Genomic DNA, 57,671 nt, shown 5'->3' with positions numbered 1-57,671 from the left:
GATTCGTTTTGCCGATCGTCAATGCCGTCAAAGCAGCGAATGGTGAGCCGCCATCCTACTTTTTGACCATCAAATTTGTATAAACGAAAAGCTAGGTTTTGGCCTAGCTTATTTTTTGGGAGTTATCCATTCAACATTACAGGCATGACCAACATGGTGACGTTCTCACCTTCATCGAGCCCATCTGAGGGAGTAAGGATTCCCGCACGGTTCGGAAGGCTCATTTCGAGTGTTACTTCATCTGAAGATAGATTGCCCAACATCTCGATTAAAAAACGGGAGTTGAACCCAATCTGCATGTCATCACCCTGATATGAGCATGACAACCGTTCTTCGGCCTTGTTGCTGTAATCGACATCTTCAGCCGATATGTTAAGCTCCGCACCCGCGATTTTTAGTCGGATTTGGTGCGTGGTCTTGTTCGAAAATATCGACACCCTGCGAACGGATCCCAAAAATTGGCTTCTTGAAATCGATAGTTTGTTCGGATTCTCTTTGGGGATGACCGCTTCGTAATTCGGATATTTTCCGTCAATCAATCGACAAATCAGTTCAGTGTTATCAAAACTGAACTTGGCATTGCTTTCGTTGTATTCTATTCTGATTTCCGATTCTGAACCGGCCAAAATTCCTTTTAAAAGGTTCAAGGGTTTTTTAGGCATGATGAATTCGGCCACCTCTGAGGCTGAGACATCAGTACGTTGGTATTTTACCAATTTGTGGGCATCAGTGGCAACGAACGTCAAGTTTTCAGGCGAAAATTGAAAAAACACCCCGCTCATCACAGGACGCAGATCGTCATTGCCAGAAGCGAACAATGTTTTCTCGATGGCAGTGGCCAAAATATCTGCCATAAGTGTCGTTGAACTCGGGTTGGCAACCTCGATTGCTTTTGGGAATTCAGCTCCATCGGCATAAGCCAGCGCATATTTGCCGTGGTTTGAACTGATTTCAATCGTATTGTTATCCTCTACCACAAAAGTGAGGGGCTGTTCAGGAAAAGTCTTCAAGGTATCCAGCAGCAACCGGGCGGGCACGGCGATAACACCTTCTGAATCAGAATCCACCTCAAGAACAGAGCTCATGGTCGTTTCAAGGTCAGACGCAGATACCCGAAGTTCATTTTGCTTCAAATCAAAAAGAAAATTATCCAGTATGGGCAGGGTGTTACTATTGTTGATGACACCACCCAAAACCTGTAGCTGCTTCAATAAATATGTGCTGGATACAATAAATTTCATCCTATAAATTTAATTTCTTTTGCTGGAATTTGATGCTTTCGAAGGCTACATCCGCAGAGCGTGACCAGCAAAAGCAAATATATTTGAAAACTGTTTGAAATTAACGCCATGACTGGGCGAACTTATCAACAGCTATGCTGTAAATTTTCGCTTTCTCAAATATGCGAACAAAAGTCCAAAAAGTAGGGTCAATAGCACGGGAAGGCCAACATTGATAAGCTGCCACTTGGTTTTTTGGGAAGCAATCTTTTGCACATCCAACAAAGGGATTGAAACTACCTTGCCACGAATGTTTATAAGTCCACTGTCATCAAGCATGTAATTGATGCTATTCATCAAAAATTCTTTGTTGCCATAGAAGCTGTTCGTCCACTTGTCATACCCCAATTCCAACGGTCTGCCATTGCGCAATTGGTTTTTAATAATGTCACCATCAGCAATGACCAACATCTTGTTTTCAGGCCCAAGTTCGCTGGCGTTTTTTAAATCCAAGGGTTTGACCCTATTTTTGAAAGCGGAAGCAAATTCTCCCTCAATAAGCACGGCAAGCGATAAATTTCCTGATTGCGAATACGCTTCCTGGTTTGGTTCTTTGTTGATGATATTAAGACTGATTGGTTTCGGTACGCCTTCCGGTTTAGAAAGCGGGGAGGAGCTCAATAAAATGGTTTTCTTGCTCTCATTCGCTAAGGTGTCGATGGTATTGGCAAACTTCAACTGCACCGCTTCAATATTCTTGTTGATAGGATGGTCTTCTTTTGAAAACACCATCGGATGGTACACCCAAGGCAAGGGATTGTACTGCGAATCGTTGCCTTCACCGGAAGCCAAAACAATCGGGGTGTTGTAAAGATCGTTCACCAAAACAGGATTGATACGAACCCCATATCGAAAGAAAAAATCATTCAGCCCCAAATCTCTTTGGGTCGCTATGGCACTACCGTTTTCGTTGAGTAGACTGTCAAGTTCAATGGCCACCTTGTCAATCAGCCAAATTGATTTTCCACCATTGACGATAAACTGGTCCATGGCATATTTCTCCTCATCTGAAAAGGTCTCGGTGGGCTTGGCGATGAGGGCCAAATCAAAACCTTTGAGCTGGTTCAGTGTTTCTTGCGGACTTGTGGCAACGGAGTCGAGTGTAATGGCCCCAATATTGTAGTATTCCCTGATGGTACTGAGATAATCGGCCAGATATAGATCGTTCAAGCCACCTTTGCCCCTGATGACCGCTACTTTCTTCTTTTCTTGAATACCAAGTTTGGCAAAGGCATCGGCAAAACCATATTCCAAATGTTGTACAGAGTTGTTGATACGCTCCTCTGCCGTGCTGCCCAATTTGTTTTTCAACAAAGAAACCTTTACAGTTTTGTTGTTATGGGTGACCATGGCCCATGGAAAAACCAGTTCTTGTGATACTTTGCCACCTTCCTCAACGGTTACACTGGCGGGTTTAAGCCCCAATTGTTGTAAATCTGCAATGGTCTGTTCACGTAATTCTGCATCTTCCAAGGGGTAGACCAAATTGTAATCAATATTTTCATTTTTAGCCTTGAACTGTTCGAGCAACAGTACCGTTTCTGTTTTGAGCTTGTTGAATTCGGAGGGAATGTTTCCATCCAACAAAACATCTACCAGTACAGGCGATTCAAATTTTTTTGCGGCCTCAACAGCTGTTTCGGAAAGGGTGAACCGATTATCTTCCGTTAAGTCAAATCGCTGGTAGAAGTGACTTCCTGCCAAATTTATCAGCACTAAAACCAAAAGAAAAACGCCGATTTTGGCCCACTGGTTTTTCATCACTTTGATAGGTTTTTAGCCCTAAGATGGGTCAAGAACAGAAAGAAAAAAGTAACGCTCACAAAATAGACAATATCCCGTGTGTCAATGATTCCCCTGGCGATGCTTTCAAAATGGGCTTTGGCACCGCAGCGTGAAAGCAGTTCTCGTGTTGCCCCATCATTGAACAGGGTTGAAAGCGCCTCGAATCCATAGAAAAGCAAGAAACACAGTACAATACCGATAATAAAGGCCACAATCTGATTTTCGTTAAGCACAGAGGCGAGCAGGCCAATGGCTACATAGGTTGCCATCAAAAACAACAACCCAAAATACGACCCAAGAACCACCCCCAGATCAAAGTTTCCTGCTGTGATGCCCAGGGCAGAAATGCAAAACACATAAATGATTGTGGGAATGACGGCAATGACGCACAAGGCTAGAGCGCCCCAGAACTTTCCGAGAACAATACTCCAAAGCGAAAGGGGTTTGATATATAACAGCTCTAGAGTGCCCATTTTCGTTTCCTCAGAAAAACTGCGCATGGTGATGGCCGGAATGAGAAACAAGAAGACCCAAGGAGCCAGTAGAAAAAAGCTGCTCAAATCGGCAAAACCGTTGTCTAAAATGTTGAAATCACCTTTGAATACCCATAGAAATAAGCCATTCAACAATAAAAAAAGCCCAACGATGAGGTAACCGATGGGAGAGGTAAAAAAAGATTGGATTTCTTTTCTAAAAATGGCAAGCATTCACATCACGATTCAATTTCAAAACTAGCTATTTTTTCACAGAGGTACTTATTTTTTAGTTTGTGCAGTGTCATTTAAAGAAAATTGATGGAAACGGTATCACGATACCCCAGGCCTAAAAGGGTGGCCGCACCACCAACGGTGTTCAGATCACTTTTGTAGATGGCCAGTTCAATATAGCCCGCGGCATTGAAAAGAGCCAATAAATCTCCGGGGCCGTTTCTTTGTTGTTTTTCAAGATCAAAATTGATAAAGGCACTGTAGCTCTCATGAATTGAACTCACCTTGCTGGTTCTGGCGATAATTTCGTAATTGCGACCATTTCTATAGGCTTCAAACAATGACTTTTGTATGTTGGTCACCACATTGCCATAGTTGTCAATATAGATGACATTGCCACTAATGGTTTTTCCATCGTTTTTCACCCGAGGTTCAAATTCTTTGAGTTGTTTTAAGTTCGAGAATGGCTTACTGACCACTTCCATTTTACCACCACGGGCCAAATGGCAGGCCACTTTCACAAAGACATTCAAGGCGGGAAAAGAGGTGGTTGTCAAATTCGGAAGATTGACCTCTGCAATCTTTTCAGGATTTACCTCATTGGTAATCAGAGAAATAACGCCATTGTTGGCACTAACAAAATAATGCCCGTCAACCATGACCAGAATATGTTCGTTCTCAGGGGTGGCTTCCGCATCTAACCCTACCAAATGGATAGTGCCCTGTGGAAATTGACGGTATGAATTTTTTAGAATGTAGGCACATTCTTGAATGTTGAAAGGCGAAACTTCATGGGAAATATCAACAATAGTGACCTCGGGCAATTCACTGAGAATGGTTCCTTTTAGGGCAGCAACTGAATGGTCTTTATATCCGTAATCAGTGGTCAGGGTGATGATTGGCATGCAGCGGTGTTGATATGTTTTTGCCCTTTGAGCCTGTTTTTTGGTTAGTTTTGTGATGTAAAATTACATAAAAGGGAAGAAAGATTTTATCCCAATAGAACACTATCACGGAATCAAGCTCGCAAAGCATTGAAGATAATTCCAAAATAGGATTTTGATACAGGCTTTGGAGGATATCAATCTCAATTGTTGAGTAAATCTTAAAACCACAGTATTTTTTGAACGAACTAATCATTGAACTTACCGAAATCAGCCCCAGGGATTTCTTTGGACACCAGAACGAAACCGTAGAGCTGCTCAAGAAGTATTTTCCAAAACTTAAAATTGTCGCCAGGGGTAGTAAAATAAAAGTCTATGGCGATGAGGAGCTATTGGAAGAATTCGATAAAAAATTTGATGCCCTCACCAATCAATTCGCCAAGTACAACAAGTTGGATGAAAACATGATTGAACGGGTTCTGACCAGCAACGGCCAAGAAGATTATCAATCTTCAAAATCAAGTGGTGATGTTTTGGTGCACGGGGTCAGCGGACGTTTGATCAAGGCACAGACGGTCAACCAACGAAAAATGGTCGATGCCTGTACAAAAAACGATATGGTTTTTGCCATTGGCCCAGCCGGTACGGGAAAGACTTATACAGGAGTGGCACTGGCTGTCAAAGCATTGAAAGAGAAGCAGGTACGACGTATTATCTTAACAAGGCCTGCGGTAGAGGCCGGAGAGAATCTAGGATTTCTACCGGGAGATTTAAAAGAAAAATTAGATCCCTACATGCAACCGCTTTACGACGCACTCCGCGATATGATCGCGCCCGAAAAATTGGCCAAATATATTGAGGACGGTACGATTCAGATTGCCCCGATGGCCTTTATGCGCGGGCGAACGTTGGACAATGCCTTTGTGATATTGGATGAGGCCCAAAACACCACCCATGCACAGATGAAAATGTTTTTGACCCGAATGGGCAAGAACGCCAAATTTTTATTGACGGGTGATCCAGGGCAGATTGATTTGCCACGGCGCGTGATTTCTGGCTTAAAAGAAGCTTTGCTCATTCTCAAGAATGTCAAGGGCATTCAAATTGTATATTTAGATGACAAAGATGTCATCCGCCATGGCTTGGTCAAGAAGGTCATTTCAGCTTACAAGACCATTGAACACCAAAACTAAAGGTATGGCGAATACCTTGATGGACACCGATTTTACGTTTTCTGGGCAACAATCCGTATACAAGGGCAAGGTTAGGGAAGTTTACCACCTTAAAGACGATGTACTGGTGATGATTGCCACCGATCGTCTTTCCGCTTTTGATGTGGTGATGCCCAAGGGAATTCCCTTCAAAGGCCAAATTTTGAACCAGATTGCCACTAAAATGATGCGGGCCACAGAAGATTTGGTGCCGAATTGGTTGCTGGCAGCACCCGACCCCAATGTGGCCGTGGGCATGGCCTGCGAACCGTTCAAAGTAGAAATGGTGATTCGGGGTTACCTTTCAGGACATGCAGCTAGAGAGTATAATTCTGGAAAAAGAATGCTCTGTGGCGTGCCCATGCCTGAAGGGATGAAGGAAAATGATAAGTTTCCAGAACCCATCATTACTCCAGCGACAAAGGCCGAAAAGGGCGACCATGATGAGGATATTTCCCGTGAGGAGATTCTGAATCGCGGTATCGTTTCCGAAGAAGACTACACCATTTTAGAGGATTATACCCGAAAGCTGTTTCAACGGGGTACCGAAATCGCCGCCGAAAGGGGATTGATTTTGGTCGATACCAAATATGAATTCGGAAAGACCAAAAAGGGTGAGATTGTTCTGATTGATGAAATCCACACCCCAGATTCCTCACGTTATTTTTATGCGGACGGCTATCAAGAACGGCAGGATAGGGGAGAAGCCCAAAAACAACTCTCCAAAGAATTTGTGCGCCAATGGCTGATTTCAAATGGTTTTCAGGGATTGGAAGGCCAGACCATACCAGAAATGAGTGACGCTTATATCGAATCGGTCTCAGAACGCTATATCGAGCTTTACGAAAGTATCACGGGTGAACCATTTCATAAAGCTGATGTCTCCAACATCCATGAGCGTGTTGGTCAAAATGTATCTCAATATCTAAATGCCATTTAAGAACCCTAATAGATTGGTTTTTCCTTTATTATTCTGTAGTAGTTTAAATCAATATTGTACTAAAGCGGGAAAAAAACAATCGCTGAACGGGATAAAGGGTTTTCAATTCAATCTCTGGTTTTTGCAGGTTCTTGACTGAATTTCTCATTGATTTCCGCAACTACGGCAGCAATACTATCATTTTTTTGTTGTCTTTCTAAGATAATCGGGGGTGCAACACGCTGTGAACAATCCATGATGGAACACCGCTCACAAGTGACCCCAACCTGTTGGGTCTTGATTTTTGGGTCGTCCAAAAAAGCGATTTTCTTTCTTAACTGTTTGTTGATGAGTAGCCCAATACTAATACTTCGATAAGTGTCGGTCTTAAAGGGATCCTTGGTAGCCGAAGAAAATACTAGATAAGACATGTTATCTTCGATGTAGTTTGATATCTGTATATCAAAAATGTGGGATTGCTTTTTTTTCGAGATTTCTTCAAGCACTTTCAGGGAGACCCATCTTCGGCAGTAATGCTCGTCGGTCGCATTGCCGTGCGGCGATTGTTGACTTGGCAAGTGTAATTCTTTTGTAAGATTATAACTGTCACTCTGGACTTTGTGCACAAACCGCAAAAAGAATAAACTCTTTATTTGATAATCTTTTGCCAAAAGGTTTGTGAGACGTTGATAGAAGGTTTCAGGTGATGCCTTGAAAAATGCAAATATTTTGATAAATGCGCGTTTGTCAAATTGATCTTTGCTCAAAATTTTGGCAAATTTTGACACTAAGGCTTCCCTTGGCAATAAAAGAGCCCCCGCAAAATAGGAAGCGTAGAAGTTGTTGAGTACTTCGTCAAAATTTTTAAACCTAATCCATGAAAAAGTGTAAAGTCTTGGATTTAGCGCCAAGTAATTATAGGCAATCTCCTTAGCATAAATAAACATGGTTTGGGCTTCGTCAATGTTATTGGCCAACAACAAGGTTTTTGTTTTGGGCACATAAATGCAGCGAAGTTCGTAGAGTTCCCTGTGTTTTTTTAGGTCTTCCTTGTTTATGGTATACCCATATTCTTCAACCAAGATTTCTTCAAGCTCAGAAACGCTTGTCGGAGTATTCAAGTCGATATGGTAGGCTTTGCAGAACTCCAAGACTTTCAACTCTAAATCGCCAAAGTAGTTGTAATTTGATTGTTGGTATGAACGCAGGGAAGAAAGATAGAAGTTCTCTCTGTTGAAGTTGTAATGCTTCGCCACCTCTATAAGTGTGGTAATGAATGCGTTTACCTTATCTGGTGCGTCAGCTATAATGTCAACCAATGTACGTTCTTGAATGCCAAAAAGCTCCAAGGGAATTTCTTTTAAGATTTTGGATTGCAAAATCTCACCAATTGGCGCCAGATTCTTATCGAGCTTCAAGGAAACCAAATGGTCATACGGCACTTCAAGTTTTTCTGCGAGCAATACAATCTTATCGGTTTTGGGATATTTTTTTCCCTTCTCAATCTCGTTGAGATACGATTTTGAGAGTTTGGTAAGCTTTGACAATCCGAAGAGAGACAGGTTCTTATCGGTTCTAACCTGCTTCAGTTTAAGTCCAAAAATGAGTTTTACGTATTCTTCTTCCATAATTCACAAACAAAGATATCAAAAAATGCGAAAATGATAAAAATTGCGATTATCATAAAAATAGCGAACGTTCGCTTGTTTTGTAAAAAATTAATTTCTATCATTGTTTCATCAAAACAGTTCTACTATGGATTTTACGATCAACACCCAGAGGAAATGGAATTTTAGCCATGAGGTCGAAAATTACTATCCGAATGTACTTTGCGATGAGGCTATGGAGTTTTTGGAAATGTTACAGACAAACTTCAATGATGCAAGATTGTCCTTATTAAAGACCAGAAAAAAACAACAGGCTTTGTTCGATACCGGCTCTTTCCCCGAATTCCCGGTAGAGACCAAGCAAATTCGGGAAGCTGAATGGAAAGCCGCCCCGATACCTCATGATCTCTTAGACCGCAGGGTCGAGATTACCGGTCCCGTAGATCGCAAAATGATTATCAACGCATTAAATTCCGGTGCGAATACATTTATGGCCGATTTTGAGGACAGCAATGCCCCAACTTGGAGCAATTGTGTTGAGGGTCAACAAAATTTGATGGATGCCAACTTGGGTACTATTGAATTCTACAATGTATCGAAGGATAGATTGTATACTCTCAATCAAGAAACAGCCGTACTGTTGGTGCGCCCCAGGGGCCTTCACCTAAACGAGCGCCATGTTAAAATTGAGGATAATGAAATGGCCGCCAGTTTGTTTGATTTCGGATTGTATGCCTTTCACAACACAAAAACCCTTTTGGCCAAAGGCAGTGCGCCTTATTTCTACCTTCCTAAACTAGAACATTATCTAGAGGCACGCTGGTGGAATGAGGTAATCGAATTTACCCAGGATTATCTTGGCGTACCTTCAGGCACTTTCAAGGTGACTGTACTTATAGAGACCATAACCGCAAGCCACCAGTTGGATGAAATCATCTACGAGTTAAAAGATCATATTGTTGGTCTTAACTGTGGCCGGTGGGACTATATTTTCTCTTACATTAAAAAGTTTAGGAACCACAATGATTTTATAGTTCCTAATCGAGATCAAGTCACCATGACAACGCCTTTTATGAGCGCCTATTCAAATCTGGTCATACAACGCTGCCACAAACGTGGGATACATGCCATCGGTGGCATGGCCGCGCAAATTCCGATTAGAAATGATGCTCGTGCCAATACAGAAGCTCTAGAGAAAGTAAGGAAGGACAAAGAGCGTGAGGTAAAAAATGGGCATGATGGTACATGGGTCGCGCATCCAGCTCTGGTATCGGTGGCCAAGGCAGAATTTGATAAGTACATGCCCACTCCAAACCAATTGCATGTAATGCGCAATGAACTAAAAGTAAGTGCTGCCGATTTGGTAGCCTTGCCAGAAGGGACAGTGACCGAAGAAGGTATTCGCAAAAATATCAATGTAGGGATCTTATACTTGGCCGCATGGCTTGAGGGCAATGGAGCTGTTGCACTCTATAATTTAATGGAAGATGCGGCTACCGCTGAAATCTCTAGGACACAAATTTGGCACTGGCTCCAAAAAAAGGTGATTTTGAATGATGGAAGAACATTTGACAAAACACTTTTTGACACCCTTTTTGACGACGAAATCGAAAAAATAATTACTGAAGTGGGTTCCGATAGAATAAGGAACACGGAGTTTAAGAATGCCTACGAACTTTTTAAGGCAATGATTCTGACCGATAATTTTGAAGAATTCTTGACCGTACCGGCATACGAATACCTATAAAATAAAAAATGCCCCATAGATGCTGCAACATCGTAACAGGGCACAATTGAATAACTCTAATTAAAAACATGAAAACTTTTGAAACATGTAGTCGTCCGATAATTTTTCCTGATGTTGAAAGATTATGGAAATCAGTAATGACTTGTATTTAACCTTAATCAATCTTTAATCATCTAAATTCTTTAATAATGACGACTTATAATACGGCCATTGACGTTGTTAGACAACTAAAGGCAAAACATGGAAACAGATGGAACACGATCAGTGCTGAAAATGTAGGGCGTGTTGCGGTTCAAAACAGATTCAAGACAGGGTTGGACATTGCAAAATATACCGCCTCAATAATGCGTAAGGATATGGCGGAGTATGATGACAATCCTCTAAAGTATACACAGTCACTCGGATGCTGGCACGGTTTCATAGCCCAGCAAAAAATGATTGCCATCAAGAAGCACCACGGGTCTACCAATAAAAGATACCTGTATCTTTCGGGTTGGATGGTGGCGGCGCTGAGATCAGAATTTGGCCCTCTACCCGACCAATCCATGCATGAGAAGACTGCTGTGCCAAAACTCATTGAAGAAATTTATAGTTTTTTGAAGCAGGCTGATGCAATCGAACTCAATGATCTTTTTCGTCGTTTGGATGCCGGTGAAGATGTACAGGGTGAAATTGATAATTTTGAAACACATGTGGTACCTATCATTGCCGATATCGATGCCGGTTTCGGAAATGAGGAGGCAACGTATCTCCTGGCCAAAAAGATGATCGAGGCAGGTGCATGCGCCCTACAAATTGAAAATCAAGTGTCAGATGCCAAACAATGTGGCCACCAAGATGGCAAGGTGACTGTGCCACATGAAGATTTCATCGCAAAGTTGAATGCCTTGAGATATGCCTTTTTAGAATTAGGGGTGGAAGAAGGTGTCATCGTAGCACGAACAGATTCTGAGGGTGCTGGACTTACACAAAAACTTCCCGTTTCTAAGAAAAAGGGTGATTTGGCATCAAAATATATTGATTTTATTGAGGCAGAAGAGGTAACTGCAGAAGAGGTAAATGACAATGATGTATTGATAAAGCGTAATGGTAGATTGGTACGACCCAAACGATTGCCGAATGGATTATATAAGTTCAAGGCTGATTCAAATATTGACAGGGTAGTACTCGATTGCATTGTAAGTCTTCAAAATGGGGCCGACCTGCTTTGGATAGAGACACCCACACCACATGTAGGCCAAATAGCCCACATGATGAACCGCGTAAAAAGGGTAGTGCCAGATGCGAAGCTGGTGTACAATAATTCACCATCATTTAATTGGACTCTTAATTTTCGTCAACAGGCTTATGATTCAATGCTCCAAAATGGTCAAGACGTATCGGCTTATGATCGGGCAGCTTTGATGGATGTCAAGTATGACAATACCGTTTTGGCCGAAACGGCAGACGAAATGATTCGCACCTTTCAGGCAGAGGCTTCTAAGAAAGCAGGAGTTTTCCATCACCTGATTACATTGCCCACTTATCATACGACTGCCTTGCAAATGAACAATCTTGTAGAAGGCTATTTCGGTGACAAGGCCATGTTGGCATATGTGGCCAATGTGCAACGCCAAGAAATTAGAAAAGGGGTAGCCTGCGTCAAGCATCAACGTATGGCCGGCTCTGATTTGGGCGACGACCATAAAACTTTCTTTGCTGGTAGCAATGCTTTGAAGGCGGGGGGTGAAAAAAATACCAGCAACCAGTTTAACTCACAAGACACCGCGGATAAAAGAGAGCCGGTTCTTGCTGGTTGATAAAGATGGTAGGAAATTGAACATAATAGGGCGGTACCACTAGTATCGCCCATTTGTGTTTATTAATCAAAAATCTTGAAAGGAGTGTTTTCTACTGCTGATTTATCTGATTTCCACGCTGAAAGTATTAACTGTGCCAACCCTATTTTTAAGAGTTTTGGTACAAAGAATTCTTTTGCAGGACGAATTGTTACTATCAAATTATTTGAGGATAATTCATTACTTCGTAAGCAATTGGAAGAATATGGAAAAGGTCAAGTGCTTGTGGTTGACGGCGGTGGATCTCTGCGCTGTGCCTTGCTAGGTGATCAATTGGCAGCATTGGCTATAAAAAATCATTGGAATGGCATTGTAATCAATGGCTGTATTCGAGATTCAGCCCAAATCAATGCAATGCCCATTGGGGTTCGGGCATTGAACACCAGTCCGATAAAAAGTATTAAAAGAAACATAGGCGAGGTCAATGTGCCCGTGAAGTTTGCTGGGGTGATTTTTGTGCCCCACCACTATGTTTATGTAGACACCGATGGCATTCTGATAAGCGATATTGATTTATTGAAATAGAATATGTTGAGTATGAAAAAAAGAAAGTTATTAATGATACCAGGGCCCATAGAATTTGAGCCTGAAGTGTTAAGGGCAATGTCTTTGACCACGACCAGTCATGTGGCACCAAATTTTATTGAGACATTTGGCCATTGTCTAGAATTGCTTAAGAACATCTTTGAGGCGCCAAATGGTCAGCCGTTCGTCATTGCAGGAAGCGGTACTTTGGCCATGGATATGGCTGCAGCTAACCTTATTGAAACCGGAGAGAAAGTTTTGGTCATTTCTACAGGTTATTTTGGAGGCAGATTCAATGATATTTTTAAGCGATACGGTGCTTCCACTACTGTATTGCGAGCCTCGATAGGTGAGTCGGTTGACCTTGCCCAAATAGAAAATGTGCTCAAGACCGACCAATTCAAAGCATTGGCCATGACCCATGTGGATACATCTACCGGGATTTTGGCAGATGCGCAAAGTATTGCCGAATTGGCCAATAAGTACGGAGCATTGAGCGTTTTAGATGGGGTGTGTTCCGTTGCGGGTGAGCGAATGGAACAAGAAAATTGGGGCATCGATATTGTTCTGACAGGTTCACAAAAGGCCATTGGTGTTCCCCCCGGACTTGCTCTTTTAATGGCATCAAAAAGGGCAATCGAAGTATGGAAAAAAAGAAAAAACCCAGTACCCAACTACTATGCCGATTGGGCAAACTGGCTTCCGATAATGCAGGCCTATGAAGAGAGACGTCCCTCCTATTTCGGGACACCATCGGTGAACCTGATTTACGCACTTGAAGTGAGTCTTCAGTCGATTATTGAAGAGGGTATGGTTCAAAGAGCACAAAGGCATAAAAAATTGGCTGATGCTTTTAGAAGGGGCATCACGGCCATTGGCTTAAAATTGATGCCTAAAACAGAAGAAGTGGCGGCGAATACTTTATCAGCAATATATTTTCCAGAGGATATTGACGGGGGATTACTTCGAAAAAAAATAATGGAAAGCGATGTAATTATAGCAGGGGGCCTGTTACCTGAAATAAAGAATAAATACTTCAGGGTGGGCCATATGGGTGCTGTTTCTGCCAATGACCTTTTGGCCGTTCTGGGTGCATTGGAGCGCGTTTTGTTAGAACTGGGCCATTGCTTTGAAGCAGGAAGAAGCATGGCGGTATTTCAAGACACCATTCTCAATTGGCCCGAATCCTCCTTGGCCTAAACAGCTGTTCCGTACTAAGTTACGTGATGGCAAGAAGTCTAAAAAAAACATGGTATTCTCATTGGATAGCAACCCCTATTATTAAACAGTTTTGTTTAATAATAAAATAATTTTTTTGAACAGTTTTTATATTTTTTGCTAAATTGATATATTTATGCTAAATAAATATATCTTCTTATGGATTTATGTCCAAACTGCTCTTCAACAGAATTTACGAAGGCCGGTGTTGTCAATAAAAGACAACGTTACAAATGTAAATCATGTGGTTATTTTTTTACTGTAGGCAAGCTGGGGAAACGGATAGATGATTATTATGTAAATAAGGCACTACAGCTCTATTTAGAGGGCCTGACATATCGTGAGATAGAAAGAATTCTTGGAGTTTCCCACGTGTCTGTCATGAATTGGGTTCGCAAATACAATATAAAACGGCCTTACAATAAAAAATACCATCCTACCTATAAAATTTTAAGTCAATTTGAACTTCAAGATTATTTTCAAGATGCCACCAATATATCTGGTGCTGGAGTATTGGTTACCGAGCTAGGAGATAAATTTATGCTAATCAAGTGGGAGCGTTTTCGTGATTAGATATAGTAATTAAGCAAAAATATATATTAACTTTTATTTGGGATTAATTTTTTAAGATGTTCGTGTCGAATGCAGCTAACGAATAACAGCTTAAAAAATGAAAAAACCAATCTTTTTATTAGCACTTTGTACACTGGTTGCCCTGTTTGGTTATTCTCAAGGAAATACTGAATATACTGGTGGTTACAAGGTTAAATTCAGCGAAGATGGCTCAAAATATCTTCGAATAATCGCTTGGGGCCAGTTTTGGGCCCAGTACAATGATGATGTACCAGAAGAAAATAGTAAACTCAATCTGAGTGTCAGACGGGCCAGGCTTTTAACATTCACACAACTGAACAAAAAGTTCTTGATATTGACCCATTTCGGTCTCAATTCATTGAACGGTGGCAATCAAAGTCCGTTAGGTACAGGCGAAAATTCACAATTGTTTTTCCATGGGTTTTGGGGTGAATGGTCATTCGCCAAAAATCATCAAGTAGGCTCAGGTCTACACTATTGGAACGGAATCTCTAGATTGAACAGCCAGAGTACGCTGAATTTCATGACGTTGGACAACAACAGACAATCATGGGCCGTTCTGGGGCTTTCAGACCAATTTGCCCGACATATCGGTGTGTATGTCAAAGGGAAGTTCGGTAAGTTCTTTTACAACCTATCGCTTGATGAAGCGGTAGCAAATAATCTGCAAGCAGGCGTTGCTCCTGTGCCAGATGGACCAGCCGTTTACGCAGGTCGAAGATTGTTGGGTTCAAGAGATGCCGGTAAATTGGTCCAAGGGTATTTTTCATATAATTTTCTCGATCAAGAGTCTAATTTTTTGCCGTACAAAGTTGGAACATATTTAGGCAGCAAAAGAATATTTAATATTGGCGCTGGGTTTTTAACACACCCCAATGGATCAGTAATTGCAGATGCTACAGGTGATTTACAGGGCGAAGATGTAAATATTTTTGCCGTGGATGCTTTTTATGATGCACCGTTGGGTGAAGATGGTTCCGCTGTTACCGCTTATGCCGTCTATCAGAACAACGACTATGGCGAAAATTACAATTTTGGTCCCTATGCGACCGGTAATATGATCTACGGCCATGTTGGCTATTTGGTTCCCGGCACTCCTGAAAAAGCACGCTTTCAACCCTACTTATCATATCAAACAAGAACAATTGATGCCATCGATGACAACGCTACTCGATTTGGCGTTGGTGCCAATCTTTTTATGACCGGCCATCATTCAAAATTGAGCATAGAATATTCAAACTCAAAAGTGGGTGATGCTGATGGCAATGGTGTGTTAACGCTACAAGCAATGATTTACTTATAAACCAACATAATTATGACAGAAAAACAAAAAAAGGCTACGGCTTATTGGAAGGAAAACCTGAAATATCTGGTCATACTCTTGACCATCTGGTTCGTCGTTTCGTATGGGGCTGGCATCATTTTTAAAGATGCACTGAACAACATTCGGCTGGGGGGATTTAAACTTGGCTTTTGGTTCGCACAGCAGGGCTCTATCTACGTATTCGTTGTATTGATTTTCGTATACGTACGGTTGATGAACAAATTGGATAAGAAATACGGATACAACGAGGATTAACTAACTGACAAAATTTAAAATTATGAGTGTACAACTTTGGACATATATTTTGGTGGGCATCACCTTTGCACTTTATATTGGCATTGCCATTTGGTCAAGAGCGGGTTCTACAAAAGAATTTTACGTGGCCGGTGGTGGAGTATCGCCATTGGCAAACGGTATGGCTACCGCAGCAGACTGGATGTCAGCTGCATCATTCATCTCGATGGCTGGGATAATTGCATTTGCAGGATATGATGGTGCGGTGTATTTGATGGGATGGACAGGTGGCTATGTGCTCTTGGCACTACTTTTAGCGCCCTATTTAAGAAAATTTGGAAAGTTTACGGTGCCCGATTTTATCGGTGAACGTTATTATTCCAAAACCGCACGTATCGTGGCGGTGGTCTGCGCATTGATTGTTTCCTTTACGTACGTGGCCGGCCAGATGCGTGGTGTGGGTATAGTATTCTCAAGATTTCTTGAGGTCGATATCAATACGGGCGTGATTATAGGTATGGTCATTGTGTTGTTCTATGCCGTTCTGGGGGGCATGAAGGGTATTACCTATACCCAGGTTGCCCAGTATTGTGTTTTGATTTTTGCCTTTATGGTTCCGGCAATCTTCATTTCTATCCAAATGACCGGAAATCCAGTTCCACAATTGGGCATGGGCGACACCTTATCGGACGGCACCTATCTTTTGGATAAACTTGATGGACTTACCACAGAACTTGGTTTTGCTGAATACACCAGTGGCTCAAAGAGCTTGGTTGATGTATTTGCCATTACTTTGGCATTGATGGTAGGTACCGCAGGATTACCCCATGTAATTGTCCGGTTCTTTACCGTAAAACGAGTGCGCGATGCCAGAAAATCGGCAGGGCTGGCACTGCTCTTCATAGCGATACTGTATACAACAGCTCCAGCGGTTGCGGTTTTTGCCAGGACCAACATGATTGAGACGGTAAGCAATCAAGAATATGCCAATATGCCTGAATGGTTCAAAAACTGGGAAGGCACAGGGCTTTTAAATTTTAACGATAAGAACAACGACGGAAAGATTCAGTATGTAGCGGATGCTAACGTCAACGAATTAACGGTTGACCGCGATATTATGGTACTGGCAAATCCAGAGATTGCCAATTTGCCGGCTTGGGTCATTGCCCTTGTTGCTGCCGGTGGTTTGGCAGCTGCATTATCTACCGCAGCAGGCCTGTTACTGGTAATCTCTTCTTCAGTTTCACACGATTTGATTAAAAATGTATTTAATCCCGATCTTTCTGAGAAAGGTGAACTGTGGGCTGCCCGTATCTCTGCCGTGGGCGCTGTCATCATTGCCGGTTATTTTGGCATAAATCCGCCAGGCTTTGTGGCGGCGGTGGTTGCACTGGCCTTTGGTTTGGCTGCAGCTTCCTTTTTTCCGGCCATAATCTTGGGTATTTTTTATAAGAAAATGAACAGTAAGGGAGCAATCGCCGGTATGATCGTGGGCATCTCATTGATGCTGTTCTATATGCTCAAGTTCAAATTTGGAATATTTGATGGTGGAAAGGCCGCTGTTGCGGGATTAAAAGACAGCTGGTGGTTCGGTATTTCACCAGAAGGTTTTGGCACTATTGCCATGGTGGTGAATTTTGTGGTCGCATTGGCGGTCAATAAATTCACTGAAGAGCCGCCCGAAGATGTACAAGAGATCGTTGAAAATATCAGAATTCCCAGTGGGGCAGGTGATGCCGTATCCCATTGATTGATTTAGTTGGTTGTCAAAAGCGGTGTGGTGTGAATGTACCGCACCGTTTTTGTAATTTTATGAGAACCGGCATTAATGAAAATGAAAAAGAGACATCAACAAAAACTGTTGCTAATTTCTTTGGTACTGTTCCTTATTTGGAATGTTCCCTTTGTTTCGATTTTTGATGGGGATTATCAACTCTTTGGCTTTCCGGTATTTTACGTTTTTGTTTTCTTGAGTTGGTTTTTTGCTATTGTAGCTTCTTACATCATCCTAAAAAGATTTTATGAGTAACTACATTCTGGTATCAATTATCGTTTTCTATTTGGGATTACTTTTCGTACTCGCCTTCTTTGCCGAAAAGCACCGAAACAGTAGATGGGTCAACAACCCCTATATTTATGTACTTTCCCTAGCGGTTTATTGTACCGCTTGGACCTACTATGGCAGTGTGGGTATCGCCTCAAAATCGGGCATCAGTTTTTTGGCTATCTATCTCGGGCCGGTCATTGCTTTACCACTTTGGATTGTTTTGATGCGAAAGATAATTCGTATTTCAAAACAGCATAAAATATCCAGTATTGCAGATTTCATCTCGATGCGCTATGGCAATAATAGGGCCATCGGTGCCATCGTCACCGTCACCTGTTTGATAGCGGTCATTCCGTATATCGCGCTGCAATTAAAGGCTGTTTCTGAAACGTTTTCTTTAATGACTGAAAAGAGCGACTATGTTTCAAAAGGTTTTTTTGACGACTCTACTTTTTACATCGCTTTGCTCATTGCGATTTTTGTTGCTTTTTTCGGAACACTTTCCACTGATGCCTCAAAACATAAAAAGGGTATCATAGCCACAGTGGCCCTCGAATCTATTTTAAAACTCTCTTTTTTTCTGGTAATTGGTATTTACATTACATATTACTTGTTTGATGGTACTACCGATTTATACGTGAGGGCCTCTCAAATGGAAGGTTTTGCACAACTTTCATCGTTCGGCGGCGTAGAAAATGGCTTCAATTGGATTTTTACCATTTGCCTTTCCTTTTTTGCTATTTTTTTGTTACCGAGACAATTTCATGTAGCGGTGGTTGAAAATGACAACGAAAAACATTTGAAAAAGGCCATTTGGCTTTTCCCCCTGTATTTGTTGTTGTTCAATGTATTTGTGATCTTTATCGCTTGGGCGGGCAATATCAATCTTCCCTCAAGTGTGAACAATGATTATTACACATTGTTGCTGCCTCTGCAAGAGGGGCATTGGGCGTTGGGCCTGATGGTTTTTATAGGAGGATTTTCTGCCGTGATATCAATGATTGTGGTTTCCACACTTGCTTTATCGACCATGCTCAGCAACAACATTATCATTCCATACGGATTTATAAAAAAACTGGTGGAAGGAAATCCTATTGAAAACGCCAAGAACATCAAGAATATGAGGCGTATTTCCATTTTTATCCTGATTATTCTGGCATACCTTTTTTATATAAATTTTTCGGCACAACTTTCGCTTTATTCAATAGGCTTGATATCTTTTGTTGTCATATCCCAACTGGCCCCTTCATTCTTTCTTGGGCTTTTTTGGAGAAGAGGTACGGCCAAAGCGGCAAAAACAGGCATTATGGTAGGCCTTGCCGTCGTTTTTTATACCCTTCTTCTACCTATTGTCGGTCAAGTTTTCATGCCTGAAGCCTCATGGTTACAAGATGGTCTCTTCGGTTTCGCATGGTTGAAACCATCTCAATTTTTCGGACTGGATTATTTGACCCCTGAAAGCAATGCCTTTATGTGGAGTTTGGCATTTAACGGACTTTCATTCGTTGGTCTTTCGTTGATGGCCAAGGGCGACTATCGTGAGCGCAACTATGCAGAAATGTTCGTTCACCATGAAAACTATGAAAACTTGCAAGAGGGTGCTTTTGTGTGGAAAGGCGAAGCTTATGTAGCTGATATCAAGCGGTTGCTGAACCGATTTTTGGGCGAGACAAAAACCGATAGAGCCCTAAATATCTTTAACAGAAAGTATAGCATCTCTGAAACAGAAGAAAAAGCTGATGCCCGCCTGATCAATTTTTCAGAAAAGCTATTGACTGGTAGTATTGGCAGTGCTTCGGCCAAGATACTGCTTTCATCGGTATCTAAAGAAAAACCCATTGGTTTGGTCGAGGTATTGAATATTTTAGAAGAGAGCAAAGAGACCAGGGCAACCAACAGATTACTTGTTGAAAAATCCGAAGAGCTTTCTACAATGGCCAATCAATTGAAAGAAGCCAATGAAGAATTGCGTCTGCAAGACAAGCTCAAGGATGATTTTCTAGATACTGTGGCCCATGAGCTAAAGACACCGATAACTTCAATAAAGGCTGCATCAGAAGTACTTGAAGACGAGCAAATGCCCAAAGAATTGCGCAGACAGTTTTTAGAGAACATCAGTAATGATACCGACCGCCTAGAGGCCCTTATTCACAATATTCTTGATTTGGAAAAACTCTCGGGCAACCGAGCTGAACTGGATATCAGAAGCCGTAAAATAAATGCCACGATTACCAAAGCGATAAAAGGTGTGGAACAGATTGCTGCGAAAAAACGTATTCAAGTTGAGTTTGTCGAGCAAGACTATTTAGAAGGGTTTTATGATGAGGATAGAATTTTACAAGTCTTGACCAATCTGTTGTCGAATTCTTTGAAGTTTACCGAAGAAGAGAAAGGCGTGATAAAAATTCTTCTGAAAGAAGAAAAAAATGCCATTTCTGTTGCCGTTGAAGATAATGGAAAGGGTATTCCCGTAGAAGACCAAAATTATATTTTTGAAAAGTTTTATCAATCTAAAAACCAGAATATTAAAAAACCAAAAGGCAGTGGATTCGGTTTGGCGATTTGCAAAAAAATCATTGAAGGCCATAATGGCTCGATATGGGTTGACAAGAATTTCAGGCAGGGCGCCCGATTGGTATTTACTATTCCTAAAACAAAATGAAAAAGAAGAAGATACTTATTGTTGATGACGAGCCGAACATTGTAATGTCGTTAGAGTATGCCTTCAAAAAGAAAAATTTTGAAGTGTTCATTGCCCGTGACGGTACAGAAGCTCTTGAGATTGCCGAAAAGGAAATACCAAATGTCATTCTGTTGGACATTATGATGCCCAAACTTGATGGATATGAAACCTTGAAGAGGCTTAGAGCAAACAATATGCTCAAAGATTCTAAAGTAATTTTCATTTCGGCAAAGAGCAAAACTGCAGATATCGAAAAAGGGCTTGAACTTGGCGCTGATAGCTATATGGCCAAACCTTTTTCAGTTAAAAAAGTGGTGAACAATGTAGAAACAATGATTGCATAGCATATATCGAATATCAAATAACTGAACAAAAACCTGTATTATGAGTAATTATCACATAAAACATCTAGAAGAATATTTTCAAGTCTATAGAAAGTCAGTTCGTAACCCCGAAGCCTTCTGGGAAGAGGTCGCCGAAGAACATTTTGTCTGGCTTAAAAAGTGGGACAGGGTACTCGACTGGGACTTTACCAAACCTGAAATCAAATGGTTTGAAGGCGCGCAGCTCAATATAACCGTGAATTGTATTGACAGGCATCGACATATTAGAGGTCAGAAAACTGCGATTCTTTTTGAACCAAACGACCCCAATGAAGAGGCCGAACACATCACTTACAATCAATTACATGAGCGCGTTTGCCGTATGGCAAATGTGCTTAAGGATAAAGGCATCAAAAAGGGGGATAGGGTCGTGATTTACCTTCCGATGATTCCCGAATTGGCAATTTCGGTTTTGGCATGTGCCCGAATAGGAGCGATTCACTCTGTGGTTTTTGCAGGATTTTCATCAACTGCATTGGCCACACGAATCAATGACTGTGGGGCAAAAATGGTGCTGACATCTGATGGTTCTTACCGTGGTAACAAGACCATCGACCTTAAAGCAATTGTAGATGAAGCCCTAAATGATTGCCCAGATGTGGAAACCGTGCTGGTGGCAAAACGTATCGATTCTAAAATCAAGATGAAGGACGGGCGTGATGAGTGGCTGCAACCTTTAGTTGACAAAGCCTATGCCGATTGTGTGCCTGAAATCATGGAGGCAGAAGATCCCTTGTTCATATTGTATACTTCAGGTTCTACAGGCAAGCCAAAGGGTATGATGCACACAACGGCTGGCTATATGGTCTACACGGCCTATACCTTTAAAAATGTTTTTCAATATAGGGAAGACGATATCTATTGGTGCACGGCCGATATCGGTTGGATCACGGGGCATTCCTATATCGTGTATGGCCCATTGGCCAATGGGGCGACCACGGTGATGTTCGAGGGCGTACCTTCTTATCCTGATTTTGGTCGTTTCTGGCAGATTGTTGAAAAGCACAAAATCAATCAATTTTATACCGCACCAACGGCCATTCGCGCATTGGCGAAAGAAAATCTTGATTTTGTTTCAAAATATGACTTGTCAAGCTTAAAAGTATTGGGCACCGTGGGAGAACCCATCAATGAAGAGGCCTGGCACTGGTACAATGACCATGTGGGCGAGAAAAAATCTCCCATAGTCGATACTTGGTGGCAGACCGAAACTGGTGGAATCTTGATTTCACCGATTCCGTTTTCAACGCCCACCAAACCTACCTATGCAACTTTGCCAATGCCGGGGGTACAACCTGCCCTAATGGACGAGAATGGTAATGAAATAAAAGGTAATCCTGCGGATGGTAGGCTCTGTATCAAATTTCCATGGCCCTCAATCGCACGAACCATCTGGGGAAATCATCAACGCTATAAAGACACCTATTTTTCCGCCTTTAAAAACAAGTATTTTACCGGGGATGGTGCACTTCGCGATGAGGTGGGGTATTACCGTATTACGGGTAGGGTAGATGATGTAATTATTGTATCAGGCCATAATTTGGGCACGGCACCCATTGAGGATGCCATCAACGAACATCCTGCCGTGGCAGAATCTGCTATTGTAGGCTTTCCACACGACGTTAAGGGAAATGCCCTTTACGGTTATGTCATTCTCAAAGAAACGGGTGAGACAAGAGACAGAGATAATCTGAGAAAAGAGATCAATCAACAGATTTCCGATAAAATTGGACCTATAGCCAAATTGAATAAAATTCAGTTTGTTCCCGGGCTTCCGAAAACCCGTAGTGGAAAAATCATGCGGCGCATCCTTAGAAAAATTGCATCCAAAGACACCTCCAATCTTGGCGATACCTCTACATTGCTCAACCCTGAGGTTGTAGAACAAATCATGAAAGAGGCCCTCTAAAGATACTTCCAGAACTCCCAAAACTTGTCTTTCTTCAACAGTTCATTTAGACTGGCAGGTTTTAGTTTTTCAAGAATATGCAAAAAAGCTATGGCAGTGATATAGGCATCCCCCAAAGCCGTATGCCGATCCGTCTTCGATATGTGAAATTCTTCGGCAAGTTCGTCTAGACTGTAGTGCCCTTGCGCTTTTCTTTTTGATTTAGGAAGACTTTTATTGTAGAGTACAGAAGTATCCAATTTGGGATTCAACAATTTTGGCAGATTGTGTCGTCGAAGTGCACTGTTGATCATACCTACATCAAAGCGAACATGGTGGGCAACAAGAACGGCATTCTCCACAAAACCCAGTAGTCTTTTAAGTCCTTCTATTTCAGTTATTTGTATGCTTTTTTCTTTTTTCAATATCCCATGGATTTGAACTGTCTTTGCATCAAAGGTCAGTTGGTCCAAGAAAACCTCAAAAGCCTCTTTTGCCTTTATGGTTCCATTTTGGATTTTTAGGGCACCGATGCTCAAAATCCGATCCTTTTTTAAGTCAAAACCAGTGGTTTCAGTATCGAATACCACAAAGGAAACTTCGGGTATATTTTTTGAAAGTCCTTTTTTAAAGGAAGCTTCATAGCTTTTCCAGAATTCAGCCAGGTTGTTTTTCATAGAAGCCATATTCTTCATCTGACCCGAGAAACCATAAAACGAATGTTCAAAAGGCCCTGAATTTCTTTAATGGTCTTAAAAGTTCGCTTGAGTTTCATTTTTTCTTCTTTGCCAAGCTGCTCTAAATTGATGAATTGGCCTGAATCGTTTTGCTGTAACCCTTGTTTGGTTCTGAATTTGAGAAGCGCTTTGCAGGCGTAGCTGCACGCGATGTATATTTCTGCATTGTTGGGTTCAAGCATTGCCAATTTTTCAAAACGTTCCCATGTGTTACTGATGTCGGTTACATTGTGCGACAGGATCAATACCCTCGCCGCATCAATCAAGGGCATCAACGCACGTTTTTTCAAATCGAAAAAATCTTTATGTTGACCATCTTGCTCAACCAAGAATTGTCTGAAAAAACCCGTAGGAGAGGGGTTGGCAAGTGCATTAGCCGCTAGATGACTTAAAAAGATGGGGTATTTTTTGATGGTATCAACAATATGTTTTGACAGATCAAAGACCAGCTCTTTATCACCATAGGCCCTGCTATAATCGAAGAAAATTGTTGACAGTAAAATCTCATCTTTTCCTGGGTTCATAACCCACTTTGAGGTCATTTTTCTGTATCCAGAAAGGCTATTGCACCATTTTGGGTTAGATCCCATCATATCTGCAGGGCAAAATTCATAGCCGATGGTATTGAGCCCACTGGTGATGTGCTTTGCCAGTTTTAAAAAATAGCCTTGGGTCTCATCAAACTTGTTCTTTGGTACGTCTTCAAAAAGTAATGCATTGTCTTGGTCGGTATGCAGTAACTGTTCGCTTCTTCCTTGGCTTCCCATCGCCAACCATGCAAACTTTACGGGTGGTTCAGAGTCCATTCTCTGCAATGAAAGCTCCACAACTTTTTTGATACAGACATCATTGAGCTCTGTAATGATTTTCGAAGTCAAAGCCATTGGAATGTTCTGTTCAAGATAACCTCGTAGCAAGTTCATCACCCCTTTTCGCAACGACTTGATAGCCTCTACATTTTTGCTCCGTTTTATGGCCTTCACAAGTACTGCGGGATTGTTTCCAAGAGAGAGCATGATATCATGCTTTGATAAAATGCCTATGGCTTTGGTATTGATGGTACCATCTTCGGTCAATATCAAATGGCTTATATTATTCTTCATCATGGCCATTTGTGCCTGTGTGATGGTGAGTTTTGCTGGATAGGTAATGACCGGAGATGACATAATGGTTTTTGCCTTGGCATTGATAGGGTGTTGCCCCGTGGCAATTTTGTTTCGTAAATCCTTATCAGTGATTATGCCTGCGGGTAATCCCCCTTTTTCGATAAGTACGGCACCAATGCCCTTTGATGTCATCGTTTGTGCAATGGCTTTTATCGTGCTATTCTCATCTTCTGACACCACTTCTTTTGAAAAGTCAACACTTTGTAGGTCTAGCAGCCGAGAATCGGCGTTTGCGTCAAAATTTATGTTGCCCAACAATTGTCCCTTGTTACTCTCATCGTAAGGATTTCTAGTGTTTGAAGCAAAGCTTTCCACCAAAAAATTGGCAACTCTTTCATTTTCTTTTATGTAGGGATGAAATTTTTCTATTGGTATAGCATACAGTATGGTTTCCTCCTCTGTTTTTGCCATCAGCCTATAATTTTCATTTGCCATGAGTGGCCTGAGGCCAAAAATGTCACCTTCATCGCAAAGGTCTAAAATGCTTTTTTCGCTATCATTCCAAAGTGCGACGGCACCTTTGTGAACGACATAAAAATGAGGGTGGGCAGTTTCATCGATTTCGAAAACCAAACTGTCCTTTTCTTTGTATACAATTGAAACTTCTTCAGACAAAGTCTCAAGCTCTACTTTTGTCAAGTTGGAAAAAGGAGGATATCTTTTTAAAAAATCGGCAATTCGAAAAGAGATGGTATTCTGCATGCTTCAAATTAAAAAGAATTGGCGGAAATAACGAAGAAGATGATAAAAGCCGACAGCTTAAAGATTAGCTTCCGTCAAATCAAAACATGTAATCATGCTAGTTAAGAATAGGAAGCATGTCATGAAAGGCCTGCTTATACTCTAAAATTTTGAATATCGCTGATGTATCACCCAGATTTTCCAAATCATTGATGTAGTTCTTTTCTGCGTGTTCAAAATATTCAGTGTCGCCCTTGCCGACACGAATCAAGGTAATCTTACCATTGCCAAATCGACTCTTTAGTACGGCATTGGTTTCTGATATCCATGAAAAATTCTTATTGTGCCGTAAAAAGGGCATGCGTTGCCCGGGTTCAAGCTTTAAGTCCCAAAGTTTTACGGTTTTATCTTCAAATAAAAGCCTATTTCCCAAGGTTTCTTTGAATTCCAGCGAATTTAATTCCTCAACATAATCTTCTTCCCATTTAGAAAAATCATCGATGGGATTCAGTTCCAAACAATCCATCCTAAAAAATTAAGGCGGCGAAATTACTTACTTTTTTTGATTTGAAAATCGACAGGTGGCCAATTAACAAATAATTAGCCTTGAAGTAGATAGTGGTGATATAGAAAAGAAAAACCCCGGGCAAAAAACCGGGCTTTTGTAGCGAGAGGGGGACTTGAACTCTTGTCCGCCTCTGGCGGATATGAATCCTGCGCTCAGCCAAAATTCTTGCGAATCCACTTTCTGCCGATACCTGATTTGAAAAAAGTTTCCCGCTTTTTTGCCTCTTTTTCAGAATCGAAGAATTCAACATGAACGACTTTCCAAGGTCTGTGCTTTAAGGTGTAGCCCTTGGTGGCCAGCTCATTGTGTGATTTGAATCGTTGTATCAAATCCGTGGTATATCCTTTGTAGAAGACATCGGATTTTTCGGAATACATTATATAAACAAGGTGTTCTTCCATAACAAAAAAGCCCCTCATAATGAGGGGCTTTTGTAGCGAGAGGGGGACTTGAACCCCCGACCTCAGGGTTATGAATCCTGCGCTCTAACCACCTGAGCTACCTCGCCAAATATTGTGATGTCAATTTCGTCTATTTGTCTTTCGACTTGAATCCCGTCCGCCTCTGGCGGATATGAATCCTGCTCCGCCCAAGGCGGATACCTCGCCGCATGGCTTTAAGCGGGTGCAAATATAATCGTTAATTTTCGCCGAATCAAAATTAGAGAAAAGATTTCCTGATCAGAAAGTCAAAACAGATCGGGTTGTTTATTTGGTTTTTATTTCTTTATATTGACGTTTCATAAAAACACAACAAACAAAAGCACTCGGCCCATGGGCGACAAAATAAAATTTGAAATCGAATTCGTTATCCAATCTTCTCCACAGATGTTGTACCAATACATCTCAACGCCATCAGGCTTGTCAGAGTGGTTTGCCGACAATGTAAATTCTAGGGGAGAGAAGTTTAGTTTCATTTGGGACGGTTCTGAAGAGACCGCAAAAATGCTCAAGCGAAAGAGTGATGAATTTGTTCGGTTTGCTTGGGAAGAAAATGAAGACGACAGCTATTTTGAAATGCGGATCATTGTCGATGAAATCACCAAGGATGTTTCGTTGTTCATCACTGATTTTGCTGAAGAAGACGAGGTAGATGAGGCCAAAATGCTCTGGGAAAACCAGATTGCCGATTTAAAACATGTATTGGGGTCGACCTAAGGCTGTAAGCATGTGAAGGTGTATCTTTGATCCCGATAACATCGGGATTTTTTTATGGTCAATTTTAACGGTAACCTACTTTCTGAGGACAGTACATTTTTAAACCACCAGAACCGTGGTCTCAAATATGGCGATGCGGTTTTTGAGACTCTTCGAGTGGTCAACGGAGCTATCTATTTTTGGGAAGACCATTATTTTCGTTTGATGGCATCAATGCGGGTTCTGCGGATGGAAATCCCCATGGAGTTTACGTTGGAATTTCTGCAGGATGAGATTTTGAAAACAGTAGATTCAAACGATTGTTCCAATGAGCCTTGCAGGGTGAGGCTTACGGTTTTTAGAAAAGACGGTGGCCTTTATACCCCGGCAACCAATGATGTCTCTTATGTCATTGAGGTAAAGAAGTTAGATTCTCCATTTTACATTTTATCAGAAGCGGCCTATGAGGTTGAATTGTTCAAAGATTATTATGTCAACGCTGATATGCTGTCAAATCTCAAGACAACCAATAAAATCATCAATGTAGTGGCAGGGGTATTTGCAACTGAAAACGATTATGACAATTGCATGCTTCTCAACGGCTCAAAACAAGTGGTCGAAGCCATCAACGGCAATATATTTTTGGTCAATGGCACTACCGTAAAAACACCCCCCCTTAAAGATGGATGCCTTGACGGTGTTTTACGAAAAAAATTGATGCAGATCATTGAACGTGATGATGTATACGAGTTGTTGGAAGAAAGCATATCACCATTTGAACTTCAAAAAGCAGATGAGCTGTTTTTGACCAATGTGGTGGTAGGTATACAACCTTTTACAAAATATCGAAAGAAAGAGTTTTCAAGCGAGGTGTCGAAAAAATTCATTGGTAAGTTGAATGCGGCGGCGCGATTGGCCTAATTCAATCCTGGGTTTTCAGGAGCATTGGACCAGATGAGGTAATCACCGCCCAATTCCACCATTTTTTCTTTCCAAAAGGCATTGACCGGTTTTTGTATGAGGTCACTCTGGTATTCATTGTTGACGACGACCCAAGATTTAGACAGGAGCTCTTGGTCAAGTTGCAGGGAGTCCCATCCTGAATAACCAAGAAAAAAGCGAATGTCATTTTCTGTAATGGTACCTGAGTTGATAAGCTCTATGGTCTTTTCAAAATCACCTCCCCAGTAGATTCCATCAGCAATTTCTACACTATCTTCAATGAGTTGGGGTACTTTGTGGATAAAGTAAAGATTATCTTGTTCTACAGGCCCGCCATTGAAGACCTTGAATGGGGCCTTTATTTCAGAAACCAAGTCACCAATATTGTATTCAAGGGGTTTGTTCAAGATGAATCCGACGGAGCCTTGTTCGTTATGCTCTGCCAATAACACGACTGAACGGTTGAAAGAGACATCACCTGTCAGTGTAGGTTCGGCAATCAAAAGTTTCCCTTTTTCTGGTACGGCTTCGACCATTATTAGAAAATTGTTTCAATTAAATGTAACACAATATCTTTTAACCACAAAAGTGGGCCATAAAAAAAGCATCCCAAACCGAGGGATGCTTTCAAAATATCTTCAAGTGGGATGATTTAGTTCACAGCATCTGCCAAATCAGCACCAGCTTTAAACTTTACTACATTTTTAGCAGCAATTTTGATAGTCTGCCCAGTTTGTGGGTTTCTACCTTCTCTTGCATTTCTTCTAGAAACAGACCAAGAGCCAAAACCTACCAAAGAAACTCTATTTCCTTTTTTAAGCGATCCCTCTACGTTGCCCAAGAAAGATTCCAATGCCTTTTTTGCAGCTGCTTTGGTGATGCCAGCATCGGCAGCCATTGCATCGATTAATTCTGTTTTGTTCATAATGGAATTAAATTAATTGTTGTTAATATAATATTAATGCTGGACAAATTTATATGGATTTGCCTGCGACGCAAGTAAAATCAAGGGAAATCAGCGTTTTTGTTAATAACTTAAAGGGTTTGTTGATAAACACAACAGAATTTAACAAATTTCGTCAGCCCAATGATGATGCGCCTTTAGCGCACACAAATGCTTTCTGAAGCTCTAAAACCGTTCAAGACATCTTCGATGGGCATCATCCTTTTTCCTTGAAGTTGCACTTTTTTCAAGTAAATGAATCCGCCCTTCACAGCCACTTTCATGGCGCGGTTTTCTAAATGTACTTTGCCAACAGGGTCATCATGGTCAATTGCTTTCATATCGACCTCATAAATTTTCATGGAGATTTCTTCATCGCCATTGACCAAAATGGTCCACGCAGTGGGGTAGGGGCTTAGCCCGCGAATATGGTTGAAAATGGCTTTGATGTCAGCATTCCAATCAATGTTGCAGGTTTCCTTATCAATTTTTGGGGCGGGCTTCAGATCACCATGCCCAGACTGTGGAATAACTTGTACAGTATCGGTTTCAATCAACTGTACTGTTTTTACGATAAGTTCAGCACCGAGCTGCATCAATCTATCATGTAGTTCACCCGCAGTCTCTTTTGAACCTATAGCTGTTTTTTCTTGAAGGATGATTTCACCGGTGTCTATTTTTTCATCGATGAAAAAAGTGGTCACGCCAGTTTCGGTTTCCCCATTGATAATGGCCCAATTGATGGGTGCCGCGCCTCGATATTGCGGCAACAATGATGCGTGAAGGTTGAAAGTGCCATACTCCGGCATTTGCCATACCGCCATGGGCAACATCCTGAAAGCAACAACGACAAACAAATTCGCATTCAGTGATTTTAATTGCTCTAAGAATGCTGCATCTTTCAAATTGGTGGGCTGTAGAATGGTCAATCCGTTTTTGAGCGCATATTTTTTTACGGCAGATTCGTTTAGTTGATGGCCCCTGCCGGCGGGCCTATCGGGAGCCGTGATGACGCCAACAACCTGATAGCCATTGTTGAGCAAGACATCCAACCCCTTAACGGCGAAGTCAGGGGTGCCCATAAAAACGATTCGAAGGTCTCTTTTGCTATTTTTTGATTTGGTAGGCATTGATTTCATTTAGTACGATACGTTCGTCTTCAAGCAATTCTTTTAGCGCGTTTAAAATATCCGTCTCGTCGTGGTTCAGTCGTGACACCAGTTCTTTTGAGTTCAACGAGTTTTTTTTGATGATTCGTAGCACATCTTTCTTGATGACCTCCCTGCTGTCTTTGTCAATTGCAAATTTACTGCGACAAATATCGCATTTGCCACAGTCTTTGAGGTTGCTTTCACCAAAATAGTTCAATAAGAAAACGCTTCGGCAGATTTTGTCGTTTTGGGCATACTCAAGCATTTTTTTTAACCGCTCGTACTTTTGTCTGTTGAGCTTTTTGATGCTTTCAGCAAAAGTGTTGATGGTTCGGTCATCTTCACGAGGCACCAAAAAAGTCAGGGTCAAGTCACTTTTGCTTACATCAAAGGTGATGATGCCATCATTTTGAAGTCGTTCAAGAGTACGGAGTATTTCATCTTCACTGGCACCTGATTTTTTTGAAATCAATTGCAGGTTGATGTTCACATCAAAGTCAAAGACACCGCCATAGGTTCGCAATACGGTCTGTGTGATGTTGACCATGGATGGATTTTCTTCCAGATACTTAAAAAGGCGGTCTTTGCCCGCCAAGAAGCGAAGCGTACTTTTTCTATTAAAATTTTCTGAAAGTGAAATGACCGAATTTTGATCCAGTAACTTCAAACCGTTGTATGCCAAAAGAGAGTTCAATCGATACCGCTTGCAGAACTCCTGAAAGTGAAAATCGAATTGTTCATTGTGCCCCCCACCATACGGAATTTGAAAAAAAGTGTTGAGCTTGCGATAGAGTTTTTTGAGAAAGGTGCTGTCGGGCAGCGTGTCTAAAAATTGTCTTTTTGCTTGTGACAAATCCTCCTCGTTGTATAACAGCAATACATTGGCGGGTTGGCCATCCCTGCCGGCCCTGCCGATTTCTTGAAAATAATCTTCAATGCTGTTGGCCAATTGATAATGAACCACTGTGCGCACATCGCTTTTATCGATGCCCATGCCAAATGCATTGGTGGCCACCATGATTTTTGTTTCTTCCCGCAACCACGCATCCAGCTTTTTCTTTTTTGAATGTGAATCCAATCCACCATGGAAAAAATCGGCTTTCAAACCTTGGTCCATCAAGAACTTGCTCAAGATTTCGGTGTTTTTTCGTGTCCGAACATATACTATTGAACTTTCATTGACCTTTAATGCCAGTGCCAGCTGGTATCGCTTGTCTTGAACAGATTTTGCCGAGAGCATTAAATTTTTTCGTTCGAACGAATCTTTGGCGATGAACGGATCATCCAGTTGTAATTGTTCCACAATGTCAGCTATCGTGGTTTTCGTTGCCGTGGCCGTCAGGGCAACAATGGGCACATCGGGCTTCAAAGTACGCAGTGCGGAACAGTTGAGATATGCGGGGCGAAAATCATGGCCCCACTGCGAAATGCAATGCGCCTCATCAATGGCGATCAGGTTGATGTTCATTTCTTGCAGACGTTCTTGTACCATGGACTGCTGCAATCTTTCGGGGGATAGGTATAAAAATTTATATCCGCCGAACTGACAGTTATCCAATAGATTGTTCACGTCTTCAAACGATAGCCCGCCCACCAATGCCACAGCTTTTATGCCTTTTTTCTTCAGTTCGTCTACCTGATTTTGGATCAATGCGACCAAGGGAGAGAAGACGACGCATAATCCTTCCTTCGCCATTGCAGGAATTTGAAAGCACAGTGATTTTCCGCCCCCAGTGGGCATGAGTGCCAAACAATCCCTGCCTTCAAGCAGGGTAGTGATTATTTTTTCTTGGGATCCTTTGAAATCATCATGGCCCCAGTGATTTTTCAAGAGTTCTTTGGGTGTGGCCATACTAAATGCAATTTAGATGGTCTAGTATGAAGTTCACCCTTGATTCAACATTACCTTTGGGCACTACAATCGGTTGATACCCAAAACGCCTATAAGTGTTCAGAAGATGTTCGTGCAACTCTTCGGCCTGTTCATAGCTTTCCAAGCGTTCATGATCGGTGGTGTAGATGTCTTTCCATGGCGGTAAAATGAATATGGCATCGTACTTATTTTTTTCACAAGTGTCGATAAAATCTTGTCCATATTCCTGATGAAAAAAGTCCATATAGGCTAGCACGTCGGGCATGCCCCTATCAAAAAAACACGTTTCCAAACCCAGTTCTTCGGCCATCTGAAAATGCTTGAGCCTACCTTGCAAGAGCACTTGGTTGAATTTATAGGGGTCATCAACAAAAGCAAGGGGATTGCTGATTTGTGGTTTTGAGGAGTCGCTACTTCTTGCCCGGGCCGTCATACTGCGTATGATTTCGTGAAAACAATGGTGGCCTTTATTTTCGAGCGCATCTATGACCGAAGTTTTTCCAGTGCCCGGTGCCCCTGTAACAACAATTTTTCTTAAGCCCAACAATCTTTATTTGATTACAAAATAATAAAATAGCGGGTAGGAATAAAAATTGCACCCTAACTTATATCTTTGTAAGAAAAGCGGAATGGACAAAGAGAAACCTGAGGATTTTTACAAAAGATTGAAACAACAATTGCTTGAAAACACCGACTGGCCCTCTGATTATCTTTATAAGTTCATTGTTCCGACAGATGCTTCCAAAATCAAGAAAATCAACGACATCTTTGATAACATGGGTGCTGTCATTCAATCAAAGAAATCAAAAAACGGGAACTACACCAGCATTTCAGTGACCGTAAATGTTAAAAATCCTGACGAGGTCATCAAAAAATATAAAGAAGTTGGGCAGGTAGAAGGGGTAATTTCGTTGTAAAAGGATGTCTGGCCCCTATAATTTTAGTATTTTGCGACCGTTATTGAAAAGCACGCTTCAGCTTTAATTTTTAAAACTTTCCGAATTTGAATTCAGTAGAAAACCTAGAGTACAATACCGAAAGGCCTCAATTGCATATACCCGAATACGGTAGGCACTTTCAAAAAATGGTCGACCATGCCGTGGGCATTGAAGACAGAGAAGAACGCAATCGAGTGGCAAAGGCCATTGTCAGTGTTATGGGCAACCTTCAACCCCATCTAAGGGATGTGCCCGATTTTCAACATAAACTATGGGACCAACTTTTCATCATGTCTGATTTTAAGCTGGATGTTGATTCTCCCTTTCCAATTACCTCAAAAGAGGTATTGCAACAACGCCCTGAACCGTTGGATTATCCACAAAACCACCCAAAATATCGCTTTTACGGCAACAACATCAAACGTATGATCGATGTTGCGGTGAAATGGGAAAAAGGCGATATGCGTGATGGCCTCGAATATGCCATTGCCAACCACATGAAAAAATGCTACCTGAACTGGAACAAAGACAGTGTAGAAGACGCTGTTATCTTTGAGCACCTAAAAGAATTGAGCAATGGTGAAATCGATTTGGCCCCAGATGGAGAGAATTTGACTGAAAGCAATCAGTTTTTAAGAGGCCGAACCCAAAAATCAAATCGCAGCAACAACCACAAGAAGAGCAATCGCGGCAATCGAAAAAAACGCCATTAAACCTTTCAGTATATAAATGGGAACTTTTAGGATTGAAGGAGGGCATCAGCTCAGCGGAGAAATCATGCCTCAAGGAGCTAAAAATGAAGCACTTCAGATACTCTGTGCCGTTTTGCTTACGCCAGATGAAATTACGATTCACAACATACCGGATATCGTTGACGTAAACAAACTCATTGAGTTGCTCAAAGATTTAGGGGTAAAAGTTCAGAAGAAGGGCAAAGGTTCCTATTCATTCAAAGCAGATGATGTCGATATCAACTACCTACAATCCGATAAATTTAAAAAAGATGGGCGTGGACTTCGTGGTTCTATAATGTTGGTGGGCCCGCTTCTGGCCCGCTTTGGTAAGGGTTATATTCCCAAGCCAGGCGGGGATAAAATCGGTCGCCGCCGACTTGACACCCATTTTGAGGGATTCATAAAGCTCGGCGCAAAATTCCGCTATAACAGAGAAGAATATTTCTATGGTGTAGAGGCTGAAAAGCTCATGGGAACCTATATGCTTTTAGATGAGGCTTCTGTGACCGGTACCGCCAATATTGTTATGGCTGCGGTGCTTGCCGAAGGAACGACCACGATTTATAATGCAGCATGTGAGCCCTATCTGCAGCAGCTTTGCAAGATGTTGGTGCGTATGGGGGCCAAAATTGAGGGCATTGGCTCAAATTTGCTGACCATTGAAGGCGTACCAAGTTTGGGGGGCACTGAACACACCATGCTGCCAGATATGATTGAAATCGGAAGTTGGGTGGGGCTGGCCGCCATGACCCGAAGCGAGTTGACCATTAAAAATGTGAGTTGGGCTGATTTGGGTCAGATACCCAATGCGTTTCGTAGGTTGGGCATTCAGTTGGAAAAGCAAGGCGACGACATTCATATCCCCAGACATGACAATGGCTATCAAATACAAAACTATATAGATGGATCGATCATGACCATTGCCGACGCCCCATGGCCAGGCTTGACACCCGATTTGTTGAGCATATTATTGGTTGTGGCGACCCAAGCAAAGGGCGAGGTGGTCATTCACCAAAAAATGTTTGAAAGCCGCCTGTTTTTTGTGGATAAGTTGTTGGATATGGGCGCAAAAATTATTCTGTGCGACCCGCACAGGGCAACGGTCATCGGCCATGATTTTAAATCGACTCTTAAGGCGACGACAATGACCTCTCCTGATATCCGTGCTGGGGTATCGCTTTTGATTGCGGCACTTTCTGCCAAAGGAACTTCTACCATTCATAATATCGAACAGATTGATAGGGGTTATGAAAATATAGATGAGCGGTTGAGGGCCATCGGGGCTAAAATTGAGCGGGTTTAAACACTCTTTTTCAGTGATTCCTAAAATAAAAAAGCCCAGAATTTCAGTTTTCTGGGCCCAACTTTTTTTGGTCATACATTTTTTCTAGTCACCTTCGCTCAATGAAAAACTTCCATCCCCATTGAAAGAGTCAACAGTTATCGTTACCGACCAGACTCCGGAAGCTCCCGCATCGGTTACACCTGAAAAAGAATCCGGTTCAACGTCACCATTCAATGACCTGTTCAAAACGGTATTGCCATCGGCATCCAAAACTGTCATGTTAAAAGTACCTTCGGCAGTGGCAGTAATGTCAGCATTATAATCTGCCCTGGTCAAGTTGTTCAACCAAACGAAGGTTCTGGTAGCACTTCCACCATTTCCTGTGAAATCGCCATCAACGTCCCCGTTGAAATCATCACCATTATCGAATACCACACCATTCACCCTCACTTGGGCCATCGTGTCGTCGTCATTACTACAGCCAACAAAGGTTGCTACTGTAACTGCCGCAAAAATCAAGAAATAAAATTTTGTTAGTCTCATAACCATCGTAAGATTTGAATATTAGGCTAAATAACAAGTACAACGGCAAAAACCCTACCGAATTGCCCTTCTTTTTAATACCATCATTGATGATAATGCCCATGGAGAAATGCAGAGACGTATCCTGAAAAGTGTGAAAACCCCTATTTTTCTACCAATTTCCCATCAGGATATTTGGCAAACCGACCTCTTTCTCTATCATGAACATTATCGGCATGGGGCCACGGCCAACCCCCAAATTGTGTCAGGCGGTATTCATCCATCGCCTGTTGTATCTCTTCTTGGGTGTTCATCACAAACGGACCGTATTTGGCGACGGGCTCGTTGATGGGTTTGCCCTGAAGCAATAAAAAGTGTGCTTTTTCGCTTCCGATTTTGATGTTGACATCTTGGGATGCTTCCAAAATGATTCCGAAATTCGGATTGATTTTACGGTCGCCAATAAAGATTTCCGATCCTTCATAGAAATATAGTGTTCGCGATACTTCGCTTTTGGCCGCTGGTACTATGTATTCTGAATCGGCATCTACGTGGATGTTCCATACAGCAACTTCATTTTCAGGATTGGCGGCCCAAGAATTAGGGGCGGGTGATACTGCTTGGGTATTTTTATAGCTTCCAGCGATTATCTTGATTTTGGCATTTTCCTCATCAACAATCGGTATCTCTTCATGCCAGAGCATTTTAAAATGGGGGTCGACAAACTTGTCCGATTTCGGGAGGTTCAGCCATATTTGAAACAATTCCAACGGATTGTCTTTATCCTTATTCAATAAGGGGAACATTTCAGAATGCTGCACCCCACGGCCAGCGGTCATCCATTGTACATCGCCCTGCCCGAACCTGCCAGCGGCCCCAAGAGAGTCTGAATGGTCACAGAAACCTTTGTTCACAATAGTGATAGTTTCAAAACCTCTATGTGGATGATAGGGAAAACCGGGCACAGTCTGGCCGTGATACATGCGCCATCCGTCCTTTAAAGTGAAATCATTGCCCAAATTTCGGCCCTGTAACAATTTTGGGTCAGGCCCCATGTCATCATTGCCTTTTGGGTAATGGTCTAAATGATGCACACAAAACAAAAAGGGGTCTTGGGTTTGCCAGGGGAAACCCAAGGGAAGAGTTTGGATTATAGGATTATTCATTTTTTAAGTTTTCATACATTCCCTAAAGCTATGCATTCCTCTCGCATACGCCTGTCGGATGCAAGAAGGGGACAATTTTTTGGATGGCCTAATTGTGCTCGGCATTGTTTATCTCGATCCAATAGCCATCAGGGTCTTGAACATAAATCTGTTTGACACCATCTGACCTGTTGGTGACTGAATTTTTGTTACCTGGCCAATCATAAAAATCTATTTTTTGGGCCATCAGGTGTTCTATAAACTTTTCGAGGCTTGCTGTGGAAAGGCATAAATGAATACTTTTATCTTTCTTGAACTCGATCACATCTTTTTTGATGAGATGCAATTGTGAATTGCCCTTGACCTTGAACCACCGAAAACCGGGAGCTCTATCAGGATGCGGAATCTCTTCAAGTTGAAGTATGTCACGATAAAAATTACCGGTATCAATCAATTTGGTGACGACCAGCGATTGATGGTCAAAATCAAAATTGAATCCGTTTTCTGGCTCAGCATTGAAAGTGGTTTCTAGATAGACCTGTTTCCATTCGCCGTCTGCATAGCTTCCTACCTTGAAGTTATAGGTGTTGCCATCCACATATTCCCACAAATCGGTCACCGTGGTTCCCTCGTATTCATATTCGTAGCGAATATTTTTCCCTTCCGTATAAACAGTTCCCTTTGTGATTCCTCCAAAAACATCATATTCCCAGAATTTAAGTGAATTTGATTCAGAATCAAATTTCCGGATGCCGTGGTTGCGATCGCCATATTCCGTTTGTTGCTGATTGGTGTACCCTTTTGATTTTACCAAAACTATCGTGCTATCCAACCCATATTCAAAACTGCTCTCTTGTTTAAATTTTGAACCATCGCCCCAAGCGCCCTCGGCTTTCCAAGTTTTGCCCATCAAGGGTTCAAACCGATCTAAAGCAGTTTTTTGGGCGTAAATCGGAGTTGTGGCCACAATTAAAAGACAAACGGCGATAATTTTTGAAAAATGGTTATTTTGAAATGGTGTCAATTCTTTTTTGAACTGCATCTGCTTCTGCATATTTATCATCACTGGCTGACCTGTTGGTTTTAGAAAGCTCAAAAGCTTCTTTCATCAATTTTTGATACTTCTCTTGTAATTTTTCTTTTTCGGATTTCTTTTTGAACAAGTTGAACATAGCAATTTTTATTTGGTGAACTCACTTAGTTACTGCCGATAGGGGGCGGGCCATCAATCATGGCCTCGTATTTTTCGTCTCCTTTTCGGTTTTTGAATTCTTCTTTGACCTTGTCGACCAACTTTTGATTTTCGAACAAATCGACCATGGTCATCGCCATCGCCTTTGACGCATAGACCATTCCCTTATGACCGATGCTCATACCACCACAGGCCACAACTGCCCAAGAGTGCCATGGGGTATCTTTTGGGGCTACGGTCACGCTTAAGTTGATGTTGGGCACATTCCAGCTCACATCACCCACATCGGTTGACCCACCCCCTGGAAACTCCTCTGTTTCTTTTAAGGGTTCAATGCTGCTGTCCATACCAACTTCAGGTTTGCCGGTGGCCTTTTGAATGGCCTTGCCAAAGGCTGTTTCTTCTGCTGTATAAGTAATAGGGCCGAGCAATTCTAAGTTTTCTTGCATGATTTCACCGCCAGAGCGATTGACCAAGGTTTCGTAAATACCTGAAACCAGCGAAATTTTGTATTCTACATTGGCCATGATTGCCGCACCTTCAGCCATTTTTTTGACCTGTTCATAAGTGGGCAGCATTACTTTTCTCTTTGGGTCGCGCACCCGCACCCAGATTTTAGAATAATCAGGCACCACATTCACTACTTGCCCGCCATCTTGAATATGGTAATGTATTCTAGAAGTGGGTTTGATATGTTCGCGGTAGTAATTGATACCCGTGGTGTAGAGTTCCAGAGCATCTGAGGCACTTCGACCATTCCATGGGTCGGCAGAGGCATGCGCTGCTTGTCCGTAGAATTCCACAATAAAATCGATAAGGGAAAGTCCGCTCTGTACATCGGCTTCAATGTTTGCACCAGGGTGCCAACTGATGTTCACGTCAACATCGTCCCAAAGTCCCGCTTCGACCATCCAGACTTTGGCAAAGTACTTTTCTTCTGCGGGCGTCCCCAAGAATTTGACGGTCCCTTTTATTTTTCCATCAGCTATCAGTTCTTTGATGGCGATGGCCGAACCCAGACTGGCAGCACCGAACATATTGTGGCCGCATCCGTGCCCCGGAGCGCCATCAATTCTTGGGTTTTTGGTCGGTTCTGTTTTTTGCGACAAACCTGGCAGGGCATCAAATTCTCCCAAAATACTGATAACGGGTTTGCCAGAACCATACGTGGCAGTGAATGCGGTAGGAATGTCTGCAACTCCCCGTGTGACCTTCAATCCGTTTTTTTCGGCGTATTCGGCCAACACTTCTGCGGATTTGGATTCTTCGAAAGCGGTCTCTGCCAGTGCCCAAATGGAATCACTGATACGAATCAGCTCAGATTTGTGTTTTTCGATGGAAGTGATGACGGCCTGTTTGTTCTTGCCTATTTTTTGGCCAACAGCAAATTGAAGGGTTGCTGCAATGAACAATAGTGTAAGGAAATTTTTATTCATTTTCTAATAGTTTAAGAGGACTTCTAAAATACCAAAAAATGAGTTAGCCGACAGCCTCTTTATAGACTTCAAGACAACGTTCTCGCGCCTCTTTGTGATTGACCATTTTTTCAGGATACTCATCGGTACCGTATTCGGGAACCCACGCTTTGATGTATTTTTTGTTCTTGTCAAATTTTTCAACTTGCGTCATTGGGTTGAAAATGCGGAAATAGGGAGCCGCGTCGACACCACTGCCTGCTGCCCACTGCCAATTGCCCACATTGCTCGCCATTTCATAATCGAGCAGTTTTTCTGCAAAATAAGCTTCGCCCCACCGCCAGTCAATCAGCAAATGCTTGCATAGAAAGCTTGCCCCGAGCATCCGCACCCGATTATGCATGTACCCCGACTGGTTGAGTTCTCGCATACCGGCATCGACGAGGGCATAGCCGGTTTCCCCATTTTTCCATTTTTCGAATTCTTCTTCGTCGTTGCGCCATTCGATTCTGTCATATTTTTTACGGAAGGCTTCATTCACCGTTCTGGGAAAATGCCAGAGGATTTGCATGAAGAATTCACGCCAAATCAGCTCGCTCCAAAAAACTTCATTCCTTTCAGCGATGGCCTTTTTGACCATTTTTCTGATGGAAACGGTTCCAAAACGAAGATGGGGCCCCAAACGTGAAGTGCCATTTTCCTTGGCAGGAAAGTTTCGGGTATCTTCATAATTCTCGATCAAGGTAGGGGTCACGGTATAATCGGGAACCGAAATAGAAGACTTTTCAAATCCGATATCTGAGAGTGATAGATTGGGCAATCGACTGTGCTTAATAAGATTGTCTAAAACCTGGCTGGTATAGTAGATTTTCAGGTTATCGTCTTCGTCAAAAGTTGCCTTCCATTTTTTCATGTAGGGTGTGTAGACTACATACGGGTCGCCATCATCTTTGACTACTTCATCTTTTTCAAAAATGACCTGGTCTTTGAAGGTCTTGAAATCGACATCGTGGTCAGCCAACAACCTTTTAATATGGTCATCACGTTCTTTGGCATAGGGTTCGTAGTCTCGGTTTGTGAACACTGTGCCAACGTCATATTTCTTTGAAAGATGTTTAAAAATATTTTCTGGAGTGCCGTGGTACATTGCTATTGAACTGTCATGCTCATCTTGAAGTGCTGAGCGCATTTTTTGCAATGTCTCGTGGATGAAGGTCACACGGGCATCGTCTTTGGGAAGTTTATCCAGAATTTCGGTGTCAAAAATAAAGATTGGCAAAACGGGATGGTCTCCCTTCAGGGCATTGTAGAACCCGACATTGTCATCGAACCGTAAATCCCTACGAAACCAAAAAATATTGACGTTATCTGCCATTAAGATATGTTTAAGGTTGACATTCCGCCATCAATCCCCAGAATTTGACCGGTCACCCAATTGCTGTTTTCCTCAAGCAAAAACACGGCAAGGTTGGCAATATCGGCAGGGGTTCCCACACGTTTCATGGGATGCCGCTCTGACATTGTTTCACGTTTTTTATCATTGTTCAGAAGCCGGCTCGCTAATGGCGTGTCAACCAAAGAAGGTGCGATGCAGTTGACCCTTACGTTTGGGGCATATTCTGCGGCCAACGATTTGGCAAAACCTTCAATGGCTCCTTTAGCAGCCGCTACACTGGTGTGAAAGGGCATACCGGTCTGAACCGCAACGGTGCTGAAAAACACCATGGACGATCCCTCAGCCATTCTTGACATGATGGTCTTGACCACCTTTACCATTGAAAAGAAATTGAGCTCCATATCCTCACGAAAAGTCTCTTCGCCCATCATCTTGAAGGGTTTCAGGTTGATACTGCCTGGGCAGTAGACAAATCCGTGAATTTCTTTGGGCAGTTCATCCTCGTTTAGGGTATCGGTCGTCGCATCGAATGCGATGTAATTTACATCCAAATTGCCCAGTTGTTCGTTGGTGCGTGAGGCCACATACACTGTATGATGGTCGAGAAGTTTTTTGGCGATTTCAAAGCCGATGCCATGAGAGCCGCCTATCAATACATAATTTTTTGCCATGTCAGTTCAATTCTAAAAAGTTTTGGTATCCGTTTAGGGTACCGAAAAGCGAATTAAGCTTCGCTTCTCGATATTCAAATATTTTTTTCAATTGCTTTTTTACTACAAAGGGTTGTGCCACTTGCCCGATGAACCCAAACGGTATTTTATAGTCAATCAAGTCTTCCATTTCTACGCCTCCCTCGATTTCGGTCAAAAAGTGTTTGTGATGCCAGAGGGAGTAGGGGCCAAAGCGTTGTTCGTCAACAAAATACTCTCCATCTTTCACATGGGTGATTTCAGTGACCCACTTGGTTGAAAATCCCGGAAACGGCTTCACAATGTACTGAATGATTTGGCCTTGGTACATGGGTCTGTCGGCGCCTGATAAAATATGGAACCCCATTTTGTCTGGCGTGATCACTTTCAGGTTTTTGGGATCTGAAAGAAATTCCCAAGCCTCTCTCCGTGAAATGGGCAGCCCCTGTTTGGCTTTCAGTTGGTATAATTTCATCTGTGACTTTTCACGAAAATAACATCATTTTTGTTTAACTAAAAAAGTTAATGGTTAAACAAATTATAAATTCACAAGGCTTCAAGGGTACTAAAAACATAGGATTTTAATCAAAAAAACGGTAAAATGACATTGTAATCGGAGTTTTTATTATTGTAAAGACGAAACGAGTATCTTTCTATATATTAAGTCATGAAAGCAAGTGCAGTCATTTTGATGGTTTTTTTTGCCATTACCGGTTGGTCTCAAAGCAACATTACAGCTATTGGCGAGTTGCCCTCTGGCATTCATGAAACATCTGGACTTATTTTTTACAATGGACGCTTGATTACCCACAATGACTCCGGTAATTTGCCACAGCTTTATGAAATTGACACCACCTCACTGCAGATTGTCAGAACGGTTACCATTGAAAATGTTAGCAATACAGATTGGGAAGATATCACCCAAGATAACAACTTTATTTACATTGCCGATATCGGCAACAATCTTGGTGACCGACAGGATTTGAAAATTCTTAAAATTCCAAAAGCAGTGTACGACCAATCGGATACTGTATCAGCTGAAACCATTGACTTTTTTTACGAAGACCAAAATGACTTTACAGCTTCGGCAAACAGTGACTTTGATGCAGAAGCCCTGTTTGTTTTGGGGGATGACCTCGTGGTACTCACCAAACAATGGCAACGCCAGGGTACAACTGCCTATCGTTTGCCGAAGTTGCAGGGAGCATTTTTGGCACAACGTTTAGGTGATTATCAAATCGATGGCTTGGTCACGGGTGCCACTTACGATGAAATAATCAACGAATTGTATCTGGTGGGCTACTCGCAGTTTCTGACTCCTTTTTTTGTCAGGGTAGAAAATGTGGATGCTGATTCCATTTTTTCAACGAACACCACAAAGACAGACTTAAATGTGGGCTTTGCCCAAATTGAAGCCATCACAAAAGTTGGGGAAACTCTTTATGCCACATCAGAAGCGTTCAATAGTACAAGTCCGCCCATAACCTCAACATCCCGTTTGTTTCGATTTTCATTGAACGAAGAAGATGAACCTGGCGATGGCGAAGAGCCTGCTGAACCCGAGATAGCGGGAGACTTGGTTTTATACCGCACCTTTGGCTCTGATATTCTCAGTTATGAGCTCAATGTTAGGGCCCCAATTTTTGGTATGGGCATTTTTGATAGTGTGGGTAGGCTGGTACAATTTACTCCACTAGAAGATATACCTGAACGTGAGGTGAATCTTTCCACTTTTGAACCTTCCATCTATCATTTGGCATTTTTCCATGGCAATGGCATTATTTCAAGACCTTTTATACGTGATTGAACTACTTCTGGGCGCAGTTTCTTTATGTAATTTTTAACAAGATAGGGTCGGGTTTATAGGTAGATTTGTGGCTATATCCACTTTAAAACCACTATACAATGAAAAAATTATTTCTAGTTGCATGTGCAGCTGTGCTATCGCTATCGATGACAGCCCAAATGCAGACACCACAGCCTAGTCCTAGCTCAAAATTAAAGCAAGAAGTAGGTTTGACCGATGTAAAAGTAGAGTATTCAAGACCCTCTATGAAGGGAAGGACCATTTTTGGTGATTTGGTTCCCTATGATGCACTTTGGAGAACCGGTGCCAACAAAAACACGACCATTACTTTCAGCGATGACGTAACAATCGATGGAAAGGAATTGAAAGCTGGGTCGTATGCCATTTATACCAAGCCTGGTGAAGCCGTTTGGGAAGTTATTTTTTATGCTGACACCAATAATTGGGGCACCCCACAAGAATGGGATGCTTCAAAAGTGGCATTGACGACCAAGGCCCAAGTCTATGAAATGCCAATGCCCGTAGAAACGTTCACCATTACGATCGATGATTTGCACAACAACGGCGCTACGTTGGGCATGCTTTGGGAGAAAGCCTATGTAGGAGTAAAGTTTGAAGTGCCTACCCTTGACAAAGCACAGAAAAGTATTGAAGCCGTAATGAGTGGCCCTTCTGCCAATCAGTACTATGCTGCTGCTTCATATTACTATGATGAAGGAAAAGATATGGACAAGGCAAAAGAATGGATTGACAAAGCGGTCGCCATGGACGAAGAAGGGAGAATGTTCTGGGTAATGCGCAAGCAATCACTAATTCATGCTAAGCTTGGTGATACCAAGGCAGCCATTGAAGCAGCAAAAAAATCTTTGGCTTCAGCTGAAAAGGCCGGTAACGCTGATTATGTGAAATTGAACAAAGACTCTTTGAAAGAGTGGGGCGCTCTTTAAAACTATTTTGTTTTCATGGAAAAAACCGGCTTTTACAGCCGGTTTTTTTTATACGTTTATGGGTTCTTTTCTCAAAAGCTTATCGAAAAGTTCAAATAGCGAAGCAAGAACGATGACCAATACACAACCTATCGCATTCAACCAAAGATAGCCCAACTTCTCCTGACCACTTTCATAGGGAAAAATCAGCGTGAAAAAAAGCACAAAAATGATGATCTGTGTCAATATTGCGGCCAGAAAGACCGCATTGCCTTTGATATATTTAAAGAAAAAGGCCAGCAGGAAGATACCGAGTACATTGCCATAAAAGATGGATCCAATAATGTTCACTAACTGTATGAGATTATCGAACAGATTCGCTACGCAGGCAATGATAATGGCAATGACTCCCCATAAAAGCGTAAAACCTTTGGTGGCAAGCACATAATGCGAATCGTTCAACGTATTGGATCTGTTTCTTTTGTACAGGTCAAGAGCCGTAATGGTACCCAGTGCATTCAGCTCTGAAGCGGTCGACGACATGGCTGCCGAAAGAATGACGGCCAAAAGTAGCCCGACAAGCCCCATGGGCAGATTGTTCAGAATAAAATGAATGAACACATAGTCTTTATCGTTGGTTTCAACATCGGGATCCGCTTCTTCAATCATAGTTCTTGCCACTTTTCGGTTTTCATTTTCTCGGTCATTGATGGCGAGGATGTTGATGCGCGCTTGCTCGATAGAATTAAAGTCTTTTAGTTGCAGGGCCTTTGTATATTCGTTCTGGGCCATTCGCTTCTCTTTTTCAAGTGCTTCATGTTCTTCTTGCAGCAAGCTGTAATCTTCGGCCAAGGTTGAATTCACAACCGCATCCCGCGCAGCGGGATTAAAATTCAATGGTGAGCTTTGATATTGGTAGAAGATAAAGACCATGACCCCTACCAACAAAATGAAAAACTGCATGGGTACTTTTAAAATGCCATTGAAAATCAATCCCAATTGACTTTCACGTATCGATTTGCCAGATAGATAGCGTTGCACCTGGCTCTGGTCGGTACCAAAATAAGAGAGCATCAAAAAGAACCCTCCCGTGATTCCGCTCCAAAAAGTATAGCGGTTACGGGTGTCCAATCCGAAATCAAGAATGTTCAATTTATCGGTAGCCCCAGCAATTTTTAACGAGTCGCCCAGTGAAACATCAGGTGGCAACGTTCCTAAAATGAAAAAGAACGTAAAGAACATACCGACCATGATGACGAACATCTGTTGTTTATGGGTGACGCTTACCGCTTTCGTTCCCCCAGAGACGGTGTAGATAATGACCAAAATACCAATAAGGATGTTGAGTGTTTGCAGATTCCAACCTAAAACGGCCGACAATATAATCGAGGGCGCGAAAATGGTGATTCCGGCAGCCAATCCGCGTTGAATCAAGAAAAGAATAGCCGTCAACGTCCGGGTCTTAAGGTCAAACCGTTGCTCTAAAAGCTCGTAGGCCGTATACACTTTTAGCTTGTGATAGATAGGAACGAAAATGAGACAAATGACCACCATGGCAAGTGGAAGGCCAAAATAGAACTGTACAAAGCCCATACCATCATGAAAGGCTTGGCCTGGGGTGGAGAGAAAGGTGATTGCACTGGCTTGGGTCGCCATTACCGAAAGGCCAATGGTCCACCATTTTGCATTACCACCACCACGAATATAATCTTCGACACTTTTGCTTCCCCGGGTTTTCCAAACCCCATAAAACACGATAAAAGCCAGTGTGGCACAAAGTACGATCCAATCAACTACGGCCATGCGTCAGATGTTGGAATTCATGATGTAATAAAAAATCAAAATATACAGTGCATTTAGGATAAGGACCATGGAATATTCCCATTTCCAAATAAACTCATGCTTATAATCATCCTTTGACTTCATTCTCTGTGGCTATTTTTTCTTTGCCCAATGAAAGCATATTGGCAAAAAGTTTGTAGGCACCAGAAACCCCTGCGGGCAATTCGCGAAAGAAACTGAGGCCCGTGTAAATGTAGTTGCCTTCTCCATAAGGGGCTACCAATAGGCTTCCCTTTTTTTGGGCTTCACCTTTGTCGTTCATTGAAAGAATAGGGGTGAATTCTTCTGACCACTCGTTGGGGAAGTACAATCCACGTTCTTGTACCCAACCATCAAAGTCTTTCTCAGTGATAGAATTAGGAAAATTGACCAGCGCATGGTTTTTAGCAATAATTTCAACAGGTGCCTGTTCGTCAGTGACCCGATCTCTTGATAGCGTCAAAGAATACGGCGCAATGTTCTCAAACTGTGAGCGCCATCGGTTTGCTGTGTTGTATTGTACAATGAGATTGCCACCATTCTTAACATATTCCATTAAAATGGGTTGCTTGAACTTGAGCTGGTCGACCACGTTATAGGCCCTGATACCGACAACGATGGCATCATATTTATCCAATACACCTTTCTGAATGTTGTCAACATCAATGGTATGCACTTGGTAGCCTATTTGTTCAAGGCTTTCGGGGATTTTATCCCCCGCACCGACGATGTATCCGATATGTTCGCCACTTTTTTGAATGTTCAAGCGAACAATTTTGGCTTTTGCAGGAAGCAATACCGATTGCTTGGGAATATGGCTGTAGTCAATCTCGACCAGTTTTTTGTCGTATTGTTCACCTTCGACGGTTAGTATGGGAGAGATGAATCCTTCACTTTCATTATCCGGAGGCACAACTTCAAAAAGCATTGTTTTGACCTCGCCCTTTTTTTCGATGGAAAACTGCTTAGTGGTTTCGTTGGCTTTCCAACCTTCCGGAAGGTTTAGGCCCACACTTCCAGAGACATTGTCTTTGCCTGCCCGCAACGCTACGGGAATCTGTTTTGGTTTTCCATCCGCAAAAATCATCACATCGTCTTCAAAGGAAGCGGTCACTTTTGGCAATACCACAAAGGGCTCGTAAAGCTCACCCTTGTCTGGTTTTGAGTAGCGGTGTATCACTGGTTTTTGAAAATCTATGGTGGTACCATCGATGGTCAATTTAAAGTTGGCGGTGTAGGCCTCGGGTGTTTCGGGTAGGCCAATCAGCGTTTCATCGTTTACGGTATACATGCCCAACGAGCCTTCTTCTTTTAGCCAATATGGGCTTGTGTGTGCTTTATCCAACGAGACCTTTAGTTGAAGTTCGTGATTTTGTTTTTGGTTTTTATCAAGGTTTTCGCCCAAATCTAGCTTAGTTTCTGTGCCAGTAATAGAAATGGATTCTAGTGTGATGTTTTGCCCAGCCCTGTTCAATGCTTCGATATTAACTTTCTCCGTGGCACCGGGATAAGTGGATGCATTCTCAGCACTGGCCTCAAGATAAAGCCCTGCACAGCCCAAAATAATTTCTTTCAGATGGGGGGATTTCAACACTTTCCAGTGGTCATCCTTGACACTTTCCAATAGGTTATAGGCTTTTACCAATTCAGGAAGATGCGTAGCTGGGTTTTTGAAGTCAAAGTTGTTCTCGACGTTGTAGAGAATCTCGCCAATGGCAGCTCCCCCTTCGATTCTTGACCATGAGGTATCGATACCTTCAAAAAGGTTTGTTTTATCCTCAGGAAGCGAGCCCTTGATCAATTCAACATATTCATCTTGTGATCCGCGGGTTGAAATACGACCAAAGCCTTGGCAGAGATGCTGGCTACTGGCAAGCGAGGCGATTTCGTTGTTTGAGACCCCAAGTTCAGGGTAGAACACGCCGACATCCAATTGCAACAAATTTGATTTATCGGCTTTTTCAAAGTTTTCTCGGCTACCGTAAAACCACCATGAGGTATTGAAAAACAATCGCTTGGGTTGCCAAGTGTCCATGGCATTCAGCTGTTCTGAATAAGCATTGCTATCACTTGCCAAGTCAAAGGCCTCAACACCCAACATGGCCGAGCTGGTATGATGGCCATGGGTACTGCCCGGACTTCTATGGTCAAATCGGTTGATGATGACATCAGGCTTTAACTGTCTAATGGTCTTGACCACATCGCCCAAGACCATCTCTTTGTTCCAAATTCGATGGGTTTCATCGGGGTGCTTTGAATAACCGAAATCATTGGCTCTGGTGAATCGTTGTTCACCGCCATCGACACTTCGTGCGGCCAATAATTCTTGTGTGCGCAATACGCCCAATAACTCCCTGAGCTCAGGCCCAATGAGGTTTTGTCCGCCATCCCCCCGTGTCAATGACAGGTATATGGTACGGGCGTGCACCTCGTTTTCAAGGTAGGATATCAAGCGCGTATTTTCATCGTCAGGATGCGCGGCAACGTAAAGTGCCGTGCCCAAAAAGTTGAGCTTTTGTAACTCGTGGTAGATTTCGGCAGAAGTATGGTTTTTTGGCTTTTGGGCGTTTAGAGGGAGTGAGATGACTGCGGATAGCAATAAAAATGCCCAGAATTTATGCATAGTTCGTCGTTTAGTGGTCAATCAAATATAGCTGTTTGTCAATCAGCAGTGCTTCTATTTAAAACTTCTTTAACAGCCTAAAAAGTATGGTCAAGGTCTTCTTCTGTCGCTACTTCTTTCTGAACGAGAACGACCCCTTTTTGCAGCAATAGGTTATTCGGGTAGGTCAACAGTTCGCCATTGTCACGCATAAGGTTGATATGAAACGCTTTAATGTCGAGAATGAGCGCTTCTTCGGGAAAATCCTTATCCAAGATGCGAATGCGGTCCCCAATTTTGTAGGGAAAATAAAAAAACAGAATGATACCTGCCGTAATATTGCTTGCGATGGACCATGTAGCAAATAGGGCGACTCCCAAGACCGCGAAAACGGAAGAAACAATAAGACCGATTTCTTTGATGTCTATGCCCCAGACCAGTACCCAGAACACCAGAAGTAGTGCAAACAGGCCAAAAGTCACATATTTTGATACCAATCGTGTGCGTGACATGTTCAAATCGCTGATTCTGCCCACCTTTTTAATGGCAGCAACAAATAATTGTCGCAGAATCAAAAAGGCAACCAAACTGATGATGGTTGCCAATAGTTCATTTTGGTGCTCGAAAATAAATTCTCTCATATTTTTAGACCAAGGCTATCTCTAAGTGCAATATACTTATTTGAGTTTTGTTTCCAATAGGGGGTTTTCAGGGTCTTCATTTTCTTTCCTTTTGAAACCATGGTCTTGGCATTGGCACCAAAGCCACTTTTGAATTCCTCTTCCCAGCTCTCGATTTGATAGGGGAAATCAGCCGAAAAGTTGATGGTCAGTTTTCGGTCGGTTCCTGAATAATCGATGGCATAGGTAGTAACCGCCCCATTTTTTGAAAGTATAGCTGTAGCGGCATATGCCTGAACAGGCTTGTGCTGTACCCTGAAATATTCGAGGGAAGGGATGATTTCAATATTCCCTGTGGGCAATCCTTCAGGATTGATTCTGATTTTGTTCCAAATCTCGTTTTCCAACAACGCTTTGTCCAGTTTCAGTTGTTGATCCGCCTCGCTCTCGAAATAGGAATGTGACATGATTTCAAAGTTGTCGCGGTTGTTCAGTTGCATGTACACCTGACCGCACCATTCTTGTACCGACAAACTGGATTTTATTGCATGTTGGTTGTTGTGCACGGGATAGAACGTGCTGCTCATGATGGAGTAGGGGTATATGCCCGTCAGGTATTTTTTGGTGGCGTTCAATTTCAAAACGGGAATGTTGTTCGAATTACTCCCATCTGCCTTCACTTGCACGTCAGGCAGAAAAGGCTCGGTCACAAAAATCAATACAGCTTCGCCTTCACGCAGTTCACCATACCTGGCCTGCTCCAGTTTGTAAGATGTGATTTCAGCATCCCCCGCATACCAATAGTTCTTGAAATCTTCTGAAAGTGGTTTTTTGGCTGAGGTTTTAGACTCATTTGATGAGGAGGCAACCTCTGAATTCAAAGCCAAGTCTTGTGGTTCATTGGACGTTTTTTCTTTGCATCCTTCCAAAAAGCTAATGACGAGCGCAAAGAGAACAACCGATACTTCAAATCGTAACCATTTTTTCATGATATGTAGTTTAAATCGAGAACTGGTATGACAAAGTTAACCAACCGCAATCATCCAACCATATCCATTAACGTTTTGTAAACCAATTGTGTGGGAAAACCGACCACGTTATTATATGAGCCACGAATCTCTTCAATGGCCACAGCACCCAACCATTCTTGAATGCCATAAGCCCCAGCCTTATCAAAAGGCTCGCATTGATGGATATAGAAATCAATTTCTTGTGGGGTAAGTTCTGCAAATTTGACTTTTGTGGTCGCATTCACGGTCTTTTGTTTGGAGGATGTGGTAAAGCAGACCGAGGTAATGACCTCGTGCCAATCCCCAGAAAGTTTTGAGAGCATAGCTACTGCTGCTTCATGGTTTTTAGCTTTGGCCAACGATTCGTTATTATACCAGACCACCGTATCTGAGGTAACCAGAATTTCATCGTCGTTCAGTGTTCCCTCAAAAGCGGAAGCTTTGAGCTCAGCCAGATAATCAGGGATTTGGCTTCCTCGAAGTTTTTCTGGATAGACTTCATCCACAGGATTCAACCGCACTTCAAAATCTAGGCCCAGTTCATCAAAAAACTTTTTTCTACGTGGTGAACCAGAGGCCAGTATGATTCTGTGATTGGCGAGTTTTTGTTTCAGTGGATTTTCAGTCATTTTTCGCACTGAAATTGCCATTCCAATCCCCGCGCACTTTCAACACCTGCTCGATGATGTCACGTACGCAACCCTCACCGCCATTTTTGTGCGAAACATAATCACAAATAGTCTTGACCTCGGCTGCTGCGTTTTGTGGACAAGTGGCCAACGCCACACGCTTCATTGGAGGAATATCGGGCAAATCATCACCCATATACAAAGCGTTTTCGGGCTTGATGCCGTGAATATCGAGATATTCATCAAGCGGTTCGTCTTTATAGTGTGCGCCCAAATAGATATCGGTGATGCCCAAACCCTTGAGACGTGCACGTACCCCTTCATTGGTTCCGCCAGAAATGATGCAGATGTTGTAGCCCTTGAGCAGTGCAGTCTTGAGTGCAAAACCATCCTTCACGTTCATGCTCCGCAGCATTTCGCCGTCGGTGCTGACCAAGATGGACCCATTGGTCAACACGCCATCCACATCAAAAATGAAGGTGGTAATGTCTTTCAGCAGTTCTTTATAGTTTTTCTTCATGTTGTTATTTGCTATACGCTATACCCTGTGTGTTGATTGTATTGTTTATTCGAAATCAATGTTTTGTTGTCTAGGGTTTAAATTTCATGAATCCACATGAATTCTGATTATTTACTTTTCCACATCCAACACCCGTCATCCGACACCCCACATCCTACTTCCGACTACTTTCACGTATCGACTCACTCATCAGTTGGTATATTTTTTTGCGGAGTGGATTTTTCAAACTGTCTAAATGCTGTTGCATTATTTCTATATCGTTTCTTTTTGCGGGGCCGGTTTGTGCCTCATTTGGGCTCAAAAATCGGATTTTGTCCGCAGTTTCCATAATCAAGGGTCTTAAAAGCTCAAACGGTACGTCTCTTTCTTCACAAAGGGTCTCTGCAATTTGATACAGGTGATTGGTAAAATTATTGACAAAAACCGCAGGTAGATGCAGTGCCTGTCGTTGTTTTGTGGTTATTCGATGTACAGATGTCGAGATGGCCTTGCCAAGTTTTTCCAAGACTTCATATTCCTTGTCATTATTTGCCTCAATGCAAATGGGAATGTTTGAAAAATCGATTTCTTTTCCTTTTGTGAACGATTGCAGCGGATAGAAAACACCTCGGTTTTCATGTTCAATGGCATCCATGGGAACACTACCGGAAGTATGTGCCACAAGACCATTTTTAGCGTTCAGCAAGTTGGAAACCTCTGTAATGGAGCTGTCATCCACACCGATAAGATAGACATCGGCATCTTTGATTGCTTCGCTCGTTGAGGTGACATCGGCTTGGTTCTCAAAATTCTTCAAGCTGTTGATGTTCCTTCCATAAACTTGCTCCACAGAAACGGATTCAACTTTTGAAAAAGCCTTAAAAAGGTGGTGTGCCACATTGCCTGTGCCCAAAAGAATGACGGAAAGCATGCGCAAAAGTACAAAGTAGTTGCACAGGGTTTTTAAAAAGAATTAACAAATGTGTTTAACCTTTTGGGCGGTAATGAGTCGATACAAATCCTTAAAAGGCCGTACTTTTGCATGCCAAACTGCTGGGATGCATGATTGACTTGATTAAGAAAACCCTGTTTTCGACCCGATTGATGGCCGTTCTATTTCTGCTTTTTGCCACGGCCATGGCCATCGGCACTTTCGTTGAGAGTTGGTATAGTACCGAGACAGCTCGAATCTACATTTACAATGCCACCTGGTTTGAGGCCATCATGGTGTTTTTTGTCATCAATTTCATTGGAAACATTTTTCGCTATAAGTTGCTTCGATGGAAAAAGTGGCCCGTTTTGGTGCTTCATCTTTCATGGATTCTCATTATTGTAGGTGCATTTGTCACCCGCTATATCAGCTACGAGGGCATGATGCCCATCCGCGAGGGCAGAGCCGAAAACGTGTTCTATTCTGATAAGACCTATTTGACAGCATTTATCGACGGCGAGATTGAAGGCCAATTGATGCGTAAGACGATTGAAGAGCCTGTTTTGATTACTGCAGAAGGAAAACGCGCTGATTTTCCATATCGGGGCAAATTTAACGGTGTAGATTTCAACATTGATTTTGTGGATTTTATTGATGGGGCCAAGAAAGGGTTGATTCCTGATGAAAGCGGCAACAGCTACCTAAAACTCGTGGAAGCGGGTGATGGCCAGCGTCATGAACACTACTTGGAAAATGGACAAGTGGCAAGTATTCACAATATTTTGTTTTCTCTGAACAAACCGACTGAAGGAGCCATCAACATTGCCACTACTGATAGTATCTACACCATTGAAGCGCCATTTTCTGGCAACTTTATGCGCATGGCCGACCAATTTCAGGGTCAAGTCGTTGCGGATAGCCTTCAACAATTGCAACTCCGTTCATTGTACAATATGGCTGGGATGCAGTTTGTCATTCCCGAACCTTTGCTCAAAGGAAGGTATGGAATCGTCAAAGTTCCAAAAGAGGAAATCACAGAAGAGACCCAAGATGCCTTGGTCGTCAATGTTTCTGCCAATGGTGATACCAAAGAAGTGAAAATACTAGGCAACAAAGGCCCTACCAATTTTGCAGATAAGGTTACCGTCGGCGGACTGGATTTTTCACTGAAATATGGTTCCAAGGAACATCAATTGCCCTTTCAGGTCAAACTGAACGATTTTATTGCCGAAAAATATCCCGGTACAGAAACCAGCTATAAATCGTTTATGAGTAAGGTGACGGTGCAAGATGAGCGGTCTTTTGATTATGATATTTACATGAACCATATTCTAGACCATCGGGGTTACCGCTTTTTTCAATCGAGTTTTCATCCTGATGAAAAAGGTACGGTGCTTTCGGTCAACCATGACCTATGGGGCACATGGATTACCTACATCGGTTATTTTTTGCTGTATCTCGGTCTCATGGGCATCATGTTCTTCGGCAAAACGAGATTCAAAGATTTGACCAAGGCATTGGACAAACTAAAAGCCAAAAAAGCGGCAATGGGCATTTTTGCATTTTTGGTTTCGACTTTTGCCATGGCTCAGCACGACTCGGGCCAGCACAATCGTATGCCAACGGCTGAAGAGGTAGACTCCATTATCAAAGCCACGACAGTTTCGGCAGCACATGCCGATACCTTTGGGGCATTGGTCGTGCAAGATGAAGGGGGGCGCATGAAGCCTATCCACACCTTTTCTTCAGAGTTGCTCCGCAAACTGAGTGGTAAGGATACATTTCAGGGGCTTAATTCAGATCAGGTTTTCCTGTCAATGATGCTCAACCAGGTTGCTTGGTACAATACTGAGTTCATAGTGACCAATTTGGGCTCTAAGCAAAACGACAGTATTCGCGAAATTCTTGGGGTTGAAAAAGGCAAAAAATATATCAAGGCCGTTGACCTTTTTGATGCCACGGGCATGTATAGGTTAAAGCCCTATTTAGAGGAAGCCACATCGACGACCAACCCAAATAAATTTCAAAAAGATTTTATTAAACTTCACGAACGTTTCAGCTTGCTGAACATGGCCTTGAGCGGACAGATTTTGAAAATCTTCCCGCTGCTGAACGATGAAAACAACAAATGGATTTCCCCAGTGGAATTCCGCTCTGGGCAATATCAGGTACAAGATTCGCTCTATGCGAATTTCATGCAGAATTCCGTTCCGTACTACCTAAATACGCTACAGACAGCTATTGAAACAGGCGATTACTCCACTCCCAATAAGTTGCTGGAAGCCTTCCATCAAAACCAAAAGAACCATGGTTCAGAAGTGTTGCCGTCCGATGAAAAAGTAAAAACGGAAATTATCTACAACAAACTTGATATTTTCAATCGCCTGTACAAATATTATGGCCTTATCGGGTTGTTGCTTTTCATCGTCTTGATTTTTAGGATTTTCAGAGACCGTGAAATCTGGAAAGCGGCCACCTATTTCCTGAAGGGCATCATCATCTTGTTCTTTATCTGGCATACTGTGGGTTTGGTGTTGCGTTGGTATATTTCGGGCCATGCCCCATGGAGCGATGCCTATGAAAGTATTCTCTATGTCTCTTGGGCAACCATGGGCATTGGGCTATTGTTTGTTCGCAAAAGTGATTTGACTTTGGCCGCCAGTGCTTTCGTGGCCTCAATGTTGTTGTTCATAGCCCACCAAAGCTGGGTTGACCCCGCCATTGCAAACTTGGTACCTGTGCTGGACAGTTATTGGTTGATGATTCACGTTGCAGTTATTGTGGGCAGCTACGGACCCTTGACCGTGGGGATGATTCTGGGAGTGACCGTATTGCTTTTGATGATTTTGACCACCGAAAAGAACAAAAAGCGGATGGAAACTAATTTGAAAGAGCTGACCATCATCAACGAATTGGCATTGACCGTAGGTTTGGTCATGTTGACCATTGGCAATTTTTTGGGCGGACAATGGGCCAATGAGAGTTGGGGCCGTTATTGGGGTTGGGATCCCAAAGAGACCTGGGCGTTGATTTCCATCATGGTCTACGCGTTTGTGCTGCACATGCGCTTGGTGCCTGGCCTTCGTGGTCGGTGGACCTTCAATTTTGCCAGTGTGGTCGCCTACAGCAGTATTATGATGACCTATTTTGGGGTCAATTTTTATTTGGTCGGGCTACACAGTTATGCCCAATCTGGATCAGCGGCCATTACGCCAGGTTATGTCAAGTACATTGTCTTGGGCATTTTAATTTTGGGAGGAATTAGCCTATGGAGGTATCGGGTGAATTATGCAAAAACTTAAAAAATTTAGATTTTAGTCCAAATTTTCCCCATATTTGCAGCATCATGAAGCTATAGAAGTTATGTACACTACGGTTTTTTTGGCACTGGGCCAGAATTTGTAATCGAAAGGGAGTTTTCGATTACGCGCCGTATTTCTTTTTTCTACAACACATAATTTCTAAATCATGTCATCACAAACACCATCCATAAAAAAATTCATCCGTTATTTCTGGACAGCCGTAACAGGCAAAGAACAAGAGTTTACCACAGGTAGTATCCGCAAGGCCATTTTCATGCTGTCCATCCCCATGATCCTTGAAATGCTCATGGAGAGTATTTTCGCTTTGGTCGATATCGCTTATGTTTCACAGGTCAGTGTCAATGCCGTGGCGACCATCGGATTGACCGAATCGGTAATTACCTTGGTTTACGCCATAGCCATTGGATTGAGTATGGCGGCAACCGCGGTTGTGGCCCGTAGAGTAGGGGAAAAAGACCTGCAAGGGGCTAGAGAGGCCGCAGTTCAGGCTATTTTCTTAGGAGTTTTGGTAGCGCTTGTCGTTGGGGTCGTCGGTTTTCTCTACAACAAAGAGATTTTGGCACTTATGGGTGCCGAGCCTGATTTGATTGAAGAGGGTCATGGATACACCAAGTGGCTCATTGGGGGCAATGTCACCATCATGTTGCTCTTTCTCATCAATGCCATTTTTCGTGGCGCGGGCGATGCAAGCATTGCGATGTGGACATTGGTACTTTCCAACGGACTGAATATCATTCTTGATCCGCTCTTTATTTTCGGATGGGGTCCTTTCCCTGAATTGGGTGTCATGGGAGCCGCCGTAGCCACCAATATTGGTCGTGGCACTGCCGTGCTCTTTCAACTGGGGATTTTGTTCTTCGGGTGGGGAAAAATACGATTGTTGCTCAAAGATGTAGTATTGAACGTCAAGGTCATGTTCAATCTGGTCAGGGTTTCATTGGGCGGTATTGCTCAATTTTTGATTGGAACTTCAAGTTGGGTCTTCTTGATGCGCATCATGTCTGAATTTGGCAGTGAGGTGTTGGCAGGGTATACCATTGCCATTCGGGTGATGATGTTCACCTTGATGCCTTCTTGGGGCATGAGCAATGCAGCGGCCACTCTTGTGGGTCAAAATTTAGGGGCAAAACAGCCTGAACGAGCAGAAAAATCCGTTTGGATCACGGGCAAGTACAATGCCTATTTCATGGGACTGGTGTCATTGGTCTACCTCATTTTCGCCAAACAGATTGTGGGTTGGTTCAACGCGACACCTTCGGTTGTGGAGAATGGGGCACTTTGTCTTCAAATCATCGCCGCGGGCTACATATTTTATGCGTATGGTATGGTGGTCACCAATGCCTTCAATGGTTCGGGTGACACACAGACACCGACCAAAATCAATTTCATTTCATTTTGGATGTTCCAACTACCTTTGGCCTACGTATTGGCTTTGGTATTGGATTTTGGTGCCATGGGAGTTTTTATAGCCATTACCACTGCTGAGGTTTTACTGGCCATCATCGCCATTGCCTGGTTTAAAAAAGGCAAATGGAAAACTGTTCAAGTGTAATAAAGATTGTCCCCTTGAGGGGTCAGCGAATCCGCCAAAGGCGGATGGCTGGGGTGTCATAATAATTCTTGATGGATAGGGTGGAGCCGTTTTCCTTTTTTGGAAAGGGGTGATTTTAAAATTGTCCCCTTGAGGGGACTTTAGGGGTGTTTTATTTCCTTATTTTTAGGACTCATTTTGAATCCATGAAAAAAACAAAAGGAATCAATACCATTTGTACCCACGTTGGTGCAATCAAGGATGAGCGGTTCAAAGGTGCTGTATCACCGTTATACATGTCAAGTTCTTATGCGTTTGAAGACGTCGACGCAAAGCGATACCCCAGATATTTCAATACACCGAACCAAGAGGGCTTGAGTAAAAAAATCGCTGCACTTGAACATGCCGAAGCGGGAATGATTTTTGGCAGCGGCATGGCCGCCATTAGCCACTGTTTGATGGCTTTTTTAGAAGCGGGTGACCATATTGTGTTTCAACAAACATTGTACGGAGGCACTTATAATTTTGCCACTACCCAGTTGGAAAAGTATGGAGTGACCTATTCGTTCACCCAGGGTTGGGATA

General features: G+C 42.5%; 53 protein-coding genes and 1 tRNA gene (2 of these 54 running past the window's edge). 24 read left to right on the top strand and 30 right to left on the bottom strand.

Annotation, left to right across the window (positions count from 1 at the left end; genetic code table 11):
• Window positions 1-83, top strand: partial view of a DUF4870 domain-containing protein gene (locus tag AAAH86_RS05870; RefSeq protein WP_343486586.1) — the 3' portion only. The gene continues 277 nt to the left of window position 1, outside the view; only the last 83 of its 360 coding nucleotides appear in the window; its start codon lies beyond the left edge, outside the window; it ends in the stop codon at window positions 81-83.
• A gap of 39 nt (window positions 84-122) precedes the next feature.
• Here AAAH86_RS05870 and dnaN read toward each other — a convergent pair whose 3' ends face one another.
• The 4 genes from dnaN to AAAH86_RS05850 all read right to left on the bottom strand — a co-directional run bounded on the left by dnaN (window position 123) and on the right by AAAH86_RS05850 (window position 4,677).
• A complete protein-coding gene (dnaN, locus tag AAAH86_RS05865) occupies window positions 123-1,241 on the bottom strand; it encodes a DNA polymerase III subunit beta (protein WP_343486585.1) in 1,119 nt (372 codons plus the stop codon).
• A gap of 132 nt (window positions 1,242-1,373) precedes the next feature.
• A complete protein-coding gene (gldG, locus tag AAAH86_RS05860; RefSeq protein WP_343486584.1) occupies window positions 1,374-3,041 on the bottom strand; it encodes a gliding motility-associated ABC transporter substrate-binding protein GldG in 1,668 nt (555 codons plus the stop codon).
• Window positions 3,041-3,772, bottom strand: a complete 732-nt coding sequence (gene gldF / locus AAAH86_RS05855) for a gliding motility-associated ABC transporter permease subunit GldF (RefSeq protein WP_343486583.1) — start codon at window positions 3,770-3,772, stop codon at window positions 3,041-3,043. Before gldF ends, gldG begins: the two co-directional genes overlap by 1 nt.
• A 74-nt stretch (window positions 3,773-3,846) precedes the next feature.
• On the bottom strand, window positions 3,847-4,677 hold the full coding sequence (locus AAAH86_RS05850; protein WP_343486582.1) for an SAM-dependent chlorinase/fluorinase: 831 nt from the start codon (window positions 4,675-4,677) through the stop codon (window positions 3,847-3,849).
• A gap of 218 nt (window positions 4,678-4,895) precedes the next feature.
• Between AAAH86_RS05850 and AAAH86_RS05845 the strand changes: the two genes are divergently transcribed.
• Window positions 4,896-5,849, top strand: a complete 954-nt coding sequence (locus AAAH86_RS05845) for a PhoH family protein (RefSeq protein ID WP_343486581.1) — start codon at window positions 4,896-4,898, stop codon at window positions 5,847-5,849.
• A gap of 4 nt (window positions 5,850-5,853) precedes the next feature.
• Complete coding sequence (locus tag AAAH86_RS05840; RefSeq protein WP_343486580.1) at window positions 5,854-6,807, top strand: phosphoribosylaminoimidazolesuccinocarboxamide synthase; 954 nt, start codon at window positions 5,854-5,856, stop codon at window positions 6,805-6,807.
• A gap of 107 nt (window positions 6,808-6,914) precedes the next feature.
• On the opposite strand, the gene AAAH86_RS05835 is transcribed toward AAAH86_RS05840, so the two are convergent.
• Window positions 6,915-8,414 carry an XRE family transcriptional regulator gene (locus AAAH86_RS05835; RefSeq protein WP_343486579.1) on the bottom strand — a complete coding sequence of 500 codons (1,500 nt, stop codon included), beginning with the start codon at window positions 8,412-8,414 and terminating at the stop codon, window positions 6,915-6,917.
• Between the two features lie 127 nt (window positions 8,415-8,541).
• Between AAAH86_RS05835 and aceB the strand changes: the two genes are divergently transcribed.
• The 11 genes from aceB (at window position 8,542) to acs (ending at window position 22,895) form a co-directional block, all read left to right on the top strand.
• Window positions 8,542-10,140, top strand: coding sequence for a malate synthase A (aceB, locus tag AAAH86_RS05830; protein ID WP_343486578.1), 1,599 nt, complete (start codon window positions 8,542-8,544; stop codon window positions 10,138-10,140).
• Window positions 10,141-10,328: 188 nt separating this feature from the next.
• Complete coding sequence (locus tag AAAH86_RS05825) at window positions 10,329-11,939, top strand: isocitrate lyase (protein WP_343486577.1); 1,611 nt, start codon at window positions 10,329-10,331, stop codon at window positions 11,937-11,939.
• Between the two features lie 84 nt (window positions 11,940-12,023).
• A complete protein-coding gene (gene rraA / locus AAAH86_RS05820; RefSeq protein ID WP_343486840.1) occupies window positions 12,024-12,503 on the top strand; it encodes a ribonuclease E activity regulator RraA in 480 nt (159 codons plus the stop codon).
• A gap of 12 nt (window positions 12,504-12,515) precedes the next feature.
• Window positions 12,516-13,703 (top strand): alanine--glyoxylate aminotransferase family protein, encoded by a 1,188-nt coding sequence (locus AAAH86_RS05815; protein ID WP_343486576.1) that lies wholly within the window; start codon window positions 12,516-12,518, stop codon window positions 13,701-13,703.
• Window positions 13,704-13,880: 177 nt separating this feature from the next.
• Window positions 13,881-14,294: a helix-turn-helix domain-containing protein gene (locus AAAH86_RS05810; protein ID WP_343486575.1), complete on the top strand. Its 414-nt coding sequence runs from the start codon at window positions 13,881-13,883 to the stop codon at window positions 14,292-14,294.
• 97 nt (window positions 14,295-14,391) lie between these two features.
• Window positions 14,392-15,618: a hypothetical protein gene (locus tag AAAH86_RS05805; protein WP_343486574.1), complete on the top strand. Its 1,227-nt coding sequence runs from the start codon at window positions 14,392-14,394 to the stop codon at window positions 15,616-15,618.
• Window positions 15,619-15,630: 12 nt separating this feature from the next.
• Complete coding sequence (locus AAAH86_RS05800; RefSeq protein WP_343486573.1) at window positions 15,631-15,894, top strand: DUF4212 domain-containing protein; 264 nt, start codon at window positions 15,631-15,633, stop codon at window positions 15,892-15,894.
• A 22-nt stretch (window positions 15,895-15,916) separates the two neighbouring features.
• Window positions 15,917-17,623: a sodium:solute symporter family protein gene (locus AAAH86_RS05795; protein ID WP_343486572.1), complete on the top strand. Its 1,707-nt coding sequence runs from the start codon at window positions 15,917-15,919 to the stop codon at window positions 17,621-17,623.
• Window positions 17,624-17,894: 271 nt separating this feature from the next.
• Window positions 17,895-20,582 carry an ATP-binding protein gene (locus AAAH86_RS05790; RefSeq protein WP_343486571.1) on the top strand — a complete coding sequence of 896 codons (2,688 nt, stop codon included), beginning with the start codon at window positions 17,895-17,897 and terminating at the stop codon, window positions 20,580-20,582.
• Window positions 20,579-20,947, top strand: a complete 369-nt coding sequence (locus AAAH86_RS05785) for a response regulator (RefSeq protein ID WP_343486570.1) — start codon at window positions 20,579-20,581, stop codon at window positions 20,945-20,947. The genes AAAH86_RS05790 and AAAH86_RS05785 overlap by 4 nt, the downstream gene beginning before the upstream one ends.
• Window positions 20,948-20,987: 40 nt before the next feature.
• Entirely contained in the window at window positions 20,988-22,895 is a 1,908-nt protein-coding gene (gene acs / locus AAAH86_RS05780) for an acetate--CoA ligase (RefSeq protein ID WP_343486569.1), read from the top strand.
• Here the strand turns inward: acs and AAAH86_RS05775 are convergent.
• The 5 genes from AAAH86_RS05775 to AAAH86_RS05755 all read right to left on the bottom strand — a co-directional run bounded on the left by AAAH86_RS05775 (window position 22,892) and on the right by AAAH86_RS05755 (window position 26,534).
• Window positions 22,892-23,551 (bottom strand): 3'-5' exonuclease, encoded by a 660-nt coding sequence (locus AAAH86_RS05775; RefSeq protein ID WP_343486568.1) that lies wholly within the window; start codon window positions 23,549-23,551, stop codon window positions 22,892-22,894. The genes acs and AAAH86_RS05775 overlap by 4 nt on opposite strands.
• A gap of 14 nt (window positions 23,552-23,565) precedes the next feature.
• Window positions 23,566-25,479, bottom strand: coding sequence for a DUF294 nucleotidyltransferase-like domain-containing protein (locus AAAH86_RS05770; RefSeq protein ID WP_343486567.1), 1,914 nt, complete (start codon window positions 25,477-25,479; stop codon window positions 23,566-23,568).
• A 97-nt stretch (window positions 25,480-25,576) separates the two neighbouring features.
• Window positions 25,577-25,984 (bottom strand): hypothetical protein, encoded by a 408-nt coding sequence (locus AAAH86_RS05765; protein ID WP_343486566.1) that lies wholly within the window; start codon window positions 25,982-25,984, stop codon window positions 25,577-25,579.
• A 194-nt stretch (window positions 25,985-26,178) separates the two neighbouring features.
• The gene (locus AAAH86_RS05760; protein ID WP_343486565.1) at window positions 26,179-26,445 is read right to left on the bottom strand and encodes a GIY-YIG nuclease family protein; all 267 of its coding nucleotides are present in this window, start codon (window positions 26,443-26,445) and stop codon (window positions 26,179-26,181) included.
• Between the two features lie 15 nt (window positions 26,446-26,460).
• Window positions 26,461-26,534, bottom strand: a tRNA-Met gene (locus tag AAAH86_RS05755).
• Between the two features lie 265 nt (window positions 26,535-26,799).
• On the opposite strand from AAAH86_RS05755, the gene AAAH86_RS05750 reads away from it, so the two are divergent.
• Entirely contained in the window at window positions 26,800-27,183 is a 384-nt protein-coding gene (locus AAAH86_RS05750) for an START-like domain-containing protein (protein WP_343486564.1), read from the top strand.
• Between the two features lie 54 nt (window positions 27,184-27,237).
• The gene (locus AAAH86_RS05745; RefSeq protein WP_343486563.1) at window positions 27,238-28,083 is read left to right on the top strand and encodes an aminotransferase class IV; all 846 of its coding nucleotides are present in this window, start codon (window positions 27,238-27,240) and stop codon (window positions 28,081-28,083) included.
• Here the strand turns inward: AAAH86_RS05745 and AAAH86_RS05740 are convergent.
• From AAAH86_RS05740 to AAAH86_RS05720, 5 genes are all read right to left on the bottom strand, one after another.
• A complete protein-coding gene (locus AAAH86_RS05740) occupies window positions 28,080-28,640 on the bottom strand; it encodes a YqgE/AlgH family protein (RefSeq protein WP_343486562.1) in 561 nt (186 codons plus the stop codon). The two genes, AAAH86_RS05745 and AAAH86_RS05740, sit on opposite strands and share 4 nt — an antisense overlap.
• A gap of 116 nt (window positions 28,641-28,756) precedes the next feature.
• Window positions 28,757-29,029: an HU family DNA-binding protein gene (locus tag AAAH86_RS05735; protein ID WP_343486561.1), complete on the bottom strand. Its 273-nt coding sequence runs from the start codon at window positions 29,027-29,029 to the stop codon at window positions 28,757-28,759.
• Window positions 29,030-29,205: 176 nt separating this feature from the next.
• Entirely contained in the window at window positions 29,206-30,177 is a 972-nt protein-coding gene (fmt, locus tag AAAH86_RS05730; protein WP_343486560.1) for a methionyl-tRNA formyltransferase, read from the bottom strand.
• Window positions 30,155-32,050 (bottom strand): RecQ family ATP-dependent DNA helicase, encoded by a 1,896-nt coding sequence (locus AAAH86_RS05725; RefSeq protein ID WP_343486558.1) that lies wholly within the window; start codon window positions 32,048-32,050, stop codon window positions 30,155-30,157. Before AAAH86_RS05725 ends, fmt begins: the two co-directional genes overlap by 23 nt.
• 1 nt (window position 32,051) lies before the next feature.
• Window positions 32,052-32,615 carry an ATP-binding protein gene (locus AAAH86_RS05720; RefSeq protein ID WP_343486557.1) on the bottom strand — a complete coding sequence of 188 codons (564 nt, stop codon included), beginning with the start codon at window positions 32,613-32,615 and terminating at the stop codon, window positions 32,052-32,054.
• Between the two features lie 85 nt (window positions 32,616-32,700).
• Between AAAH86_RS05720 and AAAH86_RS05715 the strand changes: the two genes are divergently transcribed.
• From AAAH86_RS05715 to murA, 3 genes are all read left to right on the top strand, one after another.
• The gene (locus AAAH86_RS05715; protein ID WP_343486556.1) at window positions 32,701-32,988 is read left to right on the top strand and encodes a DUF493 family protein; all 288 of its coding nucleotides are present in this window, start codon (window positions 32,701-32,703) and stop codon (window positions 32,986-32,988) included.
• 86 nt (window positions 32,989-33,074) lie between these two features.
• Window positions 33,075-33,722, top strand: a complete 648-nt coding sequence (locus tag AAAH86_RS05710) for a DUF4290 domain-containing protein (RefSeq protein ID WP_343486555.1) — start codon at window positions 33,075-33,077, stop codon at window positions 33,720-33,722.
• 16 nt (window positions 33,723-33,738) lie between these two features.
• Window positions 33,739-35,046, top strand: a complete 1,308-nt coding sequence (gene murA / locus AAAH86_RS05705; protein ID WP_343486554.1) for a UDP-N-acetylglucosamine 1-carboxyvinyltransferase — start codon at window positions 33,739-33,741, stop codon at window positions 35,044-35,046.
• A gap of 84 nt (window positions 35,047-35,130) precedes the next feature.
• Here murA and AAAH86_RS05700 read toward each other — a convergent pair whose 3' ends face one another.
• The 8 genes from AAAH86_RS05700 to AAAH86_RS05665 all read right to left on the bottom strand — a co-directional run bounded on the left by AAAH86_RS05700 (window position 35,131) and on the right by AAAH86_RS05665 (window position 41,862).
• Window positions 35,131-35,571, bottom strand: a complete 441-nt coding sequence (locus tag AAAH86_RS05700; RefSeq protein ID WP_343486553.1) for a hypothetical protein — start codon at window positions 35,569-35,571, stop codon at window positions 35,131-35,133.
• 143 nt (window positions 35,572-35,714) lie between these two features.
• A complete protein-coding gene (locus AAAH86_RS05695; RefSeq protein WP_343486552.1) occupies window positions 35,715-36,716 on the bottom strand; it encodes a pirin family protein in 1,002 nt (333 codons plus the stop codon).
• 88 nt (window positions 36,717-36,804) lie between these two features.
• Window positions 36,805-37,749 (bottom strand): hypothetical protein, encoded by a 945-nt coding sequence (locus AAAH86_RS05690; RefSeq protein ID WP_343486551.1) that lies wholly within the window; start codon window positions 37,747-37,749, stop codon window positions 36,805-36,807.
• Entirely contained in the window at window positions 37,700-37,867 is a 168-nt protein-coding gene (locus AAAH86_RS05685; RefSeq protein WP_343486550.1) for a Lacal_2735 family protein, read from the bottom strand. The genes AAAH86_RS05690 and AAAH86_RS05685 overlap by 50 nt, the downstream gene beginning before the upstream one ends.
• A gap of 25 nt (window positions 37,868-37,892) precedes the next feature.
• The gene (locus tag AAAH86_RS05680; RefSeq protein WP_343486549.1) at window positions 37,893-39,323 is read right to left on the bottom strand and encodes an amidohydrolase; all 1,431 of its coding nucleotides are present in this window, start codon (window positions 39,321-39,323) and stop codon (window positions 37,893-37,895) included.
• A gap of 43 nt (window positions 39,324-39,366) precedes the next feature.
• Window positions 39,367-40,677: a deoxyribodipyrimidine photo-lyase gene (locus tag AAAH86_RS05675; protein ID WP_343486547.1), complete on the bottom strand. Its 1,311-nt coding sequence runs from the start codon at window positions 40,675-40,677 to the stop codon at window positions 39,367-39,369.
• Window positions 40,677-41,369, bottom strand: coding sequence for an SDR family oxidoreductase (locus tag AAAH86_RS05670; protein WP_343486546.1), 693 nt, complete (start codon window positions 41,367-41,369; stop codon window positions 40,677-40,679). The genes AAAH86_RS05675 and AAAH86_RS05670 overlap by 1 nt, the downstream gene beginning before the upstream one ends.
• Window position 41,370: 1 nt before the next feature.
• Window positions 41,371-41,862 carry an SRPBCC family protein gene (locus AAAH86_RS05665; protein WP_343486545.1) on the bottom strand — a complete coding sequence of 164 codons (492 nt, stop codon included), beginning with the start codon at window positions 41,860-41,862 and terminating at the stop codon, window positions 41,371-41,373.
• Window positions 41,863-42,054: 192 nt separating this feature from the next.
• Between AAAH86_RS05665 and AAAH86_RS05660 the strand changes: the two genes are divergently transcribed.
• Both AAAH86_RS05660 and AAAH86_RS05655 read left to right on the top strand, forming a co-directional pair.
• Entirely contained in the window at window positions 42,055-43,194 is a 1,140-nt protein-coding gene (locus AAAH86_RS05660; RefSeq protein ID WP_343486544.1) for a T9SS C-terminal target domain-containing protein, read from the top strand.
• Window positions 43,195-43,292: 98 nt separating this feature from the next.
• Window positions 43,293-44,141 carry a DUF2911 domain-containing protein gene (locus AAAH86_RS05655; protein ID WP_343486543.1) on the top strand — a complete coding sequence of 283 codons (849 nt, stop codon included), beginning with the start codon at window positions 43,293-43,295 and terminating at the stop codon, window positions 44,139-44,141.
• Window positions 44,142-44,189: 48 nt separating this feature from the next.
• Here AAAH86_RS05655 and AAAH86_RS05650 read toward each other — a convergent pair whose 3' ends face one another.
• The 7 genes from AAAH86_RS05650 to AAAH86_RS05620 form a co-directional block, all read right to left on the bottom strand.
• Window positions 44,190-45,923: a sodium:solute symporter gene (locus tag AAAH86_RS05650; protein WP_343486542.1), complete on the bottom strand. Its 1,734-nt coding sequence runs from the start codon at window positions 45,921-45,923 to the stop codon at window positions 44,190-44,192.
• A gap of 106 nt (window positions 45,924-46,029) precedes the next feature.
• The gene (locus AAAH86_RS05645) at window positions 46,030-48,564 is read right to left on the bottom strand and encodes a PIG-L family deacetylase (RefSeq protein ID WP_343486540.1); all 2,535 of its coding nucleotides are present in this window, start codon (window positions 48,562-48,564) and stop codon (window positions 46,030-46,032) included.
• Between the two features lie 77 nt (window positions 48,565-48,641).
• Window positions 48,642-49,184: a mechanosensitive ion channel family protein gene (locus AAAH86_RS05640; protein WP_343486539.1), complete on the bottom strand. Its 543-nt coding sequence runs from the start codon at window positions 49,182-49,184 to the stop codon at window positions 48,642-48,644.
• Window positions 49,181-50,152 carry a septum formation inhibitor Maf gene (locus tag AAAH86_RS05635; RefSeq protein ID WP_343486538.1) on the bottom strand — a complete coding sequence of 324 codons (972 nt, stop codon included), beginning with the start codon at window positions 50,150-50,152 and terminating at the stop codon, window positions 49,181-49,183. Before AAAH86_RS05635 ends, AAAH86_RS05640 begins: the two co-directional genes overlap by 4 nt.
• A 50-nt stretch (window positions 50,153-50,202) precedes the next feature.
• Entirely contained in the window at window positions 50,203-50,802 is a 600-nt protein-coding gene (locus AAAH86_RS05630; RefSeq protein WP_343486537.1) for a Maf family nucleotide pyrophosphatase, read from the bottom strand.
• Window positions 50,795-51,322 (bottom strand): HAD-IIIA family hydrolase, encoded by a 528-nt coding sequence (locus tag AAAH86_RS05625; RefSeq protein WP_343486536.1) that lies wholly within the window; start codon window positions 51,320-51,322, stop codon window positions 50,795-50,797. Before AAAH86_RS05625 ends, AAAH86_RS05630 begins: the two co-directional genes overlap by 8 nt.
• A 154-nt stretch (window positions 51,323-51,476) precedes the next feature.
• Window positions 51,477-52,232, bottom strand: a complete 756-nt coding sequence (locus tag AAAH86_RS05620) for a DUF2520 domain-containing protein (RefSeq protein WP_343486535.1) — start codon at window positions 52,230-52,232, stop codon at window positions 51,477-51,479.
• Window positions 52,233-52,363: 131 nt separating this feature from the next.
• Between AAAH86_RS05620 and ccsA the strand changes: the two genes are divergently transcribed.
• The 3 genes from ccsA to AAAH86_RS05605 form a co-directional block, all read left to right on the top strand.
• Window positions 52,364-55,534: a cytochrome c biogenesis protein CcsA gene (gene ccsA, locus AAAH86_RS05615; RefSeq protein ID WP_343486534.1), complete on the top strand. Its 3,171-nt coding sequence runs from the start codon at window positions 52,364-52,366 to the stop codon at window positions 55,532-55,534.
• Window positions 55,535-55,700: 166 nt separating this feature from the next.
• Window positions 55,701-57,107: an MATE family efflux transporter gene (locus tag AAAH86_RS05610; protein WP_343486533.1), complete on the top strand. Its 1,407-nt coding sequence runs from the start codon at window positions 55,701-55,703 to the stop codon at window positions 57,105-57,107.
• Window positions 57,108-57,292: 185 nt separating this feature from the next.
• Window positions 57,293-57,671, top strand: partial view of a PLP-dependent aspartate aminotransferase family protein gene (locus AAAH86_RS05605; RefSeq protein WP_343486532.1) — the start only. The gene runs 788 nt beyond the window's last position; 379 of the gene's 1,167 nt are visible here — the first part of the coding sequence; it begins with the start codon at window positions 57,293-57,295; the stop codon falls past the right edge of the window.

It is taken from the genome of Allomuricauda sp. d1 (assembly GCF_039592695.1).
Taxonomy (GTDB): domain Bacteria; phylum Bacteroidota; class Bacteroidia; order Flavobacteriales; family Flavobacteriaceae; genus Flagellimonas_A.
Note: the sequence above shows the minus strand (reverse complement) of the source record. Positions and strands in the feature narration are given on the sequence as shown.

Excerpts from the sequence above, each read along its gene's own strand:
- AAAH86_RS05610 (WP_343486533.1), top strand. The coding sequence starts at position 55,701 with ATGTCATCACAAACACCATCCATAAAAAAATTCATCCGTTATTTCTGG.
- acs (WP_343486569.1), top strand. The coding sequence starts at position 20,988 with ATGAGTAATTATCACATAAAACATCTAGAAGAATATTTTCAAGTCTAT.
- AAAH86_RS05695 (WP_343486552.1), bottom strand. The coding sequence starts at position 36,716 with ATGAATAATCCTATAATCCAAACTCTTCCCTTGGGTTTCCCCTGGCAA.
- fmt (WP_343486560.1), bottom strand. The coding sequence starts at position 30,177 with ATGCCTACCAAATCAAAAAATAGCAAAAGAGACCTTCGAATCGTTTTT.
- AAAH86_RS05675 (WP_343486547.1), bottom strand. The coding sequence starts at position 40,677 with ATGGCAGATAACGTCAATATTTTTTGGTTTCGTAGGGATTTACGGTTC.
- AAAH86_RS05765 (WP_343486566.1), bottom strand. The coding sequence starts at position 25,984 with ATGGATTGTTTGGAACTGAATCCCATCGATGATTTTTCTAAATGGGAA.
- AAAH86_RS05690 (WP_343486551.1), bottom strand. The coding sequence starts at position 37,749 with ATGCAGAAGCAGATGCAGTTCAAAAAAGAATTGACACCATTTCAAAAT.
- AAAH86_RS05775 (WP_343486568.1), bottom strand. The coding sequence starts at position 23,551 with ATGAAAAACAACCTGGCTGAATTCTGGAAAAGCTATGAAGCTTCCTTT.
- gldG (WP_343486584.1), bottom strand. The coding sequence starts at position 3,041 with ATGAAAAACCAGTGGGCCAAAATCGGCGTTTTTCTTTTGGTTTTAGTG.
- AAAH86_RS05630 (WP_343486537.1), bottom strand. The coding sequence starts at position 50,802 with ATGACTGAAAATCCACTGAAACAAAAACTCGCCAATCACAGAATCATA.
- murA (WP_343486554.1), top strand. The coding sequence starts at position 33,739 with ATGGGAACTTTTAGGATTGAAGGAGGGCATCAGCTCAGCGGAGAAATC.
- AAAH86_RS05645 (WP_343486540.1), bottom strand. The coding sequence starts at position 48,564 with ATGCATAAATTCTGGGCATTTTTATTGCTATCCGCAGTCATCTCACTC.
- AAAH86_RS05770 (WP_343486567.1), bottom strand. The coding sequence starts at position 25,479 with ATGCAGAATACCATCTCTTTTCGAATTGCCGATTTTTTAAAAAGATAT.
- AAAH86_RS05620 (WP_343486535.1), bottom strand. The coding sequence starts at position 52,232 with ATGCTTTCCGTCATTCTTTTGGGCACAGGCAATGTGGCACACCACCTT.
- AAAH86_RS05810 (WP_343486575.1), top strand. The coding sequence starts at position 13,881 with ATGGATTTATGTCCAAACTGCTCTTCAACAGAATTTACGAAGGCCGGT.
- ccsA (WP_343486534.1), top strand. The coding sequence starts at position 52,364 with ATGATTGACTTGATTAAGAAAACCCTGTTTTCGACCCGATTGATGGCC.
- gldF (WP_343486583.1), bottom strand. The coding sequence starts at position 3,772 with ATGCTTGCCATTTTTAGAAAAGAAATCCAATCTTTTTTTACCTCTCCC.
- AAAH86_RS05650 (WP_343486542.1), bottom strand. The coding sequence starts at position 45,923 with ATGGCCGTAGTTGATTGGATCGTACTTTGTGCCACACTGGCTTTTATC.
- AAAH86_RS05785 (WP_343486570.1), top strand. The coding sequence starts at position 20,579 with ATGAAAAAGAAGAAGATACTTATTGTTGATGACGAGCCGAACATTGTA.
- AAAH86_RS05760 (WP_343486565.1), bottom strand. The coding sequence starts at position 26,445 with ATGAGGGGCTTTTTTGTTATGGAAGAACACCTTGTTTATATAATGTAT.
- AAAH86_RS05635 (WP_343486538.1), bottom strand. The coding sequence starts at position 50,152 with ATGAAAAAATGGTTACGATTTGAAGTATCGGTTGTTCTCTTTGCGCTC.
- AAAH86_RS05660 (WP_343486544.1), top strand. The coding sequence starts at position 42,055 with ATGAAAGCAAGTGCAGTCATTTTGATGGTTTTTTTTGCCATTACCGGT.
- AAAH86_RS05680 (WP_343486549.1), bottom strand. The coding sequence starts at position 39,323 with ATGAATAAAAATTTCCTTACACTATTGTTCATTGCAGCAACCCTTCAA.
- AAAH86_RS05745 (WP_343486563.1), top strand. The coding sequence starts at position 27,238 with ATGGTCAATTTTAACGGTAACCTACTTTCTGAGGACAGTACATTTTTA.
- dnaN (WP_343486585.1), bottom strand. The coding sequence starts at position 1,241 with ATGAAATTTATTGTATCCAGCACATATTTATTGAAGCAGCTACAGGTT.
- AAAH86_RS05640 (WP_343486539.1), bottom strand. The coding sequence starts at position 49,184 with ATGAGAGAATTTATTTTCGAGCACCAAAATGAACTATTGGCAACCATC.
- AAAH86_RS05655 (WP_343486543.1), top strand. The coding sequence starts at position 43,293 with ATGAAAAAATTATTTCTAGTTGCATGTGCAGCTGTGCTATCGCTATCG.
- AAAH86_RS05835 (WP_343486579.1), bottom strand. The coding sequence starts at position 8,414 with ATGGAAGAAGAATACGTAAAACTCATTTTTGGACTTAAACTGAAGCAG.
- AAAH86_RS05750 (WP_343486564.1), top strand. The coding sequence starts at position 26,800 with ATGGGCGACAAAATAAAATTTGAAATCGAATTCGTTATCCAATCTTCT.
- AAAH86_RS05700 (WP_343486553.1), bottom strand. The coding sequence starts at position 35,571 with ATGAGACTAACAAAATTTTATTTCTTGATTTTTGCGGCAGTTACAGTA.
- AAAH86_RS05685 (WP_343486550.1), bottom strand. The coding sequence starts at position 37,867 with ATGTTCAACTTGTTCAAAAAGAAATCCGAAAAAGAAAAATTACAAGAG.
- AAAH86_RS05795 (WP_343486572.1), top strand. The coding sequence starts at position 15,917 with ATGAGTGTACAACTTTGGACATATATTTTGGTGGGCATCACCTTTGCA.
- AAAH86_RS05790 (WP_343486571.1), top strand. The coding sequence starts at position 17,895 with ATGAGTAACTACATTCTGGTATCAATTATCGTTTTCTATTTGGGATTA.
- AAAH86_RS05850 (WP_343486582.1), bottom strand. The coding sequence starts at position 4,677 with ATGCCAATCATCACCCTGACCACTGATTACGGATATAAAGACCATTCA.
- AAAH86_RS05815 (WP_343486576.1), top strand. The coding sequence starts at position 12,516 with ATGAAAAAAAGAAAGTTATTAATGATACCAGGGCCCATAGAATTTGAG.
- AAAH86_RS05840 (WP_343486580.1), top strand. The coding sequence starts at position 5,854 with ATGGCGAATACCTTGATGGACACCGATTTTACGTTTTCTGGGCAACAA.
- AAAH86_RS05625 (WP_343486536.1), bottom strand. The coding sequence starts at position 51,322 with ATGAAGAAAAACTATAAAGAACTGCTGAAAGACATTACCACCTTCATT.
- AAAH86_RS05735 (WP_343486561.1), bottom strand. The coding sequence starts at position 29,029 with ATGAACAAAACAGAATTAATCGATGCAATGGCTGCCGATGCTGGCATC.
- AAAH86_RS05825 (WP_343486577.1), top strand. The coding sequence starts at position 10,329 with ATGACGACTTATAATACGGCCATTGACGTTGTTAGACAACTAAAGGCA.
- AAAH86_RS05800 (WP_343486573.1), top strand. The coding sequence starts at position 15,631 with ATGACAGAAAAACAAAAAAAGGCTACGGCTTATTGGAAGGAAAACCTG.
- AAAH86_RS05715 (WP_343486556.1), top strand. The coding sequence starts at position 32,701 with ATGGACAAAGAGAAACCTGAGGATTTTTACAAAAGATTGAAACAACAA.
- AAAH86_RS05725 (WP_343486558.1), bottom strand. The coding sequence starts at position 32,050 with ATGGCCACACCCAAAGAACTCTTGAAAAATCACTGGGGCCATGATGAT.
- AAAH86_RS05665 (WP_343486545.1), bottom strand. The coding sequence starts at position 41,862 with ATGAAATTATACCAACTGAAAGCCAAACAGGGGCTGCCCATTTCACGG.
- AAAH86_RS05670 (WP_343486546.1), bottom strand. The coding sequence starts at position 41,369 with ATGGCAAAAAATTATGTATTGATAGGCGGCTCTCATGGCATCGGCTTT.
- AAAH86_RS05740 (WP_343486562.1), bottom strand. The coding sequence starts at position 28,640 with ATGGTCGAAGCCGTACCAGAAAAAGGGAAACTTTTGATTGCCGAACCT.
- aceB (WP_343486578.1), top strand. The coding sequence starts at position 8,542 with ATGGATTTTACGATCAACACCCAGAGGAAATGGAATTTTAGCCATGAG.
- AAAH86_RS05805 (WP_343486574.1), top strand. The coding sequence starts at position 14,392 with ATGAAAAAACCAATCTTTTTATTAGCACTTTGTACACTGGTTGCCCTG.